Genomic DNA, 51,680 nt, shown 5'->3' with positions numbered 1-51,680 from the left:
CTGAACGCCTCCGTTTCTCCGATTTCTGGCAGTACTCACAATTACACATCGGTACAGGCATTCCGATAGCATCGCCAGAACCAAGCAAGGTAACTTTCACTTAATCCACCATCTGTACAAATTTTACTTTTTTCTCCTCAAAACCGTTTTCATTGTAAAACTTCCTGGCTCTGTCATTCTGCCACTCAGCTGAGACCATCATATAGTCCACATCTTTCTCTTGGGCAAATTCCTTGGCCCTACTCATTAACTCTGTTCCTAGACCTTCTTCTCTGTATCTTTCCTTAACAAACAACCCTATTACTGCCATATATTCTTCTTCCTCTCTTGAGGATCTATTTCCTTCTTCAAGTGAGATGTATCCTACTTCTTCACTGTCTATTTCCAGGAAAAAGAAAGTATAACTCTCATCTTTAATCCTGTCCTCGAATGCAGAAACTGCGTCTTCCTCGGCATTCTTCTTCAACCGGTTTACTTCGTGATATTTCTCCATTTCTTTGGCAAGTGGATGCCAGAAATCTTTGGCCAGTAATTCTTCGTCTCCGGGTTCTGCTCTTCTAATCTGTGTTTTCTCTACATCCATTCGATGCTTTCCCCTCTCTCAGGTCTTCCGTCGTCTTCTTCCTCTTCTCCTGATTCCTCAGAGTTTTCTACATTTTCTTCCTGTTTTTCTTCTGGTTCTTCTTTGAATCTTTGGCTTTCGGGGTGTGGCTCTATTTTCTCTGTTTCGAAGTTGGGGCTGACAGAGTTCATCTCTCCCTGTATCTCTTTCAACTTGTCTTGGTCTTGTAGGTCTTCTCGGTGTTGGAAGATGGCTCCTGTCGGTGTTCCAGCGTTTTCGTCTTCTTCGAAACGGGGAAAGATTTGTATGTATGCGTGTGGGAGCATTTGTCCGCCAGCTTCTTTTACATTCATTGTTATGCTTGCTCCGTCTGCGCCTAGTCCGTCGATTGCTTTGTCGATTGTTTCCCGTACGAGAGTCATTGCTTCGTGGTATTCTTCGGGTGAGAATTCTAGTATACTTTCCTTGTGGTCTTTAGGTACTACATTGGCGTGTCCTTTGGATCTTGGCTGTACTTCAAGCCAGGCGTAGAAGTTTTCGGTTTCTCCGACTGTTATCAGTTGTTGTGGGTTCTCTATTAGTTGGCAGAAGGGGCATTGGTCGCCTTGTCCTGGAGGCATGAATTGTTATTCTCGGAACTTGTTTTAATCGTTGAGGTGGGCTAGTGCTTTCCCTATTTTGTGTTTTGAGTAGCCCTGCTCCTGCATTACTTCTATAATTTCCTGTTTTTCGTATCCTTCCTCCAGGGATTGCTTGATCTTTTGCTCTAGTTCTTCCATGTTTATTCACCTGTTTTTGGGTTCAGATAAATCTTGGTGTTTTCTGGATGTATTCTTCGTATTTTTCCCCAAATTCGTTTAGTGCTTCTTCCTCCTCGGTCTGTGTGAGTTTGTAGTATTGGTAGACTAGGATTGGAAGTATTATTCCTGTTAGGGGTGTTGGCCATCCTATGAACCATCCTATTGTGATCAGTATAATTCCAAGGTACTGCGGATGTCTGGAGTATCTGTATATGCCGTTTCTTGCTATTCCATCTGCGTTGTAGATCGTATACCATCCTATGCCGACTATTAGACATCCTATCATTGTAATCAGCGCACCTATGATCATCCAGATGTTAAGCCCGAAACCTGCGAAGTTTATGAGGAAGCCTGGTATCTGTCCGGATGAAGGCATTGATACGAATGCTGAGGAAAGATATACTGTCAGAGGGAGTCCATACATTTCGATAAATAGGGAGATCAGGAATGCGGTGTACAGACCAGAGCTTTTCCAGTCTGCCTTATGCCTGTAAGTTAACGGTATCAGGAATAACAAAAAGAATATTACGCTGCCAGCTACCAAGAGCCAGGCATTCTGCTTCATAAAGAACTGTATCTGCCCTGAAAGGAAGAACATGAGATGCTGGTAGAAGGAAGGTATTGAAATAAGTGCTAAAACAGCTACAGCACTGAAAATTATTTTTCTTTTGGAAAAAGAAAGGATTTTCATAAGAAAAAGTTGGGAAAAGGTATGTTTAATTACATCGGCGGCATGTCGTCGTCAGGCATTCCACCAGCTCCTGGTCCTCCACCAGGGCCGCCTCCCATTCCAGGATCGTCCATCATTGGGTCTGCACCGCCTTGTTCTATGTCTTCCATCAGTTCTCTGATCTCTTCGATTAATTTGTTCAAGCTGCTCTCAGAGTCCGGGTCCTGTAGCTCGGCTTCGAGCTGGGACACTTTCGTCTCGAGTTCACGGGCTGTTTTGCCTGTTCCTCCAAAGGTTTCCAAAGTCATTTCGGCTGAGTCAAGTACGGCTTCAGCTTCTTCACGCTTCTCCTTTAGTGACATATTACCCCACAACATGAAGGTACTTTTAAATGTTTGGAAAATCCGTCGTTTTCTCTAAGTGATTACAGAAATAGAAAAGAGAAATGGAAAAATATGTTAGTGATGAATTTATTCTGCGATCTCGGCGAAAGCAAACTTGTTACCAACTGAAGTAACCTCTACATCGTAAGTCTCACCGACTTCTCCGCCAGGAACGAAGACTACAAAGCCTTCAACTCGGGCAATACCGTCGCCTTTGCTTCCCAGATCGTCGATTTCTACTTCAACAATGTCTCCTTCAGAGACAGGCTTGTCAAAGTCCTCATCTTCATCTTCTTCCTGAGAATCGTCTTCGGAACTGTCATAAGTTTCTTCCTCCTCGAAGTCATCTTCAGGCTCTTCTTCAAAAGACTCTTCTTCTACCGAGTCTTCCTCAAAGTCAGGTTCTTCAGAATTTTCATCGTTATCTTCAAACTGTGCGTCAAAATCCTCATCTTCAAATTCATCTGTCATAAGCAAAAATCACATCCTAAATGTGTAACAAAAAAAAGAGGAGTTGAAACTTAAAAAGACACTAAGAACTCCAAGCTTATTTGCTACTCTTCAGTTACATTTTTAATTGCTGCGTGTTAGTCAATGTTATGGAATATGATTCTGCTGGCGTGGTTGATGAAATCGAACTTTTCATTGAAAGCAGAGAATTAAATGAATCTCACCTAACAATCTTTGGAGAGTTAGATGATAATAGAGAAGATGAAGGATATCAAGTATTATACAGCATACATCCCTTGGATGACAGTGGCAGAGAGTTTTCAATCCATCTTACCTATTCAGACAGAAAAAATGCGCTAGAAGAATATTGCGATCAAAAAACTGCAATTGAGAATACCTTTGAAGAAGTAGAGACTCGGTTAGCAGAGCCCGAAGATTATATATTTTCAACGCCTGGAGGCGGCAACCCAATTCTTTAGAAACGCCGGCGCTCGGATTTGAACCGAGGAGAGGCGGGTATGCCTCAGCAGATCTCGAATCTGCCGCAATTAGCCAGACTCTGCCACGCCGGCTTGTTAATGTTAAATTGGTGTAGTTTTTTATTGCTCAGAGTTCCTGGTTATGTTTATTTTTGTATTGGCGGATTGTTTGTTGGTAGACATTTGTTGCTGGTGTGAGTGTTACTCCTTCTTTTTCTGCTTCTGATATGTGTGATTGGACTTCTCCTTCTTTTTTCTTTGGGTATATTATTTCTTCTATATGTTCCCAGGGTACTGATTCGACATAGAGGTCGTTTCCCCATCTGTAGTTGTTCTCGGAGAGCTGAGTGGTTGAGTAGTCTGCTATTAGTACTATTGCTTCTCCGTCAGTAAATTTCTCAACCCATCCGGGCTTTAGGGTCCAGTTGGGGTAGGTTGAGGTTCTGATGTTTTGGTATCCTTCATTCTCGTTAAGTACTTCTAGCATGTCTTCAAATGTGAAGTTTTCTGGATCTTCTGTGAGGGCGTTTATGCTGCCGTTGTTTATCAGAGGGTCGTGTTTTTTCTCTGGGCTCATTCCTCTGAAGATATTGGGTTTAGTTGTGCTCATGTTGGAGAAGATATATTGTTTCTTTAATTTTTTGTTGATGAGTATGATTCCATCGGTCTAGGAAAGCTATTAAAGGTGTTTGGGCGAATTCGGGTTTATGGAGTATGGTTCAGTGATTTTTGATTTGGATGGAGTGATCTTGAATTCTATGGAGAGTGAGGAGTGGAAGTATCAAGCTACTCGAGATGCATTGGAAGAGCTTGGCGTTGACCAAAATTTGGATCGTGAGGTTCTTGATGCGATTTTAGGTGATAAGGGTTATGAGGAGTGTGTCCGTGTCTGCGGCGATATCGGTGTTGACCCACGGAAGGCTTGGAGCCTAGTCGCTGAGAAGACTGCACAGGCCCGTATGCAGCAAATCGAAGAGAACGGATTTGGTCTTATCGACGGCGCAGAAGAACTATTACAGGAATTGAAAGAGAACCAGGTAAAGCTTGGTGTCATCAGTAATGCTCCTGATCAAGCAGTTGAAATGGTGGTTGATTATTTTGATCTCAGAAGCTATTTCAAGTTTTACATGGGGGTCAGAAGTTTTGAAGACTTGAAAGCCAGGAAGCCACATCCTAACCATTTGGAATTGGCGAAGTTCCAGTTAAAGAGAGATCCTTACATCTATGTCGGTGACCATGAAAGCGATGTTCAGGCAGCTACAAACGCTGAAATGGATTCTGTTTGGGTTCACCCGGAAAACTTGGATGAGCCAACTTATACTGTTGATAAGTTGAGCGAGATTGTTTCTGTCATCAATGAGTAGTTGAGGTTCTCTATTTTAGGAAAAGTTATTGTAATTAGTTATTTTGAGAGTTCTTTAGCTATTTCTCTGAAGTTTTTGTTCCAGAGTTCTATTCTTGATTCGCTGTCGGTTTCTGCAAATGTTTTATCGGACTTTTCAAGCATAAGTACTTTTTCTAAATTGCCTTCTTGACCTCTAACTTCTTTAGAAATTTTTATCGGTACTTTAGATTCGTATTCCTTTATCTTTCCGTCAGGAAATCCTATTACAGTAGCAATCTCAAAGTATCCTGTTCTTTTCTTATCTTCTAGAAGCTCAACTAGTTTCTCTGCATTTAGGTTATCGTCAAAGTAGCTCATGTAAGGTCCTGGGAAACCAGGGATTGCATCAAGGTAGAGACTGTGGTCTTCCCTAATCACAGGATTATCATGGTTTCTAATTGCTTTCTTGACCCTGTTTTTTGCTACTTCCAAGCTGTTTGAGGCCTGTATTTCAGGATGATCATCGTCTAGCTGCTTAACATTAATTTCTGTTTTCTCAAAGGCTTTTTCTGCAGCTTCAACTTTCTCAGGATTCCCTGTGATAAGTAGTACTTCCACAGGAATTTATACGAAGACTCAAAGTAAAAAAATTTACTACTTATTATCTGCCAACTATGTTGAGGTTCAAAAAATTTCACTTCGCACAGTTCTTCTATGACTGATTCAAAATGCAGCAGATGCGATGAAGATGCAGTAATCACCAGAGAGTTCGAAGGTCGTTCACTGTGTAAGGAGCACTTCACGATTGATATCAACAAGACTGTGAAGAAGACGATTCGTGATGGTAACCTAGTTGAGTCCGGCGATACTATTGCTGTCGGGCTGAGTGGTGGTAAGGATTCTGCGGTTATGCTTCAACAGTTGGTTGAGATTTTCGGTAAACGCCCTGATATAGAAATTGTCGGTGTTTGTGTCCATGAGGGCATCGATCCTTACCGTGATGAGTCGATTTCAGCTGCCGAGGAACTGTGTGACGACCTGGGTGTCGAGTGTTACATCGGCTCCTATGATGATTACTATGATTTGAAGATGGATGATGTGGCCGACGCAGGAGAGAAAGGTAACTGCACCTACTGTGGCATAATGAGAAGAGATCTACTCAACAAGCTATGTCGAGAAGTTGATGCCGACAAGATGGCGATAGGGCACAACTTGGATGACGAAGCTCAGAGCATTATGATGAATCATATCAAGGGGGACATGAAGCGTTTGGCGCGTATAGGTCCAAAAGATGATCCTGCAAACCACGAAATGTTTGTGGAAAGGATCAAGCCCTTGCGTGATGTGATGGAGAGAGAAGTAGCACTTTTCTCCCGTCTCCATGATTTAGGTGTTATTGATCGTTGTCCTCATGTACAGGAAGGAAGTCTCAGACCAATGGTCAAGAGCTTTCTGAACAAATTAGAATCTGAGATGCCTGGAATCAAATATAGTATTGTTTCCCAAGGCCGTGAGATCTCTGACATGGTTGAGGATAACATGGACTGGGAAGGTGAAGAAAACGAGATTCAGGAGTGTGAGAGATGTGGTGAACCTTGTAGTAGTGATGTGTGCAGGAAGTGTCAGTTGCTGGTTGAGATTAAGGATGCTGCGGCTGAGAGCAGTGAACACGATTTTGAGAGGTAAAAGTTATATTCTGGTTTTGTTGAATTTTTTGTATGGTTTATGAAGTAAAGTGTGATAATTGCGGTGATTTACTGGATTTTGGCGGTCATGATCCCGAAGAACTACCAAGCGGACATTCTAAGATTCCTGATGATGCGATAAAGTTTGATGGCAATGTTTACTGCCAGGAATGTGTTGAGAACTTTGTCCGGCTTGGAGTAGGAGATGTCGAAGAACGAATGGATGTCTTGGAGAACCAGCTTGAGAATATAAGAAAACAGTTGGGAATGGAAAAAGGATTAAACCAGTAAAGATTGTCTTTTTCAGGCTTCGTTCATTTCACTTCCTGTTCTTTCAATGGAAGCATATTCAGGAGTTAGTACAATCCATTCCTCGTCGACACCTGCGATATCTCCGTCGACTGCCCTGACCGTTTTCTTCAACCTCTTGACAGCTCTCTTCAACTTGGTCATGTCTCTGTTCTTGAGTGGCTGGATGTTTACCCAGACGATTTTTCCGTCTCGAAGCTGTTCTTGAACTTTCTCTGTATCATCAAATTCTTTCAGTGTCTCTGCTCTGACTACTACATCCTGTTTTTCATCTGCTGGTTTAGCATCTAGTTCAACGAAGTCATCTTCTACTATATCTTCAGATTCGTCGTCGCTGTTATTGTTCAAGAAGCCTAGTGGCATAGTTTTTGGTTACCTCTTAGTTAATAGAAAAGTAAGGGATTTTTTTATAGTTGCCGCCTTATTCAAGACCTTCAACCTTAGAGGCCAGATTCCAAATTTCTGTCCTCGTATGCTGCCTGATATTAGGATCATTACTGACCTGGTCCAAAATAGATGATGCTGCGTTCACACGGACAGAAAGATCCCTATCTTCGTCCTTTAGTTCTTCAGCTGCTTCCTCAAGCATCTCGGAAACATTTGAAGGCAGAGAATCTTGGTCTGCCATATCCTGCATCCTGTCAACAACTTCTTCTACTGGCATAAAAAGAAAATCACCTTAAATGGGTGTTATCCCATGTTCTGCTGGAATGCTTGCTGGCTTTCCTGCATTTTACTTTCTAATTTGTCTTCTTTCTTGTCCAAGCTCTTCATTCGTGCTTCTAGATCTTCTTTTCTTTCTTCAAGCTCGTCTTCCAGCTGATCTCTATCTTTTGCTACTAGGATTTCGCCTACCTGTCTGTAGACTTCTCCATCACTGTTTCCTAGTTCGTCTAGAGATTTTTTGACTCCTTGAAGATCCATTTCTGTCTGTTGTTTCTGCTCTGCGACTTCCTGGAGCTGTTGCTGGGTTTTCTGAAGTTCCATCATCATTTGCTGTGCTTCTTGTTCATCTGACATAAATTAGATTCAATCCTCATTCTGTAATTTTTTGTGCCAGGCTTGCAAGCCTGAAAACATTGTCTGTAGTGCCTCGAAGCGGTCCAAGACCATCCGTCTCTATCTCCACTTGGAAACTTTCTCCAGTAACCTTGGTCTGTAGTTCTACTTTCCCTCTTGATTCGAGGCTGGGGGAAAGTATCTTGTCTAAACTTTTCGGTGTCTCTGAATCAATATGTACTGTTGTCTTCATACTGCTTCTACGACATCAGGGTCATCTGGCCGTTTTTTCAGCAGTACTCTGTGACTGCATTTTGGACAGATAATCTTCTCGTTTACAGGGTCAATCTCGACTTCCTGTTCACAGTTAACGCATACATAGCTCATAGTACTGTTTACCCTTCGATCTCTTCTTTAGCTTCTTCAAGTTCTTCGAATCCTTCTTCAAGCTCTAATGCTTTTTGAAGTCTTTCTCGGGCGCCGGTGTCAAATTCGTAGCTTCCACCGGTGAACTTCTGTCCGCATTTTGTGCATTGCCAGATTCCTGCTGCGTTTCTTTCTAGATCTGCGCCGCATTCTGGGCATTCTTCGTCTCGGCTTTCTGCTTCGTCAACATTTTTCCTGATTCGGTTTCCGTATCGTGCGCCGAATCTTTTGCTTGATCCGCTTGTCTGTGCCATATTTTGTATTCAACTCCTTATAGAGAAAATAAAGAGGGGAAATCTTTTTTATTCCCCTGTCTCCTCATGGAGGATTTCCCGGATTTTCCGTGTTTGAGACTCTGCCTGATCCATAATCTCCCGAATCTCATCATGAGTCAACTCCTCACGACCACCTTTCTGCATCGAAACAATCTTGTCCTCAGCAGTTGTGGTAACTGAAAGCCGTGCGGCTTGAGCTTCTTCCTCATCACTGGTTGTATCCCAAAGCAACTGGTCATCAATCTTTCGTCCCGTAACCATGACTGGCTCCTTGGTCATAGGGATGTCCCGACCTTCAGAATCATGATCAAGTCCTTCTTCTTCATTGTAGTCAGGAAGGTATCCTGTCTGAAGTGCGGCGATAGCTGCTAGTGCTGATGCATCTAGAAGGTTGCCATCGTTGTTCAGGATGTGGAGGTCGATGAAGATTGTCATGACTTCCTCTCCTGGTGTGATGCATAGTTCTTCGAAGTCAACTGCCTCACTTTCCCTGATTCCTCTATCTACTACTCTTGCGAGCTCTGTTCCTTTTTCTCCAGGAGGTCCTGCTTCGAACTCTCTGTCAGCCATCGGAGCAAGTTCTGCGTTAACCGCGATGCTCCCTTTATTCGGCTGGTCTGGGAAAGGTTCCTCGACTTCAACTGAGAGACCTGCGATTACCTGTGTGTCTCCGATTGAGACTTTGGCTGATCCCTGTGCTGTTGTCGGGATGTAATCTGTCTCTAGTTCGATGTCTCTGTATTCGTCCATGTCTCTTCCATCAAGTCTTTCTCCGTCTTCTGCCATTTCCTTAATCGTTCTTGTGTTAATTTGCATTATTCGAAAACACCTCTGTTGTTTTCGTCTTCACGAAAATCTGCGATTTTCATTATTCGCCACCTCCTGTTTCTGTCCGATAGACTTCATGCAACGCCTCGCGCTGCATCTCATCAAGTTCTGCACAACCCTCTCTAGCGAGGGATACACAGTCATCTACCTGTTCTTTTGTCAGGTCTCCATCCATCTGGAGCAGAGTTACTTCGTCGCCGCCGTTGATGGTTGCGATTGGGATGTCTGCGTTTCCTTCCTTATCTTCTTTCCCGATGACATCGAGTACAGCTGTGTCGTCGACTACTCCTGCTGCACATGCAGAAACTAGTCCTTTCATAGGCATTCCTGCGTCTGCTAATGCGAGTGATGCTGCTGTGATTCCTGCTGCTCTTGTTCCTCCGTCGGATTCAATGATCTCCATGGAAATATCGATTCCAGTCTTTGGGAATTTCTCCATTTCGATAGCTGGTTCAAGTGCTCTTTTGGCTACTAGTCCGATTTCTGTTGCTCTTCTGTTTGGTCCTGGGCTCATTCTGTCGTCTACGGAGAATGGTGCCATGTTGTATCTCATCTTGATTACTGCTCTGTCAGATTCGATTAGGTGTTTTGGGTGTAGGTCCTGTGGTCCGAAGACTGATGCTACTACACGAGTGTTCCCGACTTTAACCATTGCTGATCCGTCTGCTTCTGTCAGGACATCTGCTTCCATCTGGGTTTCTCTCATTTCGTATTTTTCTCTTCCGTCAATTCTCTTTCCTTCTTCGTCAAACCATTGGATTTCTTGTTCTGTCATTAGTTATCACCCTCGAGTTCTTCATCTAGGAATTCACCGATTCTGTCTGTCAGATTGTCGAACTGTGATTCCTCTACAATTTTGTGGATTGTTTGTGCTGCAAGGTTTGCGTTGTCTCCTTTGATCCATACTTGTCCGTTCTGGCCTACGATGATGTTGCAGCCAGTCTTGTTGTTGACTTGTTTGATCATCTTTCCGCCTTTACCGATTACACGCGGAACCTTTGATGGAGGGATTTCGATTACTCTGCCTCCTTCAAGTTTCTTGCATCTGTCGTCTTCCATTGACATGTCGACATCCATGCCTTCTGTAACTGACTTGACTTTGATTGCTACTGCGTCTCCAACTGCAAAGAAGTCAGTTAAGTCGTCTTCATCCAGGTCAACATACTCATCTGTTGCATCTGCGATGTTTAGGCTTCCTTCGTAAGGAGAATTAAATTCGACAGTCCATCGAGAGTAGCTTACTCTTGTGATTTCTCCGATGATGATGTCTCCTTCTTCCGGGATGTATCGGCCGTGCATCGGCCTTACCTGTACGGAGTTGTCTCCGTATCTTACTGTTCCAAAGTATTTTGAATAGATTTTACCGTTTTCCTCGTAGACTCCGGAGTTTGTATAGAAGTCGTTTCCGTCAACGACAACTTCTCCAGGAGTAACGATATCGTTTGAGTCTTTTACACGCGACATAAAGTCTTATTACCTCGTAATTAAAGTTATTCTGCAAAGCAGAAAATCCGTTTTTATATTAAAAGGAGGATGCGGAAACGTTAAATAGTTGTGCTTGTCTACACATCAATTTCGATCTCTTTTTCTAAATGATTGTCCTCATTGTACGATAGTCTGATAGTTCCGGTTATTTCTTTTCTTTGTTTTTTAATTTCGTATACCAGATCTCCATCATCTTCGTAGATGTTTTCAAGTTTATAGTCCTCGGTATCGGACAACATTTGTTTTAAAGTCTTTTCGAAAGCTAATGGGGAATTACGGTCTAAACCCTCTTCTTCAAGGTAAGAGAATATGTCATTAACATTGGCGCTAATTGCATTTTCTACAATTTCTTAATCAGCTTCCCTCATTGACTCTCGAATTATATCATCCATATTTGTAACTATTCAATAAAAAATTTATATTTCTTCCTTAACCTCGGAGTCTCCGCCAGTCAGCTTCTGTATTTCTTCCATTACTTCTGTCAGGATTCCTGCGGGCACTCTTATTTTGGCATAGAGGTTGTCACCCCATTGCTCTTCAAGTATCTCGGTTTTTTGTTGGAGTGTGTCATAGGCTTTTCCTGCTTGATCGCTTGGAATCTTTACTGCAACTGTTTTCTTATCGAGGGATACAGGGATGATTGGTCTGATTGAGTCGATTGCGTCATCGAACTGCTCTTCTACATCTTGGAATGCGTCTGCGTTGAAACCTGCTTCCTCCAGAGCGTTCTCCACTCTCTGCGGCGGATGAGGATTACCTGTCTTCGGGTTCTGTGCTCTCCGTGCGATCATGTTGACGACCTGTTTGTGCTTGTCCTCCCGCATCTCAGCTTTTTGATCAGTCGTCAGCTGCATATCGCCTTTTTCGAAGATTTCCTCTGCAGCTTCCATAATTTGTTTTGTATTGAATTCTCTTTCCAGTTCGTCGGGAGAAGCTCTTTCTCCTTTCTGCGCATCGGTAAATACTTCTTGGACGAACATCAGTCGAGGCATATCAAACTCGTCGCCTTCAAGCTTTGCCTTCTTAGCCGGCTCTGGCTCAACTAATATCTCAAAAGTTTTGCCATCATCATATCTTATTCTTATCGCGTCCGATGTATCTATTCCTTCCTGTTCTCCAGATCCTTTATGGCCTTCACCGCCGACGTTTCCCTGCTGACTCATATAGAAGGAACTAGTGACTAGGGCTTAACAGTTTTTGGGAAAATCTGCTTATTCCAGTTTTTTGAAAAGGTCTTTGTACTTGTCAGCTATTTCTTGAAACTTTCTTCTGGAGTTAAGCCATTTGTTGGCTTCTTCTGCTTCAGTGTCAAGTGTTGGCATCTTTGATTTCACCTGTTTCAATCCAGTGAGCTGTTTCATCAATACTCATTGAGGGCAGTTCCCACTTTATTGTCTCATATAGTTCCTCAGTGTTTTGTACCTTATGGGGCTGAAAACTTTCTCCGTTCTCTTCCATGAATCGGTCGGCAATCATTATTGCTGTTCTTTTATTACCATCATTGAACGGATGTTCATCAATAAGTTTCTTTAGGTACACAGCAGCTGATAGATAAACATTCTCCTGATTTCGAGCTTTTTGAAGAGTTTCTTGAATCTTCTTGATGCCTTTCTCCTGGGATGATTTCAGTCCTTCTGTTCGAACCTCAGAATTTGCCTTAACAACTTCATGTGCAGTCAATACATCTTGAACAGTTGGATGCCAGATATCCATAGTTGGAAACTAATTATGCTCGAATAAAGAGTTTTGGAGAAAAAATTAAGAGAAAATATGTGTTTAGAATTCGACTCCTTTTTCGTCGAGGTCTTCCGGAGTGAATCTTTGGAAGTTGTCTTTTTCATCGACTACTGAGAGTTCGATGTTTTCCAGTTCGATGTCTTCTTCGCCTTCTTTAAGTGCGGAGACTGCTAGGTCGATTGCTTCGTCTTCACTCAGATCTCTCTCCCATTCGTCTTCTAGGTGTTCGTTTGCTTCTTCTCTTCCTTTTCCGATTGCGATTGCGTTCCACTGGTTGAGTGTTCCTGATGGGTCGGTGTGGTAGACCTTTGGGTTCCCGTCTTTGATTCCTCCTGTGATTGTGGAGAGCCCGTAAGGTCTTACTCCTCCGTACTGTGTGAAGTGCTGACATCTGTCAGCGATGAACTTCGCTAAGACACTTGTTGGGATTTCTTCGTCGTATGTCATCATGTGTTTCTGTGCTTCATTCCTTGCTTCATCAACAAGTTTTCTCCCATCTGCTACAAGTCCCGATGTTGCGATTCCAAGGTGTTCATCCACTTTGAATACTTTCTCCGGGTTTCTGACCTGGAGCTCTGGCGTGCTTCTTGTTGCTGCCAGGACTGTTCCTTCGTCGTATGTTATCCCTAGAGCTGTTGCTCCTTTCTTAACTGCTTCTTTTGCGTATTCTACCTGGAATAGTCTTCCGTCTGGTGAGAAGATTGTGATTCCACGATCATACTGTTGCTGCTGATTAGTCATCTGCATTACCTAACTACACCTTGTTTAGAATTCATACAAAGCCTTTCTCTTGGAAGATTTATTAACCTGATCCGTGGCTGTTTATTGTTAGATTCAATTTGTAAGATGCGAGTAAATATAACTTTCAAACCTCCAAGAGAACAGTAATGGTTTCTTCCTCTGAGAAAAAAATTCGAAGTACTGGATATACATGGGTGCCTGAGGATGAAGTGAGTATAGGTCTCTCTGACGCTGAAACTGTGGAGGAGACCGGAGAAGAATCTTATTCTTTAGAGCAGATAGTTGATTTGCACACTCAAACAAATTACTCTGATGGAAGGCAACCTGTTATAGATGTAGTTGTAGAGGCTTATGAAGAAGGAGTATACATGAAAGGTGTTTCCGACCATGTAAATGTCGGTGAAGAACCTAAGGAATACTCTTCCGCCTTCTACAATAAACATGATGTCATAGGAGATAATGCAGAATCAGATATTTCTGTTTCAGAGGTGTTCTCGGATCGGTATGATGAAGCGATAACTGAGGTAGTTGAAGATGGAGAGATTCCTAGCAGTAAAGATGACGCCGGTATCGTGCTCTGGGAGAACGCAGATAAAGAGAAAGTTAGGGAAGATATGGAGATTCTGAGAGAGGTGGAGGGAGACTATTCGATAAGAGAGCTTCGTGAAACATGTGCACTGAACTATGGGATGATTATATTTAATGCAGCGGAGACAGATTTCAACCCGGAAAATGGGAGAACCAGGATCAAAGAACAGGATATTGACAACTATGTAGAGAACATATGCGAATTCCTGGAGAACTCAGAATCGGAGAATGCTCCAATAAATCATCTGAACCAGGCAGTTCACGATGTATACATCGAAGACCAGTTTAGATATGTTAAGAAAGATGAGCCATTCGAAGAATTAACGACAGATCAGAAAAAGGAGGTCTGGAAGAAGTACCGGGAAAAACTCATAGCAGTAGCAGAAAAATTAGCGCCAGCAGTTCAAGAATACGAGGTAACTGTCTCAGGAGCACACCCAGCACTGCCCGAAAGAAGCTCAGAACTAATGAAAGTTTTCCAAAAACCAAAAGCCGAAAACGAGATACGGGAATTCATAGAACACAGCAGCATAGACAACCAAGCAGTAGAAAAAGTTTCAGAACCAGTTGAAAACAAGTTTGAAGAGTTTGTAGAGCTAGCAGTGACAGATGAAGAGATGAACAGCCTCTACCCAGAAGAAGCATTACTTGAATTCTGGCAGCCATTTATAGACGCAGCTAAAAATGCAGAAAACTACATACCAGAAATCGGCGGCAAACACGCAGAAAGATATCCTCCTTCCATCCTGTGGGAAAACCTAGACACATTTATCCCGGGATCAGATCAGCACCGCCCCGGAGAAGGACCAGAACGACTCCAAGTAATCGCAGACTTCAAACTACCCGGAAAAATGCAGACACCAATAGACCACACGCCCAACAAGAAAAAACCAGACTAACTCAAAGCCTTTTTTAGGATTACACCCGAACCCATTCTATACAACCTCTCGGGTCCACTAGCTCAGGGGTTAGAGCACCGTCCTTATAAGGACCTCACACAGAAAACCTAGTCGAAAGACCTGTGTGTTGCCTCTCCATAAGTGAGGCGGCGGTCCCGGGTTCGAATCCCGGGTGGACCATATACGGGTTTGCCTTTACCACTGCCATTGTTACTGCTTTCGTTGATTTTGAGTTGAATGAGGTTATGAGGATATAAATTTAAATCAGTTAATTTGATGTCATGGAAGTCACAGTTTCAAAGGTTCTAGCATGGTTGACAGGTGGATTTTTCCTGTTAGTTGGATTAATGGAATTTATTTATGGATTAATCCTGTTGTCACTTTCTAACATGTTTGCTGGTTTAATTGCGTTGGTTGTTGCTGTTGTTGTAACGCCGAAATCGCGTCAGATGATTAGGGAGAGATATGACTTAGAGTTCTCGAGGTGGTTGCTTATCGGAGTGGCAATAACCGGGTTAGTATTGACAACTGTGCTTGGTGGAATCTCTTCAAAGACAGCGGAGGCACCAGCTCAAGGTGATGAGATGAATTTTACTGAGGTTCTGGATCAAACTGTAAATCTCAGTGAGAAGAATTATTCGATCAGTGAACTTTCAGATACAGGCAATGTTGATGACCGGTATATGGGGAATATTTACAGGTTGGAGGGCAGGATTATAGAGTCGTATCCTGAAAAGACCGAGCCAGGCGTTATCCTGGAAGTACATGATGGGATGAATGACCACAGTTTTTGGTTGAACGAGCATGGAGATTTGCGTGAAGATGATGTGGCAACAGTCTGGGCTAATTTCACAGGCGAAAGAGAGTACACCATAGAGACTGTTTACGGACTGGTAGAGGCTGAAAAGACTAGTTTAGATGTTCTAGCAGTAAACGTGACTTGTCCCGCAGAAGTTGATTATGAAGATTGCTGATTAGATAACGCTTAGCGTTGACAGACTGTGCCAAAATCCAAGCCTATTATTTGTCAGTTAATAGTGTAGAAAAGTGTACAAATATGGTTTATTGTATAAAAAGGTATTATATGGCAGTCTAAACCTGCACATGTTATGGATAAGATGCTACTCTTTGACTGTACTTTGAAGCATGGTTTCTCACGGAAAAAATCGGTTCTGGCAGAGTATGGAGGTGCGAACTAATGGACATCCATAATACTGATAGCGACTTGGACTCTGCTTACAGATTGGATGAAATCGGCAATTTAGCCGATGATATCTTGAGAACATATGAAACTAGGGATTTGGTGAGACCAGTGTAGTTTACGATGAGGGTTCCAAAGGTTTAGTTGGAAGTGTCGTGGAATACCTCACCTCCGATAGAACTGATGAAGAACAATTAAGAAGCAGTTTGCAGAGAGAAATCGAACTATCTGTAGGAAGAGACCAATACAACGAGATTATAAGTCGACTTGATATTGAGGACAACGGTGATCGTGCCAATCTTGAAATTGTCTCAGAAGAATATTTGGAGTCTATACCTGAAAACCACACAGATCAACAACCAGGCAGAATAGAGGCACCTGCAGACTGAACTAAAATTAAACAAATTCTACATACTTCTCAGTCTTTCAACTCTTTCTTCAAGCGGAGGGTGAGTCGAGAAAAGATGCCTACCGCCGCCTAACGGATTGGAAAAGTACAAGTGGGCGACGGCTTTGTTAGTATCCATTTTAGAATTTTGCTGGGAGATTTTCTCCAGTGCGTCTGCTAGTCCATCTGGGTAGCGCGTCATTTCTGCCCCTGAAGCATCGGCCAGGTATTCTCTCTTCCTGCTCATAGCAAGCTGGACAAGACGAGCAGATATTGGAGCCAGTATAGCTAGTGCGAATCCGAGTCCGATTGCCCATGGTGGTGCATCATCGTCAGCTCCGAAAAACATTGAGTGGAGAAGTATCTCGCTTAAAATACTGATTACACCAATTAAGGCGACTGCAACCGTCATGAACAAGATATCATTATTCCTGATATGGGCTAGTTCGTGCGCAAGAACTCCTTCAAGTTCATCTTTATCAAGTCTTTCCAGCGCACCTTTCGTTACGCAGATTTTACCGTCTTCCGGTTTTCTACCTGTGGCGAATGCGTTGATACCGGTTTTATCCTGTACGTAGAGTTCTGGTTTAGGCATTCCTGAGGAGATTGTTAGTCCCTCGACAAGGTTGTGGAGTTTTCTGTACTGTTGTTCAGAGGCTTCTTCTGCTCCAACCACTTGTAGGATCATTGAGTCGCTTTTGAAGTATGAGAAAAGTACATAGAGTACTGAGATGCCAGAGCCTGCTGCCAGGATGAGGAAAGGACTTGCGGTAGGAACAAGTACTCTGCCTGATACAAAGATCAGTCCCAGCAGTATAAGTGGAACTATGAAAAGAAGCGCATAACTTTTCCTCTTATTCCACTTGATCTGGTCTTCCAGCATCATCGTACTTCAATCACTGATTGTCGTCTGAAAAGTCTACTTCAGGTAGTTCTTTGTCAGCTGTTTCAATCTCCAGCTGGTCCTTCTCAGTTTTTCCGAAAATGTTTGCAAACATTACAGCCGGGAAAGTTTCTATAGCGTTGTTAAATGTCATTATTGCGTCGTTGTAGTGCTGTCTTGCGTATGCTATCTTGTTTTCAATGCTGGATAATTCCTCTTGAAGCTGCTGGAAGTTTTCACTGGCTTTTAGATCCGGATAGTCTTCTGCTACTGCGAACAGAGACTTCAATGCTTCCCCCATCTCGTTTCCTGCCTGGACTTCTTCTTCCTGGCTCTGGGCGTTCATCATTCTCTCCCTGGACTCGGAGACGTTGTCCATGATCTCTCTTTCGTGTTCCATGTATCCTTCAACTGTTTCCTGTAAGTTGGGAACCAGGTCAGCTCTTTTCTTTAATTGGACATCGATCTGTGCCCATGCGTTGTCGACCCTGTTCTCGAGTTTGACGATTTTGTTGTAGTAGTATACTGTGCTGAGGATTAGTGCTCCTCCAGCACCTAGTGCTACATACTCTAGTACCATGATTGATTGAATTGTTTGTATTGTTTTATAGATCGAGGGCTTGGTTTTTTGGTGCAGTTTATTGCATGTGTTTCTGCGGATATGTTGTTCTGTAAGAATTGGTATTACACATATTTTCTAATTCATGGTTATGATGAATTGTATTCTATGTTTGGGTAGTGTATTTGGACAAGTTTCGATCTTTGAGGACGTTAACTGTTTCAGAGGTGGTTTCTGATGTTGGATGTTGAGAGGTCTGGTTCTTTGGATAAGGGTTATATGCATGTCAGGGACGATAAGGAGTTGGCTGAAGATGTTTACGAAGCTATTTCGCGTGGTGAGGGAGGCAAAGCAGTTATTGTTCCTAAAGATGATATGTCGGGCAGTGAACAACCCCGTGAGGGTTTGGGCATGGTTTCTAATTATTTGGATGGTTTTGTGGGCGCTGTTACTGATTTAGTGGGTGAGAGTGTTGAAGCTCCTAGTTATGACAGTGAATCTATTAAGAGGTATATTGAGGCTGTTGTCGATAAACGGGCTGACTGGACTAATCCTGATGATGTTCAGACATTTGCGGATGTTGAAGATCGTTTAACTGTTGAAGAAGAAAGTGATGGAAACATCTGGCTTACCTTAGATCCTAACTCACAGGAAAGCTACCAGGAACAAAATAACTTGGTAAACTAGTTTTTTAAATCATTCCGAGGGCGCCAGGCGAGTAATCGGAAGAATCTTCTTGAATCCCGTAATCTGGTTCCTGTACCCGGGTAAGATATTCGTCTACTTTTTCCTCAGGGCTTTCATAGCTTCCTATGACCGCGACGGAGTACTCAACTCCTTTGAACTCCCCTTCCTCTATGTAAAGACCGTCTTCGTCCCATGAATCTTCCTTCAACTTGTACTCATCAATTATATCATCTAGTTCATCCTCGGTGTTTGAATCAAACTCGGAATCCAGGTCTATTCCATCAAACTCTCTTTCCTTTGAACTCTGTGCATAGGGGTAGCTGCTATCCTGTTCAGGGAAAAACGATGAAAGCAACAACTCTGTCTCACCTTCAACGCTTCTGACATCCTCCCAAATCGTTCCATCCAGTTTCTCAGCTACCTCATCTGAGACATCGAACTCGTTCTCCGCCCAGTCACTTAGAGAATTGTTGAACTGCTTGACATGGATCAGTTCGTGGAGAATAATTCTTCTCTGCCGCTTCTCTGACTGCTTGAAGAAGTTGTGGGAGTCAAAATCAATCCTCAGTTTAGGACCTTCCAAACTTGTCTGTGCGTTTACATAGGTGCCGAGGTATTTTACACCGACATCGTCCAGCTCATTTTCTATCTCCAAACCATATTTTTCAGCTACTTCCCGGACTCTTTCACGCAGCTCTTCCTCTCTTGGATCCTGGGTTTGAACCTTCATAAGACACTTTTTGAATCCCAAGCGTTATTTTTCTGAGCCGTCTAGTTCTTCTATTTTCTGTTTCAGTAGCTCGACTGTATTGTTTAGATATGCCTCACCGAATACTGCCACAATCAGGGCTCCTGCAGTATTAAACATCAAGTCTTTCATTGTATCCTCTAAACTGTACTGAGTTAGTATTGGTTCTCCTCCTGCCAGATCAGCTAACCCAGCTATTCCAAATTCGAGGACTTCCCAGATAACTCCGAATGCAACAATGAAAATTATAATAAATACGAAGTAAAGCTTTTTAGGGAAGTAGAGCTGTTCGTAGTGCTCGTCTAACGCCCTTAAAACCGAGTAACCTGCGGCTGCGATGACAGATGCTGATAGTGCATGGGTGAAGTGATCCCACCACGGGATCGAGGTGTAAAGATTTTGTCCAAACAGGTTAACGGCGCCTATAGAATGGAAGAATACTGCAGAAGTGATCCATAGAGCTAATCCAGCATCTATAGTAATTTTATATCTTTTTCTCAGCAATGAAGGTAGGAAGGTGATCAGGAAACTGATAAATGCATTTATGAATACTTTGAAACTGCCTATCCATACCCCAAGAGCTGCTATAGAAACCAGGATAATCTGCATAAACCTAGTGGCTGTTTCCTGCATCTTCTTGGAGATGCCAAGTTTATCCCTAATCTTCACTTTGGATCACCTCACTCCTTTCCTTCAGATAGTACTGAAATATCACTCCTGATAGTATCCCTGTGAGGAAAGCTGCTGTGAACTCCCACATTAATGTATTCTCTGCCACCATCAAAGAGGTTCCTAGGTATATATCTGAAAGCCAACGAGAAACTGCCCAAATACCTGCCATCGCGACCGTAGTAAAGGAAGTCAGGACAACGGCAAAAGCCGCACTAGACTTGAAAGAAGTGAAAGTATCAAGCTCTGTTACGACCAGGAGCGCGATCCCCGCTGCCGACAAATAATTCAAAGTGGTCGAGGCTGCAAAACCAAGTTCTAAACCCTTCAAAGTAAACGGGATAGCTAGGAAGAAAAGTAATTCAAAAGGTACAAGCGCGGATCTGTCCTCGAAATATACTGGTGGAAGAAAAACCAATACAAGAACCGCGAAACCATAAACTGCCCAAGTTAAATTGTTATCAAGAAGTATATTGAAGCAGTTGAACAAGAGATAGACTGATAGTAATCCTGAAAGAACAGAGTTTACTTTTTCTCCAGCAAACCGTGAGGTTGACAGCCTATTCCTTAATTCAGCCACAGAGAGTTATGATAACATGGATACTCTAATATTTTTTGGAAATCTTCAGACTAGGTAATATATCAGGTATGCAGCAGAAGACAAGGACATCACAGCTACGAAATTAACTATCCACGAAAAATAGTTCTTATCCTCTTCAACCTTTCTCAAGATGAAAACCACAGCCAAACCTGTGATTATTACTGATGATACGAACTGGTAGCTTGTGGAAAGAGTAGGCTGCCTTATAACCTCAGCAAAAAAGATGTAAGCTAATCCCAAGATCGAAAACCTGTTTAAATTCAGTTTGACGCTTCTTTCATCTATCTTGCTGTAAACAAGTAAGGAAACCCATACTAACGACAGTTCAATTCCATAAACAGCAAACAAGTTCAGTACCGGATCTGTGAAAAACACTAACCTTGACTCAACAAAGCTGAAAGATGAAGGATACAGCAATTGAGGTGGAGTACCAGTAAACAAATCTCCAAACGGATGCAAAAGCAAACCGATACCCGAAACGAGCGAAAACTCCGATAAACTGATAGACTCAAGTCTATGAGTGATGTAAAAACCTGTGGCCATGAAAAGGGCTAGAATGACTCCTGTCAAAACGCTTTGAGTTAAAAACCCTGTGATCCCTGCTAGAGATGTTATTCCAGCCGCTAGGTACTTTGACCTGGTTTTATGGTAAATAGTAAATGCTATCACTGCTGATAGGAGAGCTATGAGTGAATGAGTTACTCCTCTGTGAACTGATTGCGAGGCAGCCCAAAAAGATTCAGTGAATCCATAAAAACCGGTATTAAATAAGGTGAGTATTTCTTTCCAGGCATAAATGATATCTATATCTGGAAGCAACGCAAACATCCCAGCTGCTAAAGCCATTTTCAAGCATTTATCTTTCTCCCACCCTTTGTAAAGTGCAAACAAACCCACTAACGAAAAAGCTAGGAAAAAATGGCCGACAATCATCAGGATACAAATAGTATCCAATACTTAAATCCGGAAGAATATCTCCGATAACTTAAAAGGATTTTACGCATGAACATCTTTCCATGACCTTGAAAATTCTTGTAACCAGCGACTTCCACAAGAAAGAAGACCTGAAAGAAGCAGCCATAGAAGAAGCAAACAACGGCGACTACGACTTATTTGTCAACCTAGGTGACTACATGGATGAAGACTACGCCGAAGAACTTTTCGATGAGATAGAGGTTGCTGGCGTCGGAAGTACTGGAAACCGGGACATGATGTTCTCATCAGAGTTCCTAGATGGTCCTGTACCAGTCTACAACTTCCTAGAAGCAGATATAGACGACGAATACAAACTGATCCTTATCGGCGGAGACTTCCCAGAAGATGTCAAAGAACAAGTAGAAGACCTAGTAGAAGACTACGACAACGACAAAGTCATCATCGGATCTCATTATCCCCCACACAAAGTCGGCGACCGAGTACACTCCGGAAAAAGAATAGGTTTCGAACAGTTCCGAGAGATCATCATAAAGCACAAGCCTGCTCTCTGGATGAACGGCCATGTACACGAAGACTTTGGGGAAAGACAGTTAATGGGGACACCAGTATTGAATGCTGCAGCAGATGAAACAGGCAAAGCGTTCTCAGTAACAATCGGCGATGAAGGCGGAGTTGAAGAAATCGAAGAGATAACTCTTGTAGAGTAAATTCTTCGAATTTCGAAAACAATTAATAACATTCCACAACATTGTTTCTATTCATGGACGGTAAAGATAGACAAATCCTGGATATTCTGAAGGAAGATGGGAGAGCATCTTATACTGAGATTGCTGAAGAGATAGATGTGTCAGAAGGAACTGTGCGGAACCGTGTGGAGTCAATGCAAGATGAAGGAGTAATTGAGAAATTTACTGTGGATACTCGGCTGGTAGATGTCTCTGCTATAGTGATGGTCGATCTTTCAACCAGTATAGATATGGACGGGTTTTTCAGTAAATTACCTTCTGGTATCCGTGCTTTTGAGGTGACAGGAGGTCATGATGTCGTGCTGTATTTTTCACGAAGTTCTTCTGAAGAAGTCAACAGTGTTCTTGATAAAATAAGAGGGATAGAGGGTGTTGAGGATACCACCACTAAGTCTGTTCTCAAGAATCGATCTCTCTAAACCTCTTCTCTCAGGTCGAAGTGATCCAGCACCGTATCAATCTCTGTCTGGTTAAACACTCTTTGTTCGCCATCCTGTGTTCTGATTATTTCATCTTCTCTAGGTTCTCGATCCAATGAACCTCCAGGCGTACCATGATTGAAACCCATCTGATTCAATGCATACTGGACAGATTGAGGATTTTTCTCTCCATCTTGGAACATAGCGTTATGTGCTGGCATCAAAAGTTCGTTTAATGTTTCAGCTCTTACCTGATCTGCTTCGTCTCCATTAACCCCATGTTCCCATACCTGAACGGTTTCTTCCGGTAGTATATTTCCTGTAACACTGATTGTAAAGTCACCTCCTTCTTCGTATACAAGAGGATTATTGAAGTCATCTCCCGATCCCAAGTGGAAATTATCGTAATTTTTTCTTCTAAGCATTCTTCCCAACTGCCGAATCTGATATCTATCATTTGAGGCTTCCTTGATACCTACTATACCAGGTATCTCCGCCAGCTCTAAGACAGTCTCAGGAAAAATATTAACGCCCGTGCGTCCCGGCACATTGTAAGCAATAATATCTTCATCCACTGCCTCAGCTATAGGTTGATAATGCTGCTCCACTATATCTTCCTGAGGCGTTCCCACCTGATAAGGAGAGATCATGAGGTGAGCATCAATATCAGCTACTTCCTCTATCTCACTGGCCAGTTCAATAGTCTGTTCAGGTACATTCATCCCATCACCCGCAATCACATCCAGTTCGGAGTCGATATCGCTAGCTATTTCTGAGATTCTGGAGACATATTCTGCATGCTCGCTCATCGACCCATCAGATCTCTGACCTGAAAGATAGGCCGCGTGACCAGTACAACCAGCAGGAACTATCCCATCTACACCTCCAGCAGCGAGATATTCTATATGATTTCGAGCAGTTTCGTAATTAATAGATCCATCCTCATTTCGGGGAGTTGGCAAAGCAGGGTAAACACCCCCCGGTTCAAACCCATCATTGTTAATCATATCGAAACTTTATTCAGAAAAACTTAAGTAAAGTTATACAATTCGTAATACTTATTCGATAAGACTAACTCTCCGAAAGTTCTTTAAAGCTTTCGTAAAAATGTTCAATTACAATGACTGGTGGACGCTTTAAGTTCGGTCACATTTACGCATAACTTTCAAAATCTTTCTACAGCTCTAACTCTAGGTGTTCCTCGGTGAGTTCTGAACGAGAGGAAAGACTCAACCAGCTTCAGGAACTCCGTGAAGATGGCGAAGCGTACAGCCACAACTTCGACCGCAGCCATACTATTGAAGAGTTGCAGGAGTTCGATGAAGGAGAGAATAACCTTCCTGACAGAGATTTTTCGACTGCTGGCAGAGTAATGGAGATCCGGAGTTTCGGAGAACTGGTTTTCCTGGATCTACGGGGTGAAAGAGAAGAAATTCAGTTGATTGTCAGGGAAGACGAAGACCTTCTAGAACAGGTTGAAGACCTTTACAGAGGTGATATCGTCGGTGTTGAGGGCTTCCTGACTTACACCGATAAAGGCGAGTTCTCGCTTCAGGTAGAGGATATAGAAGTCTTGACTCGTGGATTGAGGAATGTTCCAAGCGATTACTTTGGAGTTGAGGATCAGGAGCTTCGGTACCGTGACAGATCTCTGCACTTGACGGCGGATATGGAGGCTCGTGAAACCTTCAGGATGCGAAGCCAAATCATCAGAGAGATCAGAAACTTCCTCCATAATAGAGAATTCATGGAGGTCGAGACCCCGACACTTCAACCAGTGTACGGTGGAGCAGCCGCTGAGCCTTTCACAACCCATGTCGATGCCTTGGATCAGGAGTGGTACCTGAATATTTCGCCAGAGCTGTACCTCAAAAGACTGATTATCGGTGGCTACGAGAGGATTTTCGAGATCACGAAAAACTTCCGGAACGAGTCCATTGACACGACTCATAATCCTGAGTTCACGATGATGGAAGTCTACCAGGCATACGCCGACTACGAAGACATGATGGCGCTGACAGAGCAATTGTATGAGCATGTAGCAGTTGAAGTAACCGGTTCGGCCGAGGTAGAGTATCAGGGAGAGACTCTGGACTTTTCCGCTCCATGGCCAAGAATGACGATGAGAGAAGCCATACAGGAACACGGAGGATTCAATGTCGAAGAACTCAGTGATGAGGAACTCCATGAAAGAATGGAAGAACACGATGCTGAACTGGACTCAGACTACGAGAGAGGTCTAGCTATCGCCGAACTCTTCGAAGAGATAGTTGAAGAGAACCTGATTCAACCGGTTCACATCATCGACCATCCAGTAGAGACCACGCCGCTCTGCATGCAGCACAGAAGTGAGGACGGTTTAATCGAAAGATTCGAATCCTTCGCTGTCGGAGTTGAGCTATGCAATGCATACACCGAGCTCCGAGATCCAATAAGGCAGAGAGAACTCTTTGAGGAAGAACAGAGACGGCAGGAGGAAGGAGATGATGAAGCACATCCAATAGACATGGACTTTGTAGAGGCATTGGAGCTTGGAATGCCTCCAACAGGAGGCCTGGGAATCGGCATTGGAAGGATGGTGATGCTATTGACAAACCAAGAATCAATCAGGGATGTAACTCTCTTCCCTATGATGAAAAACTAAAAACTCTTCAACATTCTTTTCTTTCTATTCAAGGAGATTCCCGAAAAAGGTATTCCAATAATTCAATGGAAAATATCAAAGAGAATAAGTTGATAGGTTATGCTTATCAGTCCCGACAGTATGCCTCAGCCAACAGAAGTATCAACCCCCTGTACATCAGCTCTGGACACAGATTAATCGAGGATAAAAGTCTTGAGTTTGTCTACAAGTTTTGTAGATGATACAAGCTACCTGATCCTACAAGATTAGCGGATAAAAAGGTCTCGAAAATCAAAGAAAATTACCAATAAGCTATACCGAGGACACCTTCAAAAAACTATCCAAGAACATTTCTTTACACAAAAGGGCTCTTAGTTCAGCTTGGCGGAACGCTTCCTTGGCAGGGAAGAGGCCCTGGGTTCAAATCCCAGAGAGTCCAAACCTACCCCGTATTCAGATTTAATTTCTTATTTGTTTTCAGCAAATTGAAAGCATGGCTCTTGAAGCTGTAATTTTCGATATGGACGGAGTTCTTTCTGACACTCAGAAACTTCACGCACAAGCACAGTCAAAAATTTTGGAAGAATATGGTGTTGAAATGTCGCCAGAAGAGATTACCAGAAAATATGCTGGTAAACCACCAGGAACTCTGTTCAGAGAAGAAAGCCCGGCATCTAACCCGATGGAAGCATACGGAAAGAAGCAAGATGTTCTCTACGAACTTGTAGAAAAGGAGGGAGTCAAACCGATTGAGGGTTCACAGAAACTGATTCGTGAAATTGAAGGAAATTATAAGCTCGGTGTAGCATCTTCATCAGAACCTGATTTTATTGAGGAAGTCGTTGACAGTTTGGGACTATCAAAATACTTCGAGGTTATCAAAAGTGCAAGCGAAGTTCCAAAGGGAAAACCTGCTCCAGATGTGTTTTTAGAAACAGCAGATGAACTCGGGTTAAATCCTGAAGACTGCCTCGTAATCGAAGATGGAAGAAGTGGGATGAAGGGAGCAACCGAAGCAGGAATGGTATGCATAGGACTTGTTGATGAATCAGGAGAATATCCTGCCCACAAAACTGTAAACTCGTTATCTGAACTGGATACACAAAGTATCGAAGAAATTTATAGTGAAAACTCCAAGTAGGAATATTACTATTCAGAGGCGATGGTCGGATAAAACTTTGTATAACCTCGTAAAACAGAGAGTTGACTTTATGCCTTTAACAGTGATTCAGAGTGTAGAAGAGCAAGGAACCTATTTCTTGGAGAGTGTTTCTTCAAGATGTTGAGTTTCGTATATAACGAGGTTAAGAGTGTTTTTGGTTGGTGGAAGCGGTATTGTGATCCGCGGAAGAATTCTAAGTCTTTGTTGTTGATGCTTGAGGATGCTACTGAGAAGGAGAAGATTGTTTCGATAATGATCTTGATGTCGAGCTTCTACTACTCTGCTTACATCCTGCTGGGACAGAAATCTGTACCATTACTGAAAGGTATCATCGTCTCGCTGGTGGCTGTTAGCTCATTTTACATCGCGAAGAGACGGCTGGACCTAGGGTTTAACAGCAGCATCTCGATCCATAATCCAATCCAGGAGGATACTGAGAAGGATCTTAGACTAATCAATATGTCCAAGCAACCCGTCAAGCTTACTCAGATAGATGTCTGGCTGGCATACGAGAAAGACGGAGAAATAATATTCAGACTGGAGCAATCCAAGATAGTCCACTTCATACCGCCGGAAACAGAGAAAGAAATTGATATAATTCCCGAACAGGCAATAGCCGCCTTAGTCACAAGATACCGTTACACAGACTGGGAAGGATCAGTAGAATGGGACAGAAGCGATATAGCAGTAAGAAACCAAACAGAAAAAGTAGAACCCTGGAAAATAGAACAATACCTAGCACACTACCACTTAAACCCTCAAGAAACCAAGTCCAAGAGAAAAATAGGATACTTCAACGACAACGACATGCAGGAAATCCTAGAAGACATCAAAACTGATGAAGAATGAAAGGATCATACACCCTCCTAATCAAACTCCCAGAACAAACCAGTATCGAGGTTGGAAGCCTCGGCAAAATCAAGTTTGAACCTGGTTTCTACATGTACAACGGCTCCGCATTCGGTCCAGGAGGACTGAAGCGTGTTCAAAGACACAAAGAAAAATCAGAGGAAGGAGACAATCCTCATTGGCATATCGACTACCTTCTAGTTAATGAGAAATCTGAAATGGTTAAAACTTTCCGAAAAGAGGGAGGTGATCACGAATGCAGTTTAAGCCAGGAAATGAAGGAGAATTTTACTGCTGTGGAAGATTTTGGTTGTTCGGACTGCAGATGTTGTTCTCATCTTTTCTTCTCGGCTGAGAGAGATGATGTGGTTTCTTTCTTGGAGAGGTTTTACAGTTAGATAAAGGTTTTTCATTCAGTAGCCCAAATAGATTAGTTATGGAATCATTTAGCTTGATAGTAGGTTTCTTCGCAGGTTTACTGGTTGGCGGTTTAGGAGTTGTTTTGTATGTCCGTCATAAGATGATGAGTCAGTTGAGTGCTATGCAGGGTGAGATGGAGGATATGTTTGATATGACTGATGACTTAATGGACGGCATGGGTCAGCCAGGCGTTGAGGAGGCTGATTTCCAGGTTGAAGAAAAAGAAGATGAATAAGGAGGGAGGTGTTTTTTCCCTTTTTTACTGTTCTTCATACAGCTGGTATCCGAAGTAGACCTGGTAGAGTCCAGATAGTCCTACGAGAAGGTAAATAATTGCTTCAAACTGCGGTCCTAGCTGCCCCAGCAGTAAATTGACTACATTGTATGCGTTTCTCTCTGCACCTGAGATCATTGCTAGTCCGACTAATCCCCAGTTTACTGCTCCGACAATTATCAGGACGAGCGAAGCCCAGTCCAGGTAATTAACATCTTTCATCTTATTTCGATCACCTAAGCTATTCTAAGCTGATTTGTTCATAAAAAAGTTAGGAGCAAGTTAGTCCTGCTCCTCTATTCTCTCAGCTGTTTTCTCCATCTGTTCAGAGATACTTCGCAATTGGTCGACAAATTCACGGGTCTGAGCACTGTAATCCTCCTTAATCTCAACATTACGCAAAGCAACACGCATATGGCTTTCCTTAACCTTCGCCATATACTCTGCTTCATCAATAGTTTCATCAATAATCTCATCAAGCATCTCTGACAGGACACAGTTTATTACATGCGGTACATCTCCGTCAAGCGTCTGATCGTCGTCCATTCTCTCCCGCATCAAGCGCCGGATTCGTCCCTCGGAAAGAGCTAAGTCAGAGTTTTCAAGTTGACCATAATCATCAGGAATCAAGTTCTCCAAGTTCATGAATCAGTCTTCAACAACCAGTTTAAAGTATGTTTCACCGCCTCGACCACTATTCAACAAAAGACCTGAATGAACAGAAGATTACACAGAAGTACCCGATAACCTTAAGTAATTTACTTGATGTTAATGAGTTATGAACAGCCAAAACACCGATACGATCGAAACTAAAGAAAACACTGAGAAACCAGAAGTACTCCAATGCCCGAACTGCGGCGCAAAAGAGTTTGAAAGCGACAGTGCGACCGGCGAACTATTCTGCAGAGACTGCGGAACAGTTGTAGAAGAGGATAAAGTTGATACATCCGGACCCAGAACCTTCTCAGCAGAGGACCGAAAAGATAAGGAGAGATCAGGAAGCAAGATAACCTTCACAAGACACGACAAAGGCATCTCCACGGAGATCGGATCCGGAAGCATGAGAAACGTATCTCCAGATAAAAGAGGACAATACTACAGATTAAGGAAATGGCACAGCAGAAGCTCTGGCTCCAAGTCAAGAAACCTGAAGACCGCATTGAATCAAATCTCAGATATAATCAACCAGCTTAACCTGCCTAACTCAGTAGAAGAGGAATCAGCAAGGCTTTACGACAAAGCCATCGATGAAGAAGTTGTCAAGGGAAGAAAAATCGAGAAGATAGCTGCTTCCTCAGTATTTATTGTAGCCAGGAACCAGAGAGTTCCTAGGACTTTGAAAGAGTTCAGCGAGGCTTCCGGGATCTCCGAGAGAGAACTAGGTAAAAACTACCGTTACCTGGCAAAAGAACTTGATATCGATGTAGAACCAGTAAGAGCAGAGGACTTCGTATCCCGCTACTGCTCGGAGCTCAGTGTTTCTGGAGAAGTTCAGGCAGAAGCCCGAAGAATTATCCTTGAAGCAAGAGATAAAGGATTGACATCCGGTAGAAGCCCGGACGGTATAGCCGCAGCAGCAATCTACATGGCAGCTAAATCGATGGGAGAAAAACTGACTCAAAGAGAAGTTGCTGAGACAGCTGGAGTAACTGAAGTAACTATTCGGAAAGGTTCTAATCAGTTGGAGAAGGCTGTAGATGTTAAAGAAAAAGAGTAGGAAAGTTTAGTGTTAGAAAAACGAGTCAGTTAGGCTCTTTTGCCTTCTGACTTCCATTCATCGACGATATTTCTTCCTTTGGAAGCCTTCTTTGTAGACTCGTTGTTGTTCACATGATTCTCTGCTCTGTGGACACCTTCCTTGGTTCTAGCATCTGCTTCGCTTTCTCCTTCAAAGGTTTCTCCACAGTAGGGGCAGTCAACTGTTTCCATAATATATTATCACCATTAGATAACAAAAAGTTATAATGTTTTCGGTCCAAACCCGAAAAACCATTACACTTAATAGCTACACCAATGTGATTTACCACAACTTTTATATAATATATGGTTTTCTGCATGAATGGTTAAAATAAAGGAGAAGTCAGAAACAGGATGTTTAGAGAATGCTGCAGAGAGGGATGCAAAAACCAGACAATGCTCGGCCTATGTAACAAACATACATACCAAAGAGTCTACAGAACTAAGGATCAGAACAATCACGGATAAAACCACAGTTATCGCACTTCAACTCACACGCAACATGCTTACGCATCTCCAACCCACAGTTCCAGCATGTAAAATCCACCATGTTAAATACTTGTTCTCTTATTCTTCTAATTCTTTGGATTTACCAGAGAAACACATCCGCATACAGATCAGACAACAGATGAACTCCTGTAGAAACAGCGGCAACCTCAATCAGTAAAATATCACTGTAGAAACCAGCAATCATCAAAATCATCAGTATCACTGAATGAGAGAAAATCCTGTAAAGTGGTCCAAACTCTTCCTCTTCACCGACAACCGATTGAACATCCGTTACCGAAGCCCAGAAACTGGAGAAAGTAGACTTCAAAAAACGCCAGTCACCATGCACAAAACGACCAACCACAAAGTGATCCACATCAATCAAAGTACCGGAAACAAAAGCCACAAAGACAACCTCAACAAACAACTCCTGCTTCAAAACTCCAAGCAAAAGACCGAGAACAAGAGAAATTACCGCATGACTCCTAGGATTCATATTCAGTACCACTCCGGCTCCGAAATCTTGATATCGCCGTGAACATCAGCCTGACAACTCAATCGGAAAGGACCTTCCAAGACTTCTTCTCCCTGGAAACGCCGCAGAGTATTCTTCTCATCCTCCTGCATCTCACTAAGATTCTCCATACCCTCTTCCACCTTGACACGACAAGTAGTACAGTTGCAGAAACCACCACAGGCATGCATCCATTCAACACCGCCATGCAGCAGAGCCTGAAGTATATCTTGTCCGTCCTCAGCCTCAACTACTTCGTCCCTATCAACGACTTCAATTTTATGAGTCATAGAAAAGAAAGTGGAAATGAAAAATTAAGAAAGGAATGGAAATCCTAGAACGGACCGATGATGCTGTAAACTATAACACCAACCAACAGCAAAAGAACTGCTCCTGACCAGGCATTCACATACTGAGTATACTCCTCACCAGCAAACCGTTCAATAACTGCATCCAAGATATGACCCCCATCAAGCGGCTTAGCAGGGAACATGTTAAACATTCCAATACCCAGGTTCAGAAACGCCACAATATTCAGTAAGCCTCCGAACCAGGACAAAAACCCGCTGAAAGATTTCAGACCATCCTTGTACTCTCTATCAACACTTAGGAACTGAAGCCCCAGATAACCTCCATCAAATCCTTCCTTCGAAGTAGCTGTGACAGAAAAGTTTCCCTCAGTAGTAACCAATTCTAACGAATCACCTGACTGCAAACCCTCGGTAGCAGCCTTGATATCCGAAATATCAGCCACAGTCTGATTTCCGACAGCCTGAAGAGTACCGTTCGTCATACCGGCTTCACCAGCAGGAAAGTCATCCTGAGCCTGATAAACAATTCCCGCGGGATTAGAGGTTGCTGAAGTAAAACCTAAAGCCAGTACCAGGAACAAACCAGCAGTAAGATAGTTCGCCCAGCTTCCAGCCGCCAAAACCTTGACACGGGAAATCCAGTCTCCCTGATCCCAGGCACCGTGAGGCTTAGCCTCATCACCTCCATCATCACCAGGCAAACCACTACCCTTCGGCTCAACAAAAGCACCCGGAATAACTCCAAGCACCAAGACACCTACAGAATTAATATCGAAGTCCTGAGCCCTCGCAATAACACCATGACTCAACTCATGGACAACCATTAGTATTCCAATCGAAATAAACCAGTACTCAGCAGGCACACCGATAGCACCTGCACTCTGAGAAATAGTGCTCCCGGTAGAAGGATAAACCACTCCAGCACCCTCGGCTGGCTGACCCGTCCGCACAACCTTCAAAACAAGTTCATAAATGGAGTAAAAAATCAACGGCACAGACACAGCCGCAGCCAAAACCCCGCCCCAAGAATAAACCTTCCAGAAACGAGGAAACCTCTTAGCAACCCGGTCAATAAGATCCAAACCATTCTTCGTCCTCCGATAGAAAAGAATTCCAGAGCGTTCAACATTCTCCCGATCACGCCACAAAAGTGCAAAAATCAAACCAACCATACCCAAAAGAAAACCGAATCTCAAAGTCGCAGTATCCATACACAAAACACCGAAGACTCTAAGTTAAAAACCCTCATACAAACCAGCTCAGGTACTATAAAAAATTCGCATAAATAACAATCCCTATGACAGATCAACCCCTATTCTGGACCCGAAATTTCCAAGAAATTTCTGAAACCAAAAACAGCGGGGAGATAAGATGAGTGAACAGCCGCTGTTTTGGTCAGATCAACTGGCCTTCGGAGTAACACGCAAATTCCCAGACCAAGACACATATGTCTGCGCATCAGGGATCAGTCCTTCAGGCCTTGTACATGCTGGAAATTTCCGGGAGATAATTACAACCGACTTTGTTGTCAAGTCTTTGAAGAATAGGGGCGAAGATGTTCGATTTATCTATTCCTGGGATGATTACGACCGTTTCAGAAAGGTTCCTTCCAATGTACCTGATGAATGGGAGCAGTATCTTGGACTTCCGCTTGTGGAAGTGCCTGACCCGGAAGGATGCCACGACAGCTACGCCGACCACTTCGAAGCCCGACTAGAGGAAGAACTGGAAGGCATGCACATGGACATAGAATTCATCAGGCAAAGCAAGAAATTCAAGAACGGCGACTACACAGAACAAATCAAACATGCAATGCAGAACAGGGAAGAAATCAAACAAATACTCGACAAATACAGGAAAGAACCACTCGAAGAACCATACTTCCCACTAAGAGTCTACTGCAAAGAATGCGGCAAAGACTATACAGAAGTAACGGACTACGACGGCGAATACACTGTAGAATACCACTGCGATGAATGTGGAGAAGATCTAGAGTTGAACTTCAAAGAACATCCTTCTGTCAAACTTCCATGGCGTGTAGACTGGCCTATGCGCTGGAAATATGAAGGAGTCGACTTTGAACCAGCAGGGAAAGAACACTCTGCATCAGGAGGAAGCAGAGACACAGGGAACGAGCTAGCGGAGAAAATATTCGACAAAGAACCACCAGTCCACCAGATGTACGAATTCGTGACAAAAGACGGCGGAAAGATTTCCTCGAGTTCTGGAGAAGATGTATTCACGATTACAGAGTTGAAGAAAGTCTACAGCCCGGAAATGATACGATTCCTGTTCTCCAACACAAAGCCAAACAAGGCATTCGAGATACCTTTCGAGGATGAGGAAATATTCCAGAGATACGAGAAATTCGACAAGATAGAACACCAGTACTTCAACCCGGACGAGCTCGACAACGACAGAGAAAGAAAGCACAGGAAACGCGTATACGAAATAGCGATGGTAGAAATACCGGATGAAGAGCCTGTCCGAGTTCCGTTCAAACAGGCATCTTTCATCGCACAGACAGTACCAGAGGAAAAGTGGGAGAGTAAAGGTTTCGAATCACTTCGAAGAACCGGTCACCTGCCGGAAGAAATCTCCGAAGAAGACAAACAGAGAACTTTAGAAAGATTAGAAAGAGCCAAGAACTGGGCAAGAGACTACGCTCCCGAAGAATATGTCTACGAGATAAACTACGAAGTATCAGAAGAGATAAAGGAAAAACTTAGCGAAGAAGAAAGAGAAGCAGCAAAGCTGTTGGCAGAAATGCTGGAAACAGAGGACTGGACAGATCAAGACGACTTAGATGGTAAAATCTTTGATGTAAAGGAAGAATCAGAGCTTGGAACAGGAGAGTTCTTCGATGCAATGTACAAAGTTATGCTAGGTAGAGAAAGCGGTCCGAGACTTTCCCGACTAATTCTTTCGATAGGATCAGAAGATACTGCAGAAATCCTACGACAAGCTACATAGTAGGATAACAGGAACCTGACTCCCTATGAAATGTGGGAATATGTAATTGGCAGGACCCGCCACTGAATCAACCGTTCACTGGCTACCAATCGAACCGGCGTGGTCGACACCCAACCGAAGCCGTGACTGACCCCCACCTCTTTCTCGGACAATCACAGTGAGATCAAACTATATGAGTTCAACACGATTTTCCGGGACGAAATACATTTTTAAAATTTTCTTACTATAGTATGACTATGGTGATATTACGGTGGCATCGTTGACGATCAAACTTCCAGATAACCAGAAAAACGAGATCGAAGCCGTAGCTGAGAGGAAAAACTACAACAGTACCTCTGAGTATGTCCGTGAAGCACTCCGTGACAAGGTCGAAGAAGATCTTGTACTGCGGCCAGAGATAGCGGAGAAGCTACGGAGACGGTTGAGAGAGTACGAGGAAGGCGAGTCAGATGGTTACACGCTGGAAGAGTTGGACGAGGAGCTTGGGTTGTCTGAATGAAACTCGAAGTACGGGACGGTGCTGTCGAGGACCTGAAGGAAATGGATGAACAGGTTCAGAGACAGATACGGACCAAGATGGAGGAATTGAGGGAAAGCCCTCTCGGTGAGAATACCTCTCTTATGAGCAAGCAGGGTCTGGAGATCTTTCGATTGAAGCTCAAGGACGACGAGCTGGACCACAGAGTTTTCTTCAAGCTTGACGGCAGGAAGGTCGTGGTTCTTGGTGTCGAACACCGCGACGATGCCTACACACAGAAGTCGATACAAAGAATCAAGGCACGGGTCTGATTTCTCATTTCCCAGAGGAGCATTCTAAACCCAGAAAAACTGCTTATACAGTCCAAATATGGCGGCAAATAAGCGGAACATCTTTTTAAAAATCTTTAAGCATATTTCTGATGAAACCTATACAATCGAAGGAAGGAACGGGAAAAAACACGGCAAAAGAAGGATTTGCACGGCTAATAGGCTGGCAGGATCTGGATTTGAACCGGGGTCTGGCCGTCCCAAACGGCCAATGATAGTCCACTACACCATCCCGCCATTTTACGGGAGAGGTTAAAGGAGGTAGATTTATTTTGCCACCTCCTTGACGAGTTCGGTATGACCTGTTCTATCTTCTACTTCGATAACTCCATTCTCGAGAAAATTGTTGCCGACGATAACTTTCCTGTTCACTCCTATCAGATCTGCTTCGGCAAATTTCTCACCGATCGACATTTCTCCCTCGTAGAGAAGAATTTCCTCTTCCTCACTTAGGTCCTGATAAATTTTCTCCGCCTTGTTACAGGCTTTTTCTTCTTCGCTAGCGAGGACTACTGCTGTGTCAAATGCTGCAACTTCCCGGTTCCAGGTTATCCCTTGATCATCGTTGCTTTGTTCGATAATAGCTGAAATCAGGCGGGAAACTCCGATGCCGTAACAGCCCATGACCACCGATTTGTTCTCTCCTTCCTCAGTAGTGAAGTCTAAGTTCATTGAGCTGCTGTATCTAGTGCCAAGTTTGAAGCAGTGACCAACCTCAATGCCATTTACTTTTTCTAGTTCAGATCCGCATTCACGGCATTCTGAAGCCTCTAGGTTTTTAGTGCCAAACTCACAGCCTCTGCATTTCATGTAGGTGTCGCTACCGACCTCTGCCTCGGCGATGAACTCCCTTGAGGTATCTCCACCCATTGAGCCGTTATCAGCACCTACCACAGAGTACTCAAGTCCTATTCTGTCAAAGATTCTGCGGTAGACTTCCATCATCTCTTCAAATTTCCTATCAAGTTTGTCTTCATTTCTGTGGAAGCTGTAGGCATCCTTCATCGTGAATTCTTTAGCCCTTAGAAGTCCTTTCCTAGCATGGTCATCACGGAACTTACGACCAATCTGATAAACTGTGAAGTCGAGATCTCTGTAGCTTCTTACAAACTTTCGAGCCATTCCAACCACTGCTTCTTCATGTGTTGCTGCTAGACAGAAATCCTTGTCATCTCTGTTTTTGAAGTGGAAGAACTCTTCCCCCTCGAAGTCTTTCCACCGACCACTTTCTTTCCATAGTTTAGAGGTCTGCAGGAGATTCATTCTGACTTCTTGAGCTACCTCATCTATCTCATCTCTAATTACTTCTTCAATGTTATCGAGCACTTTCTTCCCGAGATGAGTGTATCCAAAGGTTCCTGAGCCGTAACTGTGAATCAGACCTGCTTTAATCGCCAACTCTTCGCTACGGCAGTCAGCATCTGAGACAGACTCTTTGGATACAGTGGCGAACAAATCACTGCGTCTCATCCAATTTCACCAGAAACCGTTTTTGAAAGGTTTTGAACCAGTTTAGATAATTTCCATAAGTGGAACGCGTCCACCCGTAGTTGAGTCTTGTGTCATAGAAATCACATAGAATTCAATAGACCGGCGACTAAGAAAACTCCCTCTAGAATGCTGAAAGTTGAGGAACATATTCACCAGTCATGAATGACCTGTTGGATGCTACTGTTTTAATTCTTTTGCTTGTCTTGGGGGAGAGCACATATCTTTGTTTATGCAATGTTTCTGTGATTGTTTTGGAGTGTCTAAGTGTTTTTGAGTGGTTGAGTGTCTCTTGTATGGTATGAAAACAATAGCGTTGATTGCGGCGGTTATGGTTACGGTGGGGCTTGGTGCGGCTTCAGGCTCTGAGAGTTTTTTCGAAGACGATTTTTTCGATGAGGGTTCCGGGGATTCTTTTTTCTCGGAGGGTTCTAGTATAGATATTTCGTTTGATGACGATAATTTCTTCAGTGAAGATGGCGACGATTCTGAGACCCCTGAGAACGGTGATGATAGTGATTCTGAAAGTGATGTGGGCGTATGTGTTATCGGTGTGGACAGTCCGTGTAACTCAGATGAGTATGATGGAAGTGAGGACAGTGAGGATTCAGAAACTCCTGAGGACGGCGATGAGTCCGGGGAGTCTGATGAAGGAGATGAGTCTGATGGATCAGAAGATGATGGGACGGTTGTTGAGGAGCGTACTGTAACTCCTGCACCTGAACCAAGTCATGTAGGTGAGGACTATCTTAGCTATCCTAATCCACGAGACCACTACAAGCATGATCAGGATATTCATCGTGAAGGATCTATCAAGGTCTGTAAGATTCTCCTAAATCAGAACGGGGAAGTTATCACAGGTGAAACTGTTGACACAACTTTCAGCGTAGAAACAAGTATTCCGTATAATGATGCGGAGACAATCACATTTGACACTCCAATCAATCAGGTTGCAGACCTTGTAGGGACGAGCGAAGAGCTGAGAGAGGGAGATGGATATCTCGATGCGGAATGCGCAGAGTTCCACGATCTCCGACTTAACCAGACTTACTCCTACAGCCAGGAAACAATCTCAGGACCTGACGCAGACAAAGTAGAGACACTGGGATACATAGAAAAATGGGAGAACCGAAACACTCCTGTAAGCAATGTAGAAGACTTTAACAGCAGCGAAGACTCTGACGGAACAATCAGACTTGAACCAGGTTACAACGGAAGACACGCAGAAGTCATAATAGTCAACCAGATCACAGGATAAAAACAAACTCCTCCTTTATTCCCTTACCTTTTTCTTCTATTTGCGAACTGCTAAAAAACTGGACCAAACTAAACCTATCTGTGGAAAAACAGAAAACAGGATTTAATTACACTGCATTAAAGCTGTGCAGCCTACTAGTAGCAGTCTACACCATCCAAACATTCTCCGGATTTAACCCCGGTTTCAAACCAGGTGAACCCTTCTGGAAGTTCTTCACATCAATAATCGGTCACTCCGGAATAGAACACCTGACAAACAACCTGTTCTTCATAGCACTCTTCGGCTCAATCTACGAAAAATGGACATCATCAAAAACATTCCTAACTACTTTCCTAATTTCCGCATTAGCCGGGAATTTGACAGCATTCATATTCTACCCAAACTCGTTTATAATCGGAGCATCAGCCGGAGGAATGGGAGTAATGGCAGCACTAGCAGCCTACCGCCCAAACCAAATCGGCTTAGGGCTTGGAGTACCACTACCCATGTGGGCAGTACTACTTTCCTACATACTTATCGACCTATCCGGTCTAACAGCAGCAACCAATGTAGCCAACGAAGCACACCTACTAGGAGTACTAGCAGGAAGCATAATCGGCATCCAACTCAGAGACAAAAAATACGGCAAAGAAAAAAACAGCGACAACACTGAATTAGAAGATTCCTGGAAACAGAAAATCAGGGATTGGGAAGAAAAATGGATGATAGACTAGAGCGGATTGAAGTCTTGGTCTTCGGATTCTTCCTCAGTATTGTTCTGTGTTCTTGAGTTTTGGTTTCTGTTTGATTGCTGGTTTCTTCCTTGATTCCTGTTGTTTCTGGAGTTGCTCTGGTTTTGTTTTTGGCGTTGGTTGGCTTGGCTGTTTTGCTGTCTCTGCGTATTTTGTCTCTGACCGCTGTTTTGCTGCTGTTGTTGTCCTTGTTGTTGGATCTGTTGGACGAACTGGTCTGTATCTACTCCTGCTTCGTCTAATGCATTTAGGTGTCTTTCTAGCTGTGAGTTGACGATTTGAAGTAGTCTTGATAGTTCTTTCTTTTCGTGCATCAGTGTTTCGATTGCGCCTTTGTGCTTGCCGACTTCTTCGTTCATGGCTATTAGTTGTTTTCTCAGTGTTTTAAAGTCCGATCAGTGAGGCGATGAAGCCAGCTGACAGGAATGTTGCGGCTGCGCTACCTAGAGTTACGAAGAAAAATGTCAAAAGTACTCGACCCGCCTGATTATCCCACAGACTGCGATAGTTCTCTACCTTGGTCACTTCCTCCATTTCCTCTATTGTTGGCGGGTGGAACTTGGCTTCCGCATACGAGGCAACCATTCCAGCACCCAGAGCAGGATCCAGAGAAGTTAGAGGTGCGGCAATAAATGAAGTGATCCATGTAGAGATATGTGATCGAGCTATTATTGCTCCAAACATAGCCAAAATCCCGTTACTCAGTATCCAGAACGCTGTTGCATCAACACCGGTTGAAAAACCGATTTGATAGAATGCATAACCTAGACCTGCTATAATAAATGCAGGGACTCCATAACTTATGATTTTCGTCCATGAAATACTTTTTCCGTCTTGAATTGAGTATTTTTTCTGTTCTTCGATATCTTCTATCATTCCTTTGACATGTGCAGCTCCTACTACAACTACAGCTCGGTCAAAATCCTGTTCCATCAGTTTCTCTGCCATGAAAGTGTTTCTTTCTTCCAGGAAGACTTTGTTGAGTGATGGGAGTTGTTTTTCAAGTTCTGATACTATTCCGTCCAGCATATCACCCTCTTTTAGTTCCTCTACATTCATCTCTTCTTTTCCTGCGAATATGGAGCCTGTAAGCTTTATTTTCTCCCAGATTGTTAGTTGTGAGAATGCTCTGCTAAGTGTCTCATTTATGTCTCTATCGAGCAACGAGTATTCGATACTGTTTTCTTCTGCAGCCTCTACTGCTTCCAGCATTTCCTGTCCTGGTTTCGTTCCTTCTTGTATTCCAAGATGTCGTTGGTATATTGAGAGAAAAAGATTTACAAGCAGTAAAGGTGCTTTACCTTCCTTGATAGCTTCCGATAGGTCTAAGTCTTTCCATCCTGAGTCTTCCCTCAAAGAGTTTAGCCTATCCTCATCCAGTTCTATTCCCACAAGGTCGGGCTGAACCTCTTCTATTGTCTGTCTTACTTCTCTGCGGCTTTCTTCCGATACATGTGCTGTCCCGACTACGGTGATCTCTTTTCCGTCTACCGTGATTTCCTGTTTCACAATACCTGTTTTTTAGCAGTGGAAGACTATTAAACCAGGTACATCGAAGGGGAAACATCAATAAGTGGGGTCTGAGAAATATCTGTGTATGAGTGTTATCAGGGCAGATAACTTGTCCAAAGAATTTGATGATGTGGATGCTCTTCGAGATGTTTCTTTCAAAGTTGATGAAGGAGAGATTATTGGTGTTCTAGGTCCTAACGGGGCAGGAAAATCCACATTGATTAAGGTTCTGTCCGGCCAGATGAATCGTGATTCTGGCGAAGTCAGAGTTCTTGGTAAAGACCCTGATAAGGAAGGAGTTAAACTGAGAGAGGATATAGGTATTCTGCCTGAACGAGAGGATCCACCAAGCTTTTTGACTGGGAAAGAGTTCATGGATTTCTGCAGCGATATCCGCGGTGAAGAGTTTGTTGATAGTAAATGGGTTCAAAGGTTGAACCTGGGCGGAGACTTGAATAAAATTACGCATGATTTGTCGAAAGGTGAGCGCCAGAAACTGATGATTGCCCAGTCTTTCTTCCACGAACCTGAAATCGTATTTATCGACGAACCGTTGATTAATTTAGATCCTTTTATCCAGGAAGAGGCTAAGAAAATATTCCAGGAGCATCGGGACGATGGCGGTACTGTTTTCATGTGCACTCATGTCGTTGAACTAGCTGAGGAGTTGTGTGATAGAGTATTTTTCATGGATGATGGCGAGATTGTTGAGGAGGTAACGGAAGTGGAAAACCTTCGAGAAAAGTTCTTTGAGTCACAATGAAACAGTTCTTGAAGATTGTATGGATGATGATGGTTGAAGAATGGAGAAGCCACTCCCGGATTTACAGAGGTCACAGCTTTGCACTTTTCCCTGTACTGGTTTTCATTTTTGCCGCAGCATTCTCATACTTCACAGTTAATTATTCCACACTCAATCCTGAAATCCTGGATGCAGGACTTCTTGCCTTAGGTGGAATGTTCGGTCTGGCAGCAGGCACTATCGGTTTCTACGGCAGAGACGCTTTCCAAAATGTATTAGGTCAGACCGAGTATCTCGTATATACATCCCAAACACTTCCGTTGAGTGGGCGGAAATTAGGCGCGGCATTCCTGATAAAAGACATACTGTATTACAGCTTGATACTTACCTTGCCTGTGACAGCAGGTTTCGCAGTTTTCCACCTCCCTGTGATCTATTCTCTTCCGGAAATGATGGGTTTCTTCAGCTTAGCAGCAGCTCTAAGCCTTTCAATCAGTCATTTCACTCGACCTAGAATCTTGAAACCAGAAATGGATCTCCCGATTGATTCTCTCACTAACAAGGCATTCATCGATGTTTCACGGTCGACCGGCGGTTTCTTGAAGATTATTTTTTCCCTGGGTTTACTGACATTCTTCTACTGGTATTTCGTGTTCTTCTTCCCCATCGCTAATGCATTTCTGCGGAATCCTCTGCTTTCATTCAGCGTCGTCGTAGGAATCGCCAATCTCAGCGTCTACAACTGGATTAATCGTTTTGACTCGTTGAAAGACTACGACTACCTGCCTGTCAAGTACAGAAGTCTTGTGGATTCAAAGAAAAAGGCCTACACAATCCTAACCTTGCCTTTAACCACATTATTGATTCTTGTGGCCTACCTGTTCTATCCTGGTGACCTTTTCTTGGCTCTGTTAATCGGCTATACCACTACTATGTACAGCTTGGTGGTAGTTGAGAAACTGACTAAGTTGAAGCCAAATATCCGATTCTACCAGACAGGAACATTCATCAAATTCCTGATAATAGAAAGCATCGTCATAGTACCCCTACTCTTCGCCTCAGTCATCTACAGAGGTATATGGATAGAAATAGTAGTGTTCTCAATGCTGATACTTTTCTCCTCAGCACTAATCGAAGAGCACTGGTAAAAGATCAGTTCACCGTATTTCTTCCTTTTTCGATATTCTCTAGAGTTTTATCTTCTATCCTCTGAAGTGCTTCTCTACTGTTGAAAGCGTTATGAGGAGTCACTACTACATCATCCCGCTCCATCAAGATATGATCTTCCACTATCTTCTGTGGGTCGCATTCATCACTGATATCACCCAGGATCTCAATGTCTTCCTCTATAACACATTCCTCTTCCAGTACATCAAGTCCTGCCCGGGAAACATTCCCGTTTTCCAATGCTCTTATCAGCGCAGTTGTATCTACTAACTCTCCACGAGCCGTATTAATCAGAACAGTTTCATCCATTAGCTTGAACTGTTCCTCAGAGAATAAGTGGTGGTTTTCATCAGTTAAAGGACAGTGAATAGTTATTATATCAGACTTTTTGATCAAGTCTTCCATCGAGACATACATGAAGCCTAGCTCTTCTTCCAAGCCCTCTTTGGGGTATGGGTCAGATGCTAGGACATCCATGTTAAATCCGTGTGCCATTTCGATAACTTTCTGACCTATACTGCCCGTCCCTACAACTCCCAGCGTTTTCCCCTCAAGATCAAAACCCTTCAGCCCTTGATGGTCAAACTCACCGTTCTCTACCTTACTAATCGCCTCGTGAATCCTCCTGGAAAGTGTTAGGATTAAACCGAATGCGTGTTCTGCTACCGTATTAGCACCATATCTTGGGACATTGCATATTTTGATGCCTTGTTCTGAGGCTGTTTCAATGTCGACATGATCGAATCCTGTAGACCTACAAGCGATTATATCGACATCTAACTCCTCAATTACTTCAGAGCTGACCTGGGAAGAAACAAAGACGGATACTGCATCAAAACCTTCTGTCTTGGCTGCTGTATCCTTGGTTAAGCTTTCCTCAAAGAATTTTATCTCAAAGGGGAAATCCTTGTTCTCAAGGTATTCTTTCTCCCAGTTTTCTGTGTCAAACCAGGCGACTTTTTCTACTGTCATAGTTGTGAGTGAGTCTGCGGCAGGTTTTATAGGTTGGGAAAGAGGGCGGACAGTGTAAATATTTTATAAGCCTGCTTGGACAGAATTTATGCATATATGGCAGATTATCTAGATGGAACTGTTGACGAGGTCAAGGAAAAAATCCGAGACGCCTCAGATGTAAACTATGAAGAACTTCTCAAAGAAGAGGAGCAAGGCAAAGACCGTAAAACCGTAAAGGAATTCCTAGAAAAGAAGATTGGAGAAGAAGTAGAAGAGGAAATCCATGAAGAAGTAGAGGAACAGGAAGAAGTAGAAGAAGAACTTGTCGAAGAAATCGAAGAAGAGACAAGCGAAGGACTTCTAGGAAGCTTCAACCGCGTACAGCTTGTCAGCGGAGGAGCACTATTCGGAATTATAGCAGGTCTTCTTGTAGGATCTTTGCTTATGCCTTCAATGGGAGGAGACCAGATCTCCCAGACACAGGCAACCGAGAAAGTAGAAGACTTCCTGGTGGCAAGCGGACAGCCAGAAGATCAGATTTCAGTGACTGCAGAGCCTAAGAACAACATGTACTACATTAATGCATCCGTAGATAGGACAGTGAACGGTACACAGCAGACACAGTCACAGATGTTCTACCTGACTACAGACGGGAAGATTCTATTCCCAGAACAGGTAAGAAGTCCTTTCGGCGCACAGAACGTAGCCTATGACATCGACCAACTGATTCAAAGAGCACAACAAGCAGAACAGCAACCTGAGAATCAGACAGGAAACAACCAGACAACAAACACAACCCAGTAAACCCTGGGGAACCCCTTATTCACTTTTCTTATTTCTTAATCAAACCAACTTCTCCAACTAGAAGCAACCTCAGCTTTTAACCATTCGAAACCCAATTACTTATCGTAAGGTGAATCAATTCTCTATGAATCAAGGACTTGTCAAACTACCGTATGATTACGACGCCCTAACCCCGTACATCTCCGAACAAGTGATGGAATGGCATCACGATGTCCACCATCAAGGCTATGTAGACGGCTGGAACAGTGCAGAAGAAGGATTACAGGAACAGAGAGAAGAAGGCGACTTCTCAGGAACGGGAGCACTTCTAAACTCTTTCACTCACAACTTCTGTGGGAATATTCTGCACGAAATCTTCTGGCACAACATGTCTCCAAACGGCGGAGGAAGACCAGAAGATGAACTCATGGAAAGAATTGAAGAAGAATTCGGCAGCTACGAAAACTGGAAGAAAGAGTTCAAACAAGCAGCCAAATCAGCCTCCGGATGGGCACTACTAGTCTACATCCCGTACAACAACTCTCTGCACAATGTAGCAGTCGACAAACACGACGACGGAGCAGTATGGGGAGCACACCCAATCCTGGCAGTTGATGTCTGGGAACACAGCTACTACCACGACTACGGACCAGACCGTGGAGAATTCATCGACAACTTCTTCGAAGTAGTAGACTGGAGCGATGTACAGGAGAGATACGAAGACATCAGTCAGAAGTTCGAATAAAAAACACCTCTCTCTTTATTCTTCTCTTATTTTTTCTATCAGATTTAGGTAAACTTCGTAGTCCAGATCTGCCTTGTTTTCCTGTATTTTTTCGTATTTCCATAATTCAAGTTTTTCAACTTCTTCCTCCTCACGGTTAAGCTCTCCCTCAACACCCTCAAAACCTACTAAGTATACAGCCACGACAACACGTCTACCATCAGGATGCTTCAGGGAAACATGGTCAACAAATTGAGTATTACCGGTAACTTTGAGACCTGTCTCCTCTCTAAGTTCTCTCTTAGCTCCTTCCAATGGTTTTTCATCTAGCTCTAAGTAACCTGCCGGGATACTCCATTTACCGCTGTGAGGTTCAATCTTTCTCTTCTGAAGTAACACCTTATCCTCTTTTCTGACGATAAACCCTGCCGCCACATCAGGATTCAGCCAGACAACATCATCACATTCTTCGCAGAAAAGTCTTTCTCTACCATCTATGAACTTTGAATCCAATCTATTTCCGCAGTCTGGACAGTAATCAGGTGAAAACTCTGGCATCTCCATAACTGGAAACTTTAGCTCACCAAGTACATAAATCTCGCTCAGACAGAAGTTAATATGACAGACTACAAACCTGGGACCTGCAACATCAATGAAACAGAAAGAAAGAAGAGACTGATTGTAGGTATCGTAGGATTCTTCAACGCAGCACTTCTATCCGCAACAATGCTAATCTACCCGGGTTTCACGCCATTATACTTCACAATATTCTTACTGTATCTGACAGGATTTGTAGGCTACCTACAGTACAGAAACCATTTTTGCACCGGGTACGCACTAAAGAAGAAATTCAAAACCAATAAATCAGAAGAAGAGATAGAAAACTCAGAGAGTATTTCCAAAGACCGAAGAAAAGCCGCTCTAATCATACTTCAATCCATTATAGGTGCAGGACTACTAACCCTGATAATCTACCTGATTGCGGCAAACATCTAAAATTCTAACCTCTAAATTAATTTTCTATGAAGACAGTAATCGTAATCGGAGGCGGAATAGCAGGACTTCAAGCAGGAGTCTTTACCGCAAAAGCAGGAGAAGAAACACTTGTACTCGACACAGGAGAAAGCCTAGTGCTGAACACATCAAACATTCAGAATCTGATCGGACATGACTCAGTCTCCGGCAGCGAACTACTCAAAAAAGGAAAAGACAAACTAGACGACTTCGGCGGAGAGATCAAAGAAGAAAAAGTCGAAGAATTAGAAGAAACAGATGGAGGATTCAAAGTAATCACTGAGGACGATGAGTATGAAGCCGAGTATATCGTGGCAGCTTCCGCCGGCGACCTAACCTACCTAGAAGACCTAGTAGAATTCGAGGACGGCGTTGAAGGACCTTACATGATGGATAGACATGTAAAGACTGATCAACACAATCAATCAACTGAGAACGAGAAAATCTTCGCCGCAGGACTAGCCAACACATGGGAGTACCAAACCTCTGTAGCTATCGGAGATGGAGCACAGGCAGCAGTCAATCTCTTAACCGATCTGCGTGGAGAACCATTCGAAGATCACGATACCTAGGATTTCTTTTCCTCTGGACCGGGTGAAGCCACGAACTCTCCTGCAGAATATACTTTTTTATGCTCAAAATAGGGAGGAATTTGGAGAGCACGATAGGGCAATTTCTCTTCAAATGAGCCTGAGTTTTTTCTGGAATTATCTTTGGATAAAGCTAAGAAACTTTCTCCTTAATTCTCTTGGCGCCTTCTACAAGCCTTGGACCTGGTCGGTTCAGCAGGTTATCGTCGATAATATAGACTTGGTTCTTTTCTACGGCTTCGATTTCTTCCCAATCTTTTCGTTCGGTTAACTGGGCTGTGTTGAGGTTTTCTCCTGCACCGCAGATGTGCATGAAGATGTACTCCGGATCAAAATCCTGCAACTCCCCAAAGTTGAATTTCTGACTTCTTCCTTCCTCTATAAAGTATTCGCCGCCTATTTTTTCGATTAAGTCTGGTATCCAGTTGCCTGAAGCCATCGGCGGATCCATCCACTCCTCGCAGTAAATCCTCGGACTTCCTTCAAGAGAAATACCATCCAATTCAGACTTCATTTCACGAATAAGTTCCTCAGCTTCCTCTCCTCTATCTACTGCTTCTCCAATTTCCTCTATGCTTTCATAGACTTCTTCCAGGCTGTGAGGCTTGACCTGAAGAACCGGGTAGCCTTCTGACTGGATTTTCTCCACTGCTTCGTCTTGGAGATCGTCTGAAGCGATAACTAAATCTGGTTGGAATTCGTGGATTCTAGAGATTTTCGGATTGGTCCATCCTCCTATACTCGGCTTTTCCCGGGCTTTCTCAGGGTAGTCGCAGAGCGAGGTTGTGGCAACTACTTGGTCTCCTGCTCCGATTTCGTACAGTATTTCTGTGTTGGATGGTGCTAGGGAAACAATGTTCACATCAAAAACTTGCTGGAAGAATCTTTTAGACCAAACGGTTCAAACAATTAAGATGTGAACCACGAATCTCCAGGGTGGAAAGGGTTTTTGAAGGATCTAGGTTTAAGGATTGGCGGTGCTGTCGGCGCTGTACTTTTGATAGTTTTCCTGGTTTTTCTAGGAGATTTCTTCAACATCGGTTTCTTGCAGTCGAGAGGCGGCGTATTTGTTTCTGTGATTGTTTTGGGCGAACTGTTGTTTTTCGGGATACTTGTTTTTGCTGTTTTACAGGGCGAATTATAGACTTTCAGTTGTGTTCAGGGATACGGGTTTAACCGTAAGAATCCTATTATAGTGGAGTTGGCAAAAGTTTTCTTAACCAACTCTATGATGCCTTACCGATTTACCTGCAGCGTCTGTGGAAGAGAATTTAGGGCAGAGAAAAAGAGAGAAGCAGTAGCCCGAGCCAAAGCACATTTCGACCGACAACACGACAGAGAACTAAATAGAGAGGAAGCAGAACAAAAAATCCAGGAAGAATAAACCGTGAAAACATTATTGAAGATCACACATAAAATCCACTTTATGACCTTCAGAATAGGAGCCCATGTAAGCATCTCAGGCGGCGTAAACAAAGCAATAGAAAGACAGAAAGAAGAAACCGGCAACTGCGGACAAATCTTCGCAGGAAGCCCTCGTACCTGGAGCGTATCAGAATACGAAGACGAAGAAGGAGAAGAATTCCAGGAGCTTCGAGACGAAGAAGACCAGAACCCATATGTCATCCACTCAACATACCTCGTCAACCTAGCCACTCCAAAAGACGACCTATTCGAGAAATCACTGAACTGCCTTCAAAGCGAACTAGACGCAGCCAGCACTCTAGGCGTAGAATATGTAGTATTCCATCCTGGAGCACACACCGGCAGCGGAAGAGAAACTGGAATAGAAAGAATCGCAGAAGGAATCGACGAACTAGACATACCAGACAATGTAACTCTCTTATTGGAGAATACTGCTGGTAAAGGAACAACACTCGGAAGATCTATGGGCGAACTAAGGAAAATGATTGATCAAGCCGATACACCGGATGAAAAAATCGGTGTCTGCATCGACACATGCCACGCACACGCCGCAGGATACGACCTAGTCAGTGAAGAAGGCTTCCAAGACTTCATACAAGAAATCAAAGAGGATATAGGACTGGACAAGATCAAAGTACTTCACTTAAACGACTCCAAAGACGAAAAAGGCAGTGAGAAAGATAATCACGAAGACATCGGATATGGGAACATTGGTGAAGAAGGCTTCAGAAATATCGTGAACGCAGAAGAGTTTGAAGACCTGCCTATGGTTTTAGAGACTCCTAGCGACAATCGAGCGAGTTACAAAGAGAATATCGAGAAGATTAGAGAGTTGAGAGAATAAAGAGTGAAACCAATATGATTGATGACTTGCTGACAGAAGGAGAGTATATTGAGGATTTGGCCGTTATGAGTATAGGCGCTGTTGCTGGATCAGCTGAGGAGATTTACAGCACATATAAACATGATTTAGAAACCTCAGCTACTGGGAGTTTTGCAAGAGGAGCAACTCTAGGTATTCTAATGCAGGCAGCGGATGAAGGGCAAGAACATCTTTTAGATCATGAAGACGGTATTAGTTGGTTAGATTCTGGCGAGTTTGCTGTAGGATATGGGGCTGGAAGGTATGGTACAGGTCAGCTGGTAAATGAATTTTCCGAGTACGATTTTTCGAACCTCTTATAAGACTCCTTCTACTTTTTATTTATTGAAGACAGGGCTGCTAGAAGTTTTTCTTGATGCGGCCGGGTTTTCAAGCAAATAAATTGAGAACAATTTAAGGTAGAAAAATTATGTCTAATATTCACAATGATCAGCGCGTCGGCGTTTTCGTCGATGTTCAAAATATGTACTACAGTGCAAAAAACCTTTACGATACTAAAGTAGACTTCAAGAATGTCCTGGATGCAGCGGTGATGAACCGTAACTTGATCCGGGCATCAGCCTATGTAATCAAAGGAGACTCGCCTGGAGAAAACAACTTCTTCGAGGCTCTCAGGAAGATTGGCTACGAGGTCAAGATCAAGGAGTTGAAGGAGTTCTACGGCGGTGAAAAGAAAGGAGACTGGGACCTAGGAATGACAGTCGACATGGTGCAACAAGCCAAGAAACTCGACACGGTCGTCCTGGTAACCGGTGACGGAGACTTCGCAGTACTAGTTGACCATTTGAAGTCGATGGGTTGCCGTGTCGAAGTCATGAGCTTCGGAAGAAGTAGTGCCAAAGAAATCAGGGAATCCGCCGACAACTTTATCGACATGGATGATAAATCCGATAAATACTTGGTAGACTAGGTGTTCCAAAAAATGAGCTTAAGAGATAGATCCGCGACCGAGGTCATGAATGAAAACCCAGAAACAGTTCAAAACGATGCAAACCTGGCTAAAGCCAAGAACAAAATGGAAGAACACGATCTACGAGCCCTAACAGTAGTAGATTCCAAGAACCGGGTCGAAGGCGCAATAGGTTACAGAGACCTGATAAGGCATGTACAGTTCAACCCTGACAATGCCAGCCTGGAAAAAGTTATGCACAATCCTCCAAAGTTTGAGGATTCAGATTCATTGGTAGATATAGCAGAATTGAGGATAGAATCAGGGAGAAAAATGCTGGTGAAGACTAAAAACGGAAAACTTCAGGGTATCGTCGGCGACGATGAATTCAGAGAAGCATTTGTAAATGCAGAAGAATTCTCCCAGGTAACCACGCTAGACCTCGGTGCCAATGAAGTACTACAGGCTTTCGAGGAAGATTCAATCGAAGAAGTACGGCACAAGATGCTTGACAACAATATCTCACGGTTACCGGTTCTCGATAATTCAGGTAACCTCACAGGAATAGTAACAAGCACTGACCTCTTGAAAGTAATGATTTCACGGGAGAGACAGGGCAGTGGTGGCACTTCCCGCGACAACCTTCAAGACCTGAACATTTCAGGCGGATCAGAGAAAGAATCCATGGCACAGATAGAAATATCCGAAATCATGGATAGAACGCCTCTAACGATCGAAGGACACCAGGATGCCGACGAAGCAATCCAGAAAATGTCGGAAAATGATGAAAAAGAAGTCATCATTGTCGAAGACCGTTACCCTCAAAGCATCGTCACGGTCAAAGACTATATCGAGGAAGTATCCAACCTTCAGCAGAGAAACGCAGTACTAGTCAACCTGACAGGATTAGATGTGGATGAGGAGAAAGCAGCTGTCCACAACAAGATAGAAACACAGCTCAGAGGAAGCCTGGGACGCAAACTCAAGAGACCGGAAGAACTCAACCTTGTCATGAAAAAGGCAGAGAAAGACGGGAAGAAACACCGTTACGAAGCCACAATGAAGCTCTTCTCAGAGTTCGGACAGACAACCGTTCAGTCAGAAGCCTGGGACCTACTGGAAGTAGTAGATGACTGCCTATCTGAGATGAACCGATTAATCAGAGACAAGAAAGAACAGAGAACAGAACACTAAATTTTTTCCTCTCTTCTTACTTTCTCTCCAGTATCACTACATCCACATTTCTATCCTCAAACCGGGATTCAAAACTGGATGTACTGAAGTTCCCATAAGCCATCACTGTGACTTCATCATTACCTCTCTGAACCTTAACAAGGTTATCACCGAAGAAGTCCTCAGCACTGTCCTGAACACCGATATCGCCCCCAGTATCGTAGAATGAGAAGCTGAGAGGAATACCAAGAAGCATAATCAAGATTATACCAATAGGAATAGCTTTTCTCATCGTTTCAGCTGACTTCTTCTTATAGTAAGTAGTGGGCTCCAAACCAAACACTTTCAGGCAAGCATAACCTGAAACCAGGACCGCTAAAACATTCATAATAGCCAGGTTCAATGCCTTAAATCCGAGGAGATATCTTCCAGCACCAAAAGTCAGTCCAGCAGCGGCGATAGGCGGTACCAGTGCTACAGCAACTGCAACACCAGCAATCTGATCCCTGAAACCGGTTGTAAAGCTGAGGGCTGCTGCAGCTCCAACAATCAAAGATAGAGGAACGGCCAGGAAGCCTGGTGCAAGAACAGTACTTAGAGCTGAGGTAACTGTAAACTCCAGAGGTAGAGAAATCAAAAGAGCGGTAATGAATGCCAGGAGAATACTCCCAAAACCTGCAATCATCGAATCCTGCATCAATGTCCTGTCACCGACAGAAAGAGAAATCGAACCCGCTATGAACGGTGAGAGCATCGGTGCAAGCATCATAGCTCCGATAACAGCTATAATACTGTTGGAAGCTATGCCCAGTGCTGCGATAGCTGAAGAAGCAGCAACCAGACTCCATTGAGTGATGTTGAAGCTGCCTGATTCCTGTGCCTTGCTGTATATTTCCTCCTGTGATAGAGCTGAGAAAGAGCCTTTAGTTTTCTGACCTTTCTGAATCAGGCTCTCCTGCTCCAAGACACGGATAGAAAGCTTTCCCGACTCAATATCACCAATATCCTTCAATTTCGCAGTTATCTCATCTATGTCATCGGATTCAGCAGTTGCAGTTACTTCAACAGCTTTGTAATCATCTTTTTCCGCTTCTTTGGTGCTTATATCAGTACTGAAATCTTCAAGTATCTCTTTTGCTTCTTCAGAAAACTTTTTCGGAACTGTTACCTGTAGCTGCCTCACATCTGATGAGTGGGCTATCTGTGAATAAAAATACTGGCTGTACACCAGAGTTAAAAACTTTGTTTGATATATTAAACACATGTTTGATTCAAAAAATAAGCGTTTGATAGTTAAAACAATTTTTCGGGATCCTGATCGGGTGTTTGGAGTCCGTGAGATGGCGGAGGAGGTTAGTGTTGCACCATCCACAGTTTCGAGAATAGTTAGTGAAATTGAGGAAGAAGGGTTAGTATCGGTTGGAGAGAATAGGGGAAGAATGGAGATACAGGCATCTAGGAACAAATATTTCAGAGATGTAAAAAGAGCTTACAATATCTACAGTTTGACTAGTTCTGGGTTAATCAATTCAATCGAAGAGAAGTGTATACCTGTAGCAATAGTCTTATTCGGTAGTTATAGCCGTGGAGAGGATAAAGCCAGCAGTGATATAGATATAGCGGTTTTAGAAGGGAAAAAATTTGATAGGGATTTAAGCGAATATGAGGAAGAGCTTGGAAGAGAGATAAACATCCACAATATTAAACTTGA

The 51,680-nt window shown here is 43.3% G+C and carries 76 protein-coding genes and 4 tRNA genes (2 of these 80 running past the window's edge); 36 read left to right on the top strand and 44 right to left on the bottom strand.

Going from position 1 to position 51,680, the window contains the following annotated elements:
* The 7 genes from LC1Nh_RS02920 to LC1Nh_RS02895 all read right to left on the bottom strand — a co-directional run.
* Positions 1–100, bottom strand: partial view of an MBL fold metallo-hydrolase gene (locus LC1Nh_RS02920; protein ID WP_153550215.1) — the start only. The gene continues 707 nt to the left of window position 1, outside the view; only the first 100 of its 807 coding nucleotides appear in the window; the start codon lies at positions 98–100; its stop codon lies beyond the left edge, outside the window.
* A complete protein-coding gene (locus tag LC1Nh_RS02915) occupies positions 101–583 on the bottom strand; it encodes a GNAT family N-acetyltransferase (protein ID WP_153550214.1) in 483 nt (160 codons plus the stop codon).
* Positions 574–1,182 (bottom strand): HIT family protein, encoded by a 609-nt coding sequence (locus tag LC1Nh_RS02910; protein ID WP_153550213.1) that lies wholly within the window; start codon positions 1,180–1,182, stop codon positions 574–576. Before LC1Nh_RS02910 ends, LC1Nh_RS02915 begins: the two co-directional genes overlap by 10 nt.
* A gap of 24 nt (positions 1,183–1,206) precedes the next feature.
* Positions 1,207–1,341, bottom strand: a complete 135-nt coding sequence (locus LC1Nh_RS06165; RefSeq protein ID WP_256727594.1) for a hypothetical protein — start codon at positions 1,339–1,341, stop codon at positions 1,207–1,209.
* A gap of 22 nt (positions 1,342–1,363) precedes the next feature.
* Complete coding sequence (locus LC1Nh_RS02905; protein ID WP_153550212.1) at positions 1,364–2,053, bottom strand: methyltransferase family protein; 690 nt, start codon at positions 2,051–2,053, stop codon at positions 1,364–1,366.
* A gap of 29 nt (positions 2,054–2,082) precedes the next feature.
* Entirely contained in the window at positions 2,083–2,394 is a 312-nt protein-coding gene (locus LC1Nh_RS02900) for a hypothetical protein (RefSeq protein WP_153550211.1), read from the bottom strand.
* A gap of 108 nt (positions 2,395–2,502) precedes the next feature.
* Entirely contained in the window at positions 2,503–2,886 is a 384-nt protein-coding gene (locus tag LC1Nh_RS02895; RefSeq protein WP_153550210.1) for a TRAM domain-containing protein, read from the bottom strand.
* Between the two features lie 128 nt (positions 2,887–3,014).
* Between LC1Nh_RS02895 and LC1Nh_RS02890 the strand changes: the two genes are divergently transcribed.
* Complete coding sequence (locus LC1Nh_RS02890) at positions 3,015–3,344, top strand: hypothetical protein (protein ID WP_153550209.1); 330 nt, start codon at positions 3,015–3,017, stop codon at positions 3,342–3,344.
* 3 nt (positions 3,345–3,347) lie between these two features.
* On the opposite strand, the gene LC1Nh_RS02885 is transcribed toward LC1Nh_RS02890, so the two are convergent.
* A tRNA-Ser gene (locus tag LC1Nh_RS02885) sits at positions 3,348–3,437 on the bottom strand.
* 34 nt (positions 3,438–3,471) lie between these two features.
* Positions 3,472–3,954 carry a hypothetical protein gene (locus LC1Nh_RS02880; protein ID WP_153550208.1) on the bottom strand — a complete coding sequence of 161 codons (483 nt, stop codon included), beginning with the start codon at positions 3,952–3,954 and terminating at the stop codon, positions 3,472–3,474.
* Positions 3,955–4,051: 97 nt separating this feature from the next.
* Between LC1Nh_RS02880 and LC1Nh_RS02875 the strand changes: the two genes are divergently transcribed.
* Positions 4,052–4,708 carry an HAD family hydrolase gene (locus LC1Nh_RS02875; RefSeq protein ID WP_153550207.1) on the top strand — a complete coding sequence of 219 codons (657 nt, stop codon included), beginning with the start codon at positions 4,052–4,054 and terminating at the stop codon, positions 4,706–4,708.
* A gap of 38 nt (positions 4,709–4,746) precedes the next feature.
* Here LC1Nh_RS02875 and LC1Nh_RS02870 read toward each other — a convergent pair whose 3' ends face one another.
* Positions 4,747–5,286, bottom strand: a complete 540-nt coding sequence (locus LC1Nh_RS02870) for a non-canonical purine NTP pyrophosphatase (RefSeq protein WP_217906994.1) — start codon at positions 5,284–5,286, stop codon at positions 4,747–4,749.
* Positions 5,287–5,382: 96 nt separating this feature from the next.
* Between LC1Nh_RS02870 and LC1Nh_RS02865 the strand changes: the two genes are divergently transcribed.
* Both LC1Nh_RS02865 and LC1Nh_RS02860 read left to right on the top strand, forming a co-directional pair.
* The gene (locus LC1Nh_RS02865) at positions 5,383–6,354 is read left to right on the top strand and encodes a TIGR00269 family protein (protein WP_153550205.1); all 972 of its coding nucleotides are present in this window, start codon (positions 5,383–5,385) and stop codon (positions 6,352–6,354) included.
* A gap of 32 nt (positions 6,355–6,386) precedes the next feature.
* The gene (locus LC1Nh_RS02860; RefSeq protein ID WP_153550204.1) at positions 6,387–6,644 is read left to right on the top strand and encodes a hypothetical protein; all 258 of its coding nucleotides are present in this window, start codon (positions 6,387–6,389) and stop codon (positions 6,642–6,644) included.
* Positions 6,645–6,656: 12 nt separating this feature from the next.
* On the opposite strand, the gene LC1Nh_RS02855 is transcribed toward LC1Nh_RS02860, so the two are convergent.
* From LC1Nh_RS02855 to LC1Nh_RS02795, 13 genes are all read right to left on the bottom strand, one after another.
* Positions 6,657–7,025, bottom strand: coding sequence for a cell division protein SepF (locus tag LC1Nh_RS02855; RefSeq protein WP_153550203.1), 369 nt, complete (start codon positions 7,023–7,025; stop codon positions 6,657–6,659).
* Positions 7,026–7,083: 58 nt separating this feature from the next.
* Complete coding sequence (locus LC1Nh_RS02850; protein ID WP_153550202.1) at positions 7,084–7,326, bottom strand: UPF0147 family protein; 243 nt, start codon at positions 7,324–7,326, stop codon at positions 7,084–7,086.
* Between the two features lie 26 nt (positions 7,327–7,352).
* Complete coding sequence (locus LC1Nh_RS02845) at positions 7,353–7,682, bottom strand: prefoldin subunit beta (protein ID WP_153550201.1); 330 nt, start codon at positions 7,680–7,682, stop codon at positions 7,353–7,355.
* Positions 7,683–7,698: 16 nt separating this feature from the next.
* The gene (locus LC1Nh_RS02840) at positions 7,699–7,914 is read right to left on the bottom strand and encodes a KEOPS complex subunit Pcc1 (protein ID WP_153550200.1); all 216 of its coding nucleotides are present in this window, start codon (positions 7,912–7,914) and stop codon (positions 7,699–7,701) included.
* A complete protein-coding gene (locus LC1Nh_RS02835) occupies positions 7,911–8,048 on the bottom strand; it encodes an Rpo12/RPC10 RNA polymerase subunit family protein (RefSeq protein ID WP_153550199.1) in 138 nt (45 codons plus the stop codon). The genes LC1Nh_RS02840 and LC1Nh_RS02835 overlap by 4 nt, the downstream gene beginning before the upstream one ends.
* Positions 8,049–8,056: 8 nt before the next feature.
* The gene (locus LC1Nh_RS02830) at positions 8,057–8,341 is read right to left on the bottom strand and encodes an eL43 family ribosomal protein (RefSeq protein WP_153550198.1); all 285 of its coding nucleotides are present in this window, start codon (positions 8,339–8,341) and stop codon (positions 8,057–8,059) included.
* 48 nt (positions 8,342–8,389) lie between these two features.
* Entirely contained in the window at positions 8,390–9,178 is a 789-nt protein-coding gene (rrp42, locus tag LC1Nh_RS02825; protein WP_153550197.1) for an exosome complex protein Rrp42, read from the bottom strand.
* A gap of 52 nt (positions 9,179–9,230) precedes the next feature.
* Entirely contained in the window at positions 9,231–9,965 is a 735-nt protein-coding gene (locus LC1Nh_RS02820; RefSeq protein WP_153550196.1) for an exosome complex component, read from the bottom strand.
* The gene (rrp4, locus tag LC1Nh_RS02815) at positions 9,965–10,654 is read right to left on the bottom strand and encodes an exosome complex RNA-binding protein Rrp4 (RefSeq protein ID WP_153550195.1); all 690 of its coding nucleotides are present in this window, start codon (positions 10,652–10,654) and stop codon (positions 9,965–9,967) included. The genes LC1Nh_RS02820 and rrp4 overlap by 1 nt, the downstream gene beginning before the upstream one ends.
* 98 nt (positions 10,655–10,752) lie before the next feature.
* Entirely contained in the window at positions 10,753–10,914 is a 162-nt protein-coding gene (locus LC1Nh_RS02810; RefSeq protein WP_153550194.1) for a hypothetical protein, read from the bottom strand.
* 177 nt (positions 10,915–11,091) lie between these two features.
* Positions 11,092–11,838: a ribosome assembly factor SBDS gene (locus LC1Nh_RS02805; RefSeq protein WP_153550193.1), complete on the bottom strand. Its 747-nt coding sequence runs from the start codon at positions 11,836–11,838 to the stop codon at positions 11,092–11,094.
* A 145-nt stretch (positions 11,839–11,983) separates the two neighbouring features.
* Positions 11,984–12,388, bottom strand: coding sequence for a type II toxin-antitoxin system death-on-curing family toxin (locus tag LC1Nh_RS02800; protein ID WP_153550192.1), 405 nt, complete (start codon positions 12,386–12,388; stop codon positions 11,984–11,986).
* A 63-nt stretch (positions 12,389–12,451) separates the two neighbouring features.
* On the bottom strand, positions 12,452–13,159 hold the full coding sequence (locus LC1Nh_RS02795; RefSeq protein ID WP_153550191.1) for an archaeal proteasome endopeptidase complex subunit alpha: 708 nt from the start codon (positions 13,157–13,159) through the stop codon (positions 12,452–12,454).
* Between the two features lie 140 nt (positions 13,160–13,299).
* Here LC1Nh_RS02795 and LC1Nh_RS02790 point away from each other — a divergent pair, with 140 nt between their 5' ends.
* From LC1Nh_RS02790 to LC1Nh_RS02775, 4 genes are all read left to right on the top strand, one after another.
* Positions 13,300–14,640, top strand: coding sequence for a PHP domain-containing protein (locus tag LC1Nh_RS02790; protein ID WP_153550190.1), 1,341 nt, complete (start codon positions 13,300–13,302; stop codon positions 14,638–14,640).
* A 51-nt stretch (positions 14,641–14,691) separates the two neighbouring features.
* A tRNA-Ile gene (locus tag LC1Nh_RS02785) sits at positions 14,692–14,820 on the top strand.
* Positions 14,821–14,921: 101 nt separating this feature from the next.
* Positions 14,922–15,614 (top strand): hypothetical protein, encoded by a 693-nt coding sequence (locus LC1Nh_RS02780; protein ID WP_153550189.1) that lies wholly within the window; start codon positions 14,922–14,924, stop codon positions 15,612–15,614.
* 382 nt (positions 15,615–15,996) lie between these two features.
* Complete coding sequence (locus LC1Nh_RS02775) at positions 15,997–16,230, top strand: hypothetical protein (protein WP_153550188.1); 234 nt, start codon at positions 15,997–15,999, stop codon at positions 16,228–16,230.
* Between the two features lie 18 nt (positions 16,231–16,248).
* Here LC1Nh_RS02775 and LC1Nh_RS02770 read toward each other — a convergent pair whose 3' ends face one another.
* Positions 16,249–17,115 (bottom strand): M48 family metallopeptidase, encoded by an 867-nt coding sequence (locus tag LC1Nh_RS02770; protein WP_153550187.1) that lies wholly within the window; start codon positions 17,113–17,115, stop codon positions 16,249–16,251.
* Between the two features lie 10 nt (positions 17,116–17,125).
* Complete coding sequence (locus tag LC1Nh_RS02765) at positions 17,126–17,692, bottom strand: LemA family protein (RefSeq protein ID WP_153550186.1); 567 nt, start codon at positions 17,690–17,692, stop codon at positions 17,126–17,128.
* Positions 17,693–17,908: 216 nt separating this feature from the next.
* Between LC1Nh_RS02765 and LC1Nh_RS02760 the strand changes: the two genes are divergently transcribed.
* A complete protein-coding gene (locus LC1Nh_RS02760; protein WP_153550185.1) occupies positions 17,909–18,358 on the top strand; it encodes a hypothetical protein in 450 nt (149 codons plus the stop codon).
* Between the two features lie 4 nt (positions 18,359–18,362).
* On the opposite strand, the gene LC1Nh_RS02755 is transcribed toward LC1Nh_RS02760, so the two are convergent.
* From LC1Nh_RS02755 to LC1Nh_RS02740, 4 genes are read right to left on the bottom strand one after another with little or no spacing between them, the layout of a single operon-like run.
* Positions 18,363–19,088 carry a hypothetical protein gene (locus LC1Nh_RS02755; protein ID WP_153550184.1) on the bottom strand — a complete coding sequence of 242 codons (726 nt, stop codon included), beginning with the start codon at positions 19,086–19,088 and terminating at the stop codon, positions 18,363–18,365.
* 24 nt (positions 19,089–19,112) lie between these two features.
* Positions 19,113–19,775, bottom strand: a complete 663-nt coding sequence (locus LC1Nh_RS02750) for a DUF2238 domain-containing protein (protein ID WP_153550183.1) — start codon at positions 19,773–19,775, stop codon at positions 19,113–19,115.
* On the bottom strand, positions 19,765–20,355 hold the full coding sequence (locus LC1Nh_RS02745; RefSeq protein WP_153550182.1) for a hypothetical protein: 591 nt from the start codon (positions 20,353–20,355) through the stop codon (positions 19,765–19,767). Before LC1Nh_RS02745 ends, LC1Nh_RS02750 begins: the two co-directional genes overlap by 11 nt.
* Positions 20,356–20,400: 45 nt before the next feature.
* Positions 20,401–21,309, bottom strand: a complete 909-nt coding sequence (locus tag LC1Nh_RS02740; RefSeq protein WP_153550181.1) for a metal-dependent hydrolase — start codon at positions 21,307–21,309, stop codon at positions 20,401–20,403.
* Positions 21,310–21,392: 83 nt separating this feature from the next.
* Between LC1Nh_RS02740 and LC1Nh_RS02735 the strand changes: the two genes are divergently transcribed.
* Both LC1Nh_RS02735 and LC1Nh_RS02730 read left to right on the top strand, forming a co-directional pair.
* On the top strand, positions 21,393–22,019 hold the full coding sequence (locus tag LC1Nh_RS02735) for a metallophosphoesterase family protein (protein ID WP_153550180.1): 627 nt from the start codon (positions 21,393–21,395) through the stop codon (positions 22,017–22,019).
* A 53-nt stretch (positions 22,020–22,072) separates the two neighbouring features.
* Complete coding sequence (locus tag LC1Nh_RS02730; protein ID WP_153550179.1) at positions 22,073–22,477, top strand: Lrp/AsnC family transcriptional regulator; 405 nt, start codon at positions 22,073–22,075, stop codon at positions 22,475–22,477.
* Here LC1Nh_RS02730 and LC1Nh_RS02725 read toward each other — a convergent pair.
* On the bottom strand, positions 22,474–23,484 hold the full coding sequence (locus LC1Nh_RS02725) for a dihydrodipicolinate synthase family protein (protein ID WP_153550178.1): 1,011 nt from the start codon (positions 23,482–23,484) through the stop codon (positions 22,474–22,476). The genes LC1Nh_RS02730 and LC1Nh_RS02725 overlap by 4 nt on opposite strands.
* Positions 23,485–23,681: 197 nt before the next feature.
* Between LC1Nh_RS02725 and lysS (LC1Nh_RS02720) the strand changes: the two genes are divergently transcribed.
* The 6 genes from lysS (LC1Nh_RS02720) to LC1Nh_RS02690 all read left to right on the top strand — a co-directional run bounded on the left by lysS (LC1Nh_RS02720) (position 23,682) and on the right by LC1Nh_RS02690 (position 27,766).
* On the top strand, positions 23,682–25,121 hold the full coding sequence (gene lysS / locus LC1Nh_RS02720) for a lysine--tRNA ligase (protein ID WP_153550177.1): 1,440 nt from the start codon (positions 23,682–23,684) through the stop codon (positions 25,119–25,121).
* Positions 25,122–25,465: 344 nt separating this feature from the next.
* Positions 25,466–25,539, top strand: a tRNA-Ala gene (locus tag LC1Nh_RS02710).
* Positions 25,540–25,593: 54 nt separating this feature from the next.
* On the top strand, positions 25,594–26,241 hold the full coding sequence (locus tag LC1Nh_RS02705; protein ID WP_153550175.1) for an HAD family hydrolase: 648 nt from the start codon (positions 25,594–25,596) through the stop codon (positions 26,239–26,241).
* A gap of 231 nt (positions 26,242–26,472) precedes the next feature.
* On the top strand, positions 26,473–27,111 hold the full coding sequence (locus tag LC1Nh_RS02700; protein WP_153550174.1) for a hypothetical protein: 639 nt from the start codon (positions 26,473–26,475) through the stop codon (positions 27,109–27,111).
* Positions 27,108–27,509 carry a GIY-YIG nuclease family protein gene (locus LC1Nh_RS02695; RefSeq protein WP_153550173.1) on the top strand — a complete coding sequence of 134 codons (402 nt, stop codon included), beginning with the start codon at positions 27,108–27,110 and terminating at the stop codon, positions 27,507–27,509. Before LC1Nh_RS02700 ends, LC1Nh_RS02695 begins: the two co-directional genes overlap by 4 nt.
* 38 nt (positions 27,510–27,547) lie before the next feature.
* The gene (locus LC1Nh_RS02690) at positions 27,548–27,766 is read left to right on the top strand and encodes a hypothetical protein (protein ID WP_153550172.1); all 219 of its coding nucleotides are present in this window, start codon (positions 27,548–27,550) and stop codon (positions 27,764–27,766) included.
* A 24-nt stretch (positions 27,767–27,790) separates the two neighbouring features.
* Here LC1Nh_RS02690 and LC1Nh_RS02685 read toward each other — a convergent pair whose 3' ends face one another.
* Positions 27,791–28,027 (bottom strand): DUF378 domain-containing protein, encoded by a 237-nt coding sequence (locus tag LC1Nh_RS02685; RefSeq protein WP_153550171.1) that lies wholly within the window; start codon positions 28,025–28,027, stop codon positions 27,791–27,793.
* A gap of 60 nt (positions 28,028–28,087) precedes the next feature.
* The gene (locus LC1Nh_RS02680; RefSeq protein ID WP_153550170.1) at positions 28,088–28,450 is read right to left on the bottom strand and encodes a histone-like protein; all 363 of its coding nucleotides are present in this window, start codon (positions 28,448–28,450) and stop codon (positions 28,088–28,090) included.
* Between the two features lie 133 nt (positions 28,451–28,583).
* On the opposite strand from LC1Nh_RS02680, the gene LC1Nh_RS02675 reads away from it, so the two are divergent.
* Positions 28,584–29,522, top strand: a complete 939-nt coding sequence (locus LC1Nh_RS02675) for a transcription initiation factor IIB (RefSeq protein ID WP_153550169.1) — start codon at positions 28,584–28,586, stop codon at positions 29,520–29,522.
* Between the two features lie 29 nt (positions 29,523–29,551).
* Here the strand turns inward: LC1Nh_RS02675 and LC1Nh_RS02670 are convergent, their stop codons facing one another.
* The 4 genes from LC1Nh_RS02670 to LC1Nh_RS02655 form a co-directional block, all read right to left on the bottom strand.
* Positions 29,552–29,734 carry a hypothetical protein gene (locus LC1Nh_RS02670; protein ID WP_153550168.1) on the bottom strand — a complete coding sequence of 61 codons (183 nt, stop codon included), beginning with the start codon at positions 29,732–29,734 and terminating at the stop codon, positions 29,552–29,554.
* Between the two features lie 397 nt (positions 29,735–30,131).
* Complete coding sequence (locus LC1Nh_RS02665; protein WP_153550167.1) at positions 30,132–30,527, bottom strand: metal-dependent hydrolase; 396 nt, start codon at positions 30,525–30,527, stop codon at positions 30,132–30,134.
* Positions 30,528–30,529: 2 nt separating this feature from the next.
* Entirely contained in the window at positions 30,530–30,835 is a 306-nt protein-coding gene (locus LC1Nh_RS02660) for a 2Fe-2S iron-sulfur cluster-binding protein (RefSeq protein WP_153550166.1), read from the bottom strand.
* A 44-nt stretch (positions 30,836–30,879) separates the two neighbouring features.
* Positions 30,880–32,067, bottom strand: coding sequence for a site-2 protease family protein (locus tag LC1Nh_RS02655; RefSeq protein ID WP_153550165.1), 1,188 nt, complete (start codon positions 32,065–32,067; stop codon positions 30,880–30,882).
* Between the two features lie 160 nt (positions 32,068–32,227).
* On the opposite strand from LC1Nh_RS02655, the gene lysS (LC1Nh_RS02650) reads away from it, so the two are divergent.
* From lysS (LC1Nh_RS02650) to LC1Nh_RS02640, 3 genes are all read left to right on the top strand, one after another.
* Positions 32,228–33,829, top strand: coding sequence for a lysine--tRNA ligase (gene lysS, locus LC1Nh_RS02650; protein WP_153550164.1), 1,602 nt, complete (start codon positions 32,228–32,230; stop codon positions 33,827–33,829).
* A 250-nt stretch (positions 33,830–34,079) separates the two neighbouring features.
* Positions 34,080–34,328 (top strand): ribbon-helix-helix domain-containing protein, encoded by a 249-nt coding sequence (locus tag LC1Nh_RS02645; protein WP_217907081.1) that lies wholly within the window; start codon positions 34,080–34,082, stop codon positions 34,326–34,328.
* Positions 34,325–34,618, top strand: a complete 294-nt coding sequence (locus LC1Nh_RS02640) for a type II toxin-antitoxin system RelE family toxin (RefSeq protein ID WP_153550162.1) — start codon at positions 34,325–34,327, stop codon at positions 34,616–34,618. Before LC1Nh_RS02645 ends, LC1Nh_RS02640 begins: the two co-directional genes overlap by 4 nt.
* A 182-nt stretch (positions 34,619–34,800) precedes the next feature.
* Here LC1Nh_RS02640 and LC1Nh_RS02635 read toward each other — a convergent pair.
* Positions 34,801–34,873, bottom strand: a tRNA-Pro gene (locus tag LC1Nh_RS02635).
* 30 nt (positions 34,874–34,903) lie between these two features.
* A complete protein-coding gene (locus LC1Nh_RS02630) occupies positions 34,904–36,106 on the bottom strand; it encodes an aminoacyl--tRNA ligase-related protein (RefSeq protein WP_153550161.1) in 1,203 nt (400 codons plus the stop codon).
* Between the two features lie 319 nt (positions 36,107–36,425).
* Here LC1Nh_RS02630 and LC1Nh_RS02625 point away from each other — a divergent pair, with 319 nt between their 5' ends.
* Both LC1Nh_RS02625 and LC1Nh_RS02620 read left to right on the top strand, forming a co-directional pair.
* A complete protein-coding gene (locus LC1Nh_RS02625; protein ID WP_153550160.1) occupies positions 36,426–37,382 on the top strand; it encodes a hypothetical protein in 957 nt (318 codons plus the stop codon).
* 80 nt (positions 37,383–37,462) lie between these two features.
* A complete protein-coding gene (locus LC1Nh_RS02620) occupies positions 37,463–38,095 on the top strand; it encodes a rhomboid family intramembrane serine protease (RefSeq protein ID WP_217907080.1) in 633 nt (210 codons plus the stop codon).
* On the opposite strand, the gene LC1Nh_RS02615 is transcribed toward LC1Nh_RS02620, so the two are convergent.
* Entirely contained in the window at positions 38,092–38,472 is a 381-nt protein-coding gene (locus tag LC1Nh_RS02615) for a hypothetical protein (protein ID WP_153550158.1), read from the bottom strand. The two genes, LC1Nh_RS02620 and LC1Nh_RS02615, sit on opposite strands and share 4 nt — an antisense overlap.
* Positions 38,473–38,497: 25 nt before the next feature.
* Entirely contained in the window at positions 38,498–39,622 is a 1,125-nt protein-coding gene (locus tag LC1Nh_RS02610; RefSeq protein ID WP_217907079.1) for a TraB/GumN family protein, read from the bottom strand.
* Between the two features lie 88 nt (positions 39,623–39,710).
* Between LC1Nh_RS02610 and LC1Nh_RS02605 the strand changes: the two genes are divergently transcribed.
* Together LC1Nh_RS02605 and LC1Nh_RS02600 are read left to right on the top strand one after the other, a co-directional pair.
* A complete protein-coding gene (locus LC1Nh_RS02605) occupies positions 39,711–40,388 on the top strand; it encodes an ABC transporter ATP-binding protein (protein ID WP_153550156.1) in 678 nt (225 codons plus the stop codon).
* Positions 40,385–41,515, top strand: coding sequence for a hypothetical protein (locus tag LC1Nh_RS02600; RefSeq protein ID WP_153550155.1), 1,131 nt, complete (start codon positions 40,385–40,387; stop codon positions 41,513–41,515). Before LC1Nh_RS02605 ends, LC1Nh_RS02600 begins: the two co-directional genes overlap by 4 nt.
* A gap of 4 nt (positions 41,516–41,519) precedes the next feature.
* Here the strand turns inward: LC1Nh_RS02600 and LC1Nh_RS02595 are convergent, their stop codons facing one another.
* On the bottom strand, positions 41,520–42,506 hold the full coding sequence (locus LC1Nh_RS02595) for an NAD(P)-dependent oxidoreductase (RefSeq protein ID WP_153550154.1): 987 nt from the start codon (positions 42,504–42,506) through the stop codon (positions 41,520–41,522).
* A gap of 96 nt (positions 42,507–42,602) precedes the next feature.
* Here LC1Nh_RS02595 and LC1Nh_RS02590 point away from each other — a divergent pair, with 96 nt between their 5' ends.
* Both LC1Nh_RS02590 and sod read left to right on the top strand, forming a co-directional pair.
* Positions 42,603–43,292, top strand: a complete 690-nt coding sequence (locus LC1Nh_RS02590; RefSeq protein WP_153550153.1) for a hypothetical protein — start codon at positions 42,603–42,605, stop codon at positions 43,290–43,292.
* A gap of 124 nt (positions 43,293–43,416) precedes the next feature.
* Positions 43,417–44,016 carry a superoxide dismutase [Mn] gene (gene sod / locus LC1Nh_RS02585; RefSeq protein ID WP_217907078.1) on the top strand — a complete coding sequence of 200 codons (600 nt, stop codon included), beginning with the start codon at positions 43,417–43,419 and terminating at the stop codon, positions 44,014–44,016.
* Between the two features lie 15 nt (positions 44,017–44,031).
* Here sod and LC1Nh_RS02580 read toward each other — a convergent pair whose 3' ends face one another.
* The gene (locus LC1Nh_RS02580) at positions 44,032–44,559 is read right to left on the bottom strand and encodes an NUDIX hydrolase (RefSeq protein WP_153550151.1); all 528 of its coding nucleotides are present in this window, start codon (positions 44,557–44,559) and stop codon (positions 44,032–44,034) included.
* 54 nt (positions 44,560–44,613) lie between these two features.
* Here LC1Nh_RS02580 and LC1Nh_RS02575 point away from each other — a divergent pair, with 54 nt between their 5' ends.
* Complete coding sequence (locus LC1Nh_RS02575; protein ID WP_153550150.1) at positions 44,614–44,991, top strand: hypothetical protein; 378 nt, start codon at positions 44,614–44,616, stop codon at positions 44,989–44,991.
* A gap of 26 nt (positions 44,992–45,017) precedes the next feature.
* Positions 45,018–45,581 (top strand): FAD-dependent oxidoreductase, encoded by a 564-nt coding sequence (locus tag LC1Nh_RS02570; RefSeq protein WP_153550149.1) that lies wholly within the window; start codon positions 45,018–45,020, stop codon positions 45,579–45,581.
* Positions 45,582–45,732: 151 nt separating this feature from the next.
* Here the strand turns inward: LC1Nh_RS02570 and LC1Nh_RS02565 are convergent, their stop codons facing one another.
* On the bottom strand, positions 45,733–46,461 hold the full coding sequence (locus LC1Nh_RS02565) for a cobalamin-binding protein (RefSeq protein ID WP_153550148.1): 729 nt from the start codon (positions 46,459–46,461) through the stop codon (positions 45,733–45,735).
* A 54-nt stretch (positions 46,462–46,515) separates the two neighbouring features.
* Here LC1Nh_RS02565 and LC1Nh_RS02560 point away from each other — a divergent pair, with 54 nt between their 5' ends.
* The 6 genes from LC1Nh_RS02560 to LC1Nh_RS02535 all read left to right on the top strand — a co-directional run bounded on the left by LC1Nh_RS02560 (position 46,516) and on the right by LC1Nh_RS02535 (position 49,990).
* Entirely contained in the window at positions 46,516–46,743 is a 228-nt protein-coding gene (locus tag LC1Nh_RS02560; protein WP_153550147.1) for a hypothetical protein, read from the top strand.
* A 57-nt stretch (positions 46,744–46,800) separates the two neighbouring features.
* Entirely contained in the window at positions 46,801–46,983 is a 183-nt protein-coding gene (locus tag LC1Nh_RS02555; RefSeq protein WP_153550146.1) for a hypothetical protein, read from the top strand.
* 42 nt (positions 46,984–47,025) lie between these two features.
* Positions 47,026–47,868, top strand: a complete 843-nt coding sequence (locus LC1Nh_RS02550; protein WP_153550145.1) for a deoxyribonuclease IV — start codon at positions 47,026–47,028, stop codon at positions 47,866–47,868.
* 14 nt (positions 47,869–47,882) lie between these two features.
* The gene (locus LC1Nh_RS02545; RefSeq protein ID WP_153550144.1) at positions 47,883–48,209 is read left to right on the top strand and encodes a hypothetical protein; all 327 of its coding nucleotides are present in this window, start codon (positions 47,883–47,885) and stop codon (positions 48,207–48,209) included.
* A gap of 107 nt (positions 48,210–48,316) precedes the next feature.
* Positions 48,317–48,817: a LabA-like NYN domain-containing protein gene (locus tag LC1Nh_RS02540; RefSeq protein WP_153550143.1), complete on the top strand. Its 501-nt coding sequence runs from the start codon at positions 48,317–48,319 to the stop codon at positions 48,815–48,817.
* Between the two features lie 12 nt (positions 48,818–48,829).
* Complete coding sequence (locus LC1Nh_RS02535) at positions 48,830–49,990, top strand: CBS domain-containing protein (protein ID WP_153550142.1); 1,161 nt, start codon at positions 48,830–48,832, stop codon at positions 49,988–49,990.
* 16 nt (positions 49,991–50,006) lie between these two features.
* Here the strand turns inward: LC1Nh_RS02535 and LC1Nh_RS02530 are convergent, their stop codons facing one another.
* Positions 50,007–51,152 carry a TIGR00341 family protein gene (locus tag LC1Nh_RS02530; protein ID WP_217907077.1) on the bottom strand — a complete coding sequence of 382 codons (1,146 nt, stop codon included), beginning with the start codon at positions 51,150–51,152 and terminating at the stop codon, positions 50,007–50,009.
* Positions 51,153–51,231: 79 nt separating this feature from the next.
* Here LC1Nh_RS02530 and LC1Nh_RS02525 point away from each other — a divergent pair, with 79 nt between their 5' ends.
* Positions 51,232–51,680: the 5' portion of a nucleotidyltransferase domain-containing protein gene (locus LC1Nh_RS02525; protein ID WP_153550140.1), read on the top strand. Its footprint extends 70 nt past the window's final position; the window shows 449 of its 519 coding nt (coding positions 1–449); the start codon lies at positions 51,232–51,234; the stop codon falls past the right edge of the window.

It is taken from the genome of Candidatus Nanohalobium constans (assembly GCF_009617975.1).
Classification (GTDB): Archaea; Nanohalarchaeota; Nanosalinia; order Nanosalinales; family Nanosalinaceae; genus Nanohalobium; species Nanohalobium constans.
The sequence above is the reverse complement of the archived record's forward strand: the minus strand, read 5'-3'. Positions and strand labels throughout refer to the sequence as shown.

Coding starts and splice junctions, on each gene's coding strand:
- LC1Nh_RS02915 (WP_153550214.1), bottom strand. CDS start 583: ATGGATGTAGAGAAAACACAGATTAGAAGAGCAGAACCCGGAGACGAA.
- LC1Nh_RS02910 (WP_153550213.1), bottom strand. CDS start 1,182: ATGCCTCCAGGACAAGGCGACCAATGCCCCTTCTGCCAACTAATAGAG.
- LC1Nh_RS06165 (WP_256727594.1), bottom strand. CDS start 1,341: ATGGAAGAACTAGAGCAAAAGATCAAGCAATCCCTGGAGGAAGGATAC.
- LC1Nh_RS02905 (WP_153550212.1), bottom strand. CDS start 2,053: ATGAAAATCCTTTCTTTTTCCAAAAGAAAAATAATTTTCAGTGCTGTA.
- LC1Nh_RS02900 (WP_153550211.1), bottom strand. CDS start 2,394: ATGTCACTAAAGGAGAAGCGTGAAGAAGCTGAAGCCGTACTTGACTCA.
- LC1Nh_RS02895 (WP_153550210.1), bottom strand. CDS start 2,886: ATGACAGATGAATTTGAAGATGAGGATTTTGACGCACAGTTTGAAGAT.
- LC1Nh_RS02890 (WP_153550209.1), top strand. CDS start 3,015: ATGGAATATGATTCTGCTGGCGTGGTTGATGAAATCGAACTTTTCATT.
- LC1Nh_RS02880 (WP_153550208.1), bottom strand. CDS start 3,954: ATGAGCACAACTAAACCCAATATCTTCAGAGGAATGAGCCCAGAGAAA.
- LC1Nh_RS02875 (WP_153550207.1), top strand. CDS start 4,052: ATGGAGTATGGTTCAGTGATTTTTGATTTGGATGGAGTGATCTTGAAT.
- LC1Nh_RS02865 (WP_153550205.1), top strand. CDS start 5,383: ATGACTGATTCAAAATGCAGCAGATGCGATGAAGATGCAGTAATCACC.
- LC1Nh_RS02860 (WP_153550204.1), top strand. CDS start 6,387: ATGGTTTATGAAGTAAAGTGTGATAATTGCGGTGATTTACTGGATTTT.
- LC1Nh_RS02855 (WP_153550203.1), bottom strand. CDS start 7,025: ATGCCACTAGGCTTCTTGAACAATAACAGCGACGACGAATCTGAAGAT.
- LC1Nh_RS02850 (WP_153550202.1), bottom strand. CDS start 7,326: ATGCCAGTAGAAGAAGTTGTTGACAGGATGCAGGATATGGCAGACCAA.
- LC1Nh_RS02845 (WP_153550201.1), bottom strand. CDS start 7,682: ATGTCAGATGAACAAGAAGCACAGCAAATGATGATGGAACTTCAGAAA.
- LC1Nh_RS02840 (WP_153550200.1), bottom strand. CDS start 7,914: ATGAAGACAACAGTACATATTGATTCAGAGACACCGAAAAGTTTAGAC.
- LC1Nh_RS02835 (WP_153550199.1), bottom strand. CDS start 8,048: ATGAGCTATGTATGCGTTAACTGTGAACAGGAAGTCGAGATTGACCCT.
- LC1Nh_RS02830 (WP_153550198.1), bottom strand. CDS start 8,341: ATGGCACAGACAAGCGGATCAAGCAAAAGATTCGGCGCACGATACGGA.
- rrp42 (WP_153550197.1), bottom strand. CDS start 9,178: ATGCAAATTAACACAAGAACGATTAAGGAAATGGCAGAAGACGGAGAA.
- LC1Nh_RS02820 (WP_153550196.1), bottom strand. CDS start 9,965: ATGACAGAACAAGAAATCCAATGGTTTGACGAAGAAGGAAAGAGAATT.
- rrp4 (WP_153550195.1), bottom strand. CDS start 10,654: ATGTCGCGTGTAAAAGACTCAAACGATATCGTTACTCCTGGAGAAGTT.
- LC1Nh_RS02810 (WP_153550194.1), bottom strand. CDS start 10,914: ATGTTGTCCGATACCGAGGACTATAAACTTGAAAACATCTACGAAGAT.
- LC1Nh_RS02805 (WP_153550193.1), bottom strand. CDS start 11,838: ATGAGTCAGCAGGGAAACGTCGGCGGTGAAGGCCATAAAGGATCTGGA.
- LC1Nh_RS02800 (WP_153550192.1), bottom strand. CDS start 12,388: ATGGATATCTGGCATCCAACTGTTCAAGATGTATTGACTGCACATGAA.
- LC1Nh_RS02795 (WP_153550191.1), bottom strand. CDS start 13,159: ATGCAGATGACTAATCAGCAGCAACAGTATGATCGTGGAATCACAATC.
- LC1Nh_RS02790 (WP_153550190.1), top strand. CDS start 13,300: ATGGTTTCTTCCTCTGAGAAAAAAATTCGAAGTACTGGATATACATGG.
- LC1Nh_RS02780 (WP_153550189.1), top strand. CDS start 14,922: ATGGAAGTCACAGTTTCAAAGGTTCTAGCATGGTTGACAGGTGGATTT.
- LC1Nh_RS02770 (WP_153550187.1), bottom strand. CDS start 17,115: ATGATGCTGGAAGACCAGATCAAGTGGAATAAGAGGAAAAGTTATGCG.
- LC1Nh_RS02765 (WP_153550186.1), bottom strand. CDS start 17,692: ATGGTACTAGAGTATGTAGCACTAGGTGCTGGAGGAGCACTAATCCTC.
- LC1Nh_RS02760 (WP_153550185.1), top strand. CDS start 17,909: ATGTTGGATGTTGAGAGGTCTGGTTCTTTGGATAAGGGTTATATGCAT.
- LC1Nh_RS02755 (WP_153550184.1), bottom strand. CDS start 19,088: ATGAAGGTTCAAACCCAGGATCCAAGAGAGGAAGAGCTGCGTGAAAGA.
- LC1Nh_RS02740 (WP_153550181.1), bottom strand. CDS start 21,309: ATGATTGTCGGCCATTTTTTCCTAGCTTTTTCGTTAGTGGGTTTGTTT.
- LC1Nh_RS02735 (WP_153550180.1), top strand. CDS start 21,393: ATGACCTTGAAAATTCTTGTAACCAGCGACTTCCACAAGAAAGAAGAC.
- LC1Nh_RS02730 (WP_153550179.1), top strand. CDS start 22,073: ATGGACGGTAAAGATAGACAAATCCTGGATATTCTGAAGGAAGATGGG.
- LC1Nh_RS02725 (WP_153550178.1), bottom strand. CDS start 23,484: ATGATTAACAATGATGGGTTTGAACCGGGGGGTGTTTACCCTGCTTTG.
- LC1Nh_RS02705 (WP_153550175.1), top strand. CDS start 25,594: ATGGCTCTTGAAGCTGTAATTTTCGATATGGACGGAGTTCTTTCTGAC.
- LC1Nh_RS02700 (WP_153550174.1), top strand. CDS start 26,473: ATGCTTGAGGATGCTACTGAGAAGGAGAAGATTGTTTCGATAATGATC.
- LC1Nh_RS02695 (WP_153550173.1), top strand. CDS start 27,108: ATGAAAGGATCATACACCCTCCTAATCAAACTCCCAGAACAAACCAGT.
- LC1Nh_RS02690 (WP_153550172.1), top strand. CDS start 27,548: ATGGAATCATTTAGCTTGATAGTAGGTTTCTTCGCAGGTTTACTGGTT.
- LC1Nh_RS02685 (WP_153550171.1), bottom strand. CDS start 28,027: ATGAAAGATGTTAATTACCTGGACTGGGCTTCGCTCGTCCTGATAATT.
- LC1Nh_RS02680 (WP_153550170.1), bottom strand. CDS start 28,450: ATGAACTTGGAGAACTTGATTCCTGATGATTATGGTCAACTTGAAAAC.
- LC1Nh_RS02675 (WP_153550169.1), top strand. CDS start 28,584: ATGAACAGCCAAAACACCGATACGATCGAAACTAAAGAAAACACTGAG.
- LC1Nh_RS02670 (WP_153550168.1), bottom strand. CDS start 29,734: ATGGAAACAGTTGACTGCCCCTACTGTGGAGAAACCTTTGAAGGAGAA.
- LC1Nh_RS02665 (WP_153550167.1), bottom strand. CDS start 30,527: ATGAATCCTAGGAGTCATGCGGTAATTTCTCTTGTTCTCGGTCTTTTG.
- LC1Nh_RS02660 (WP_153550166.1), bottom strand. CDS start 30,835: ATGACTCATAAAATTGAAGTCGTTGATAGGGACGAAGTAGTTGAGGCT.
- LC1Nh_RS02655 (WP_153550165.1), bottom strand. CDS start 32,067: ATGGATACTGCGACTTTGAGATTCGGTTTTCTTTTGGGTATGGTTGGT.
- lysS (WP_153550164.1), top strand. CDS start 32,228: ATGAGTGAACAGCCGCTGTTTTGGTCAGATCAACTGGCCTTCGGAGTA.
- LC1Nh_RS02640 (WP_153550162.1), top strand. CDS start 34,325: ATGAAACTCGAAGTACGGGACGGTGCTGTCGAGGACCTGAAGGAAATG.
- LC1Nh_RS02630 (WP_153550161.1), bottom strand. CDS start 36,106: ATGAGACGCAGTGATTTGTTCGCCACTGTATCCAAAGAGTCTGTCTCA.
- LC1Nh_RS02625 (WP_153550160.1), top strand. CDS start 36,426: ATGAAAACAATAGCGTTGATTGCGGCGGTTATGGTTACGGTGGGGCTT.
- LC1Nh_RS02615 (WP_153550158.1), bottom strand. CDS start 38,472: ATGAACGAAGAAGTCGGCAAGCACAAAGGCGCAATCGAAACACTGATG.
- LC1Nh_RS02605 (WP_153550156.1), top strand. CDS start 39,711: ATGAGTGTTATCAGGGCAGATAACTTGTCCAAAGAATTTGATGATGTG.
- LC1Nh_RS02600 (WP_153550155.1), top strand. CDS start 40,385: ATGAAACAGTTCTTGAAGATTGTATGGATGATGATGGTTGAAGAATGG.
- LC1Nh_RS02595 (WP_153550154.1), bottom strand. CDS start 42,506: ATGACAGTAGAAAAAGTCGCCTGGTTTGACACAGAAAACTGGGAGAAA.
- LC1Nh_RS02590 (WP_153550153.1), top strand. CDS start 42,603: ATGGCAGATTATCTAGATGGAACTGTTGACGAGGTCAAGGAAAAAATC.
- sod (WP_217907078.1), top strand. CDS start 43,417: ATGAATCAAGGACTTGTCAAACTACCGTATGATTACGACGCCCTAACC.
- LC1Nh_RS02580 (WP_153550151.1), bottom strand. CDS start 44,559: ATGGAGATGCCAGAGTTTTCACCTGATTACTGTCCAGACTGCGGAAAT.
- LC1Nh_RS02575 (WP_153550150.1), top strand. CDS start 44,614: ATGACAGACTACAAACCTGGGACCTGCAACATCAATGAAACAGAAAGA.
- LC1Nh_RS02570 (WP_153550149.1), top strand. CDS start 45,018: ATGAAGACAGTAATCGTAATCGGAGGCGGAATAGCAGGACTTCAAGCA.
- LC1Nh_RS02550 (WP_153550145.1), top strand. CDS start 47,026: ATGACCTTCAGAATAGGAGCCCATGTAAGCATCTCAGGCGGCGTAAAC.
- LC1Nh_RS02545 (WP_153550144.1), top strand. CDS start 47,883: ATGATTGATGACTTGCTGACAGAAGGAGAGTATATTGAGGATTTGGCC.
- LC1Nh_RS02540 (WP_153550143.1), top strand. CDS start 48,317: ATGTCTAATATTCACAATGATCAGCGCGTCGGCGTTTTCGTCGATGTT.
- LC1Nh_RS02535 (WP_153550142.1), top strand. CDS start 48,830: ATGAGCTTAAGAGATAGATCCGCGACCGAGGTCATGAATGAAAACCCA.